The organism is Gracilimonas amylolytica, from assembly GCF_002911695.1.
Classification (GTDB): Bacteria; Bacteroidota; Rhodothermia; order Balneolales; family Balneolaceae; genus Gracilimonas; species Gracilimonas amylolytica.
In genome coordinates, this window is sequence record NZ_PQBS01000034.1 from 629 (window position 1) to 58299 (window position 57671).

General features: G+C 41.7%; 43 protein-coding genes and 1 tRNA gene (1 of these 44 cut by a window edge). 35 read left to right on the forward strand and 9 right to left on the reverse strand.

Features of this window, described 5'->3' with window-relative positions; translation table 11 throughout:
- Nucleotides 1-196 precede the first annotated feature (196 nt).
- On the forward strand, nt 197-676 hold the full coding sequence (locus C3B73_RS07500) for a DinB family protein (protein WP_103664984.1): 480 nt from the start codon (nt 197-199) through the stop codon (nt 674-676).
- Between the two features lie 10 nt (nt 677-686).
- Here C3B73_RS07500 and C3B73_RS07505 read toward each other — a convergent pair whose 3' ends face one another.
- A complete protein-coding gene (locus tag C3B73_RS07505) occupies nt 687-1448 on the reverse strand; it encodes a dimethylarginine dimethylaminohydrolase family protein (RefSeq protein WP_103664985.1) in 762 nt (253 codons plus the stop codon).
- Nucleotides 1449-1554: 106 nt separating this feature from the next.
- Here C3B73_RS07505 and truA point away from each other — a divergent pair, with 106 nt between their 5' ends.
- From truA to C3B73_RS07595, 18 genes are all read left to right on the forward strand, one after another.
- On the forward strand, nt 1555-2289 hold the full coding sequence (gene truA / locus C3B73_RS07510; protein WP_103664986.1) for a tRNA pseudouridine(38-40) synthase TruA: 735 nt from the start codon (nt 1555-1557) through the stop codon (nt 2287-2289).
- A 72-nt stretch (nt 2290-2361) separates the two neighbouring features.
- Nucleotides 2362-2433: transfer RNA gene (locus C3B73_RS07515), tRNA-Asn, on the forward strand.
- Nucleotides 2434-2824: 391 nt separating this feature from the next.
- Nucleotides 2825-3169, forward strand: coding sequence for a hypothetical protein (locus C3B73_RS07520; protein WP_103664987.1), 345 nt, complete (start codon nt 2825-2827; stop codon nt 3167-3169).
- Nucleotides 3170-3420: 251 nt separating this feature from the next.
- Entirely contained in the window at nt 3421-5268 is a 1848-nt protein-coding gene (locus C3B73_RS07525) for a DUF2779 domain-containing protein (protein ID WP_157939446.1), read from the forward strand.
- A gap of 17 nt (nt 5269-5285) precedes the next feature.
- A complete protein-coding gene (locus C3B73_RS07530) occupies nt 5286-5999 on the forward strand; it encodes a hypothetical protein (protein ID WP_103664989.1) in 714 nt (237 codons plus the stop codon).
- Nucleotide 6000: 1 nt separating this feature from the next.
- Nucleotides 6001-6456 carry a GIY-YIG nuclease family protein gene (locus C3B73_RS07535; protein ID WP_103664990.1) on the forward strand — a complete coding sequence of 152 codons (456 nt, stop codon included), beginning with the start codon at nt 6001-6003 and terminating at the stop codon, nt 6454-6456.
- A 110-nt stretch (nt 6457-6566) separates the two neighbouring features.
- A complete protein-coding gene (locus C3B73_RS07540; protein WP_103664991.1) occupies nt 6567-9884 on the forward strand; it encodes a helicase-related protein in 3318 nt (1105 codons plus the stop codon).
- Nucleotides 9885-9896: 12 nt separating this feature from the next.
- A complete protein-coding gene (locus tag C3B73_RS07545; RefSeq protein ID WP_103664992.1) occupies nt 9897-13301 on the forward strand; it encodes an Eco57I restriction-modification methylase domain-containing protein in 3405 nt (1134 codons plus the stop codon).
- 11 nt (nt 13302-13312) lie between these two features.
- Nucleotides 13313-14014, forward strand: a complete 702-nt coding sequence (locus tag C3B73_RS07550) for a DUF3800 domain-containing protein (RefSeq protein WP_198597302.1) — start codon at nt 13313-13315, stop codon at nt 14012-14014.
- On the forward strand, nt 14011-14514 hold the full coding sequence (locus tag C3B73_RS07555) for a hypothetical protein (protein ID WP_198597303.1): 504 nt from the start codon (nt 14011-14013) through the stop codon (nt 14512-14514). The genes C3B73_RS07550 and C3B73_RS07555 overlap by 4 nt, the downstream gene beginning before the upstream one ends.
- 144 nt (nt 14515-14658) lie before the next feature.
- A complete protein-coding gene (locus C3B73_RS07560; protein WP_103664994.1) occupies nt 14659-15165 on the forward strand; it encodes an Hsp70 family protein in 507 nt (168 codons plus the stop codon).
- A gap of 12 nt (nt 15166-15177) precedes the next feature.
- Nucleotides 15178-17100, forward strand: a complete 1923-nt coding sequence (locus C3B73_RS07565; protein WP_269801003.1) for an Hsp70 family protein — start codon at nt 15178-15180, stop codon at nt 17098-17100.
- Between the two features lie 12 nt (nt 17101-17112).
- Nucleotides 17113-18270 carry a 3'-5' exonuclease gene (locus C3B73_RS07570; RefSeq protein WP_103664996.1) on the forward strand — a complete coding sequence of 386 codons (1158 nt, stop codon included), beginning with the start codon at nt 17113-17115 and terminating at the stop codon, nt 18268-18270.
- A gap of 5 nt (nt 18271-18275) precedes the next feature.
- Nucleotides 18276-19679, forward strand: a complete 1404-nt coding sequence (locus C3B73_RS07575; protein WP_103664997.1) for a hypothetical protein — start codon at nt 18276-18278, stop codon at nt 19677-19679.
- Between the two features lie 3 nt (nt 19680-19682).
- A complete protein-coding gene (locus C3B73_RS07580; RefSeq protein WP_198597304.1) occupies nt 19683-20159 on the forward strand; it encodes a hypothetical protein in 477 nt (158 codons plus the stop codon).
- A 7-nt stretch (nt 20160-20166) separates the two neighbouring features.
- Nucleotides 20167-21084 carry a DUF5655 domain-containing protein gene (locus C3B73_RS07585; RefSeq protein ID WP_103664998.1) on the forward strand — a complete coding sequence of 306 codons (918 nt, stop codon included), beginning with the start codon at nt 20167-20169 and terminating at the stop codon, nt 21082-21084.
- Nucleotides 21085-21100: 16 nt separating this feature from the next.
- A complete protein-coding gene (locus C3B73_RS07590) occupies nt 21101-22456 on the forward strand; it encodes a Fic family protein (RefSeq protein ID WP_103664999.1) in 1356 nt (451 codons plus the stop codon).
- Nucleotides 22453-23373 carry an HNH endonuclease gene (locus C3B73_RS07595; protein WP_103665000.1) on the forward strand — a complete coding sequence of 307 codons (921 nt, stop codon included), beginning with the start codon at nt 22453-22455 and terminating at the stop codon, nt 23371-23373. Before C3B73_RS07590 ends, C3B73_RS07595 begins: the two co-directional genes overlap by 4 nt.
- 108 nt (nt 23374-23481) lie before the next feature.
- Here the strand turns inward: C3B73_RS07595 and C3B73_RS07600 are convergent, their stop codons facing one another.
- Nucleotides 23482-24618, reverse strand: coding sequence for a hypothetical protein (locus C3B73_RS07600; protein ID WP_103665001.1), 1137 nt, complete (start codon nt 24616-24618; stop codon nt 23482-23484).
- Nucleotides 24619-24722: 104 nt separating this feature from the next.
- On the opposite strand from C3B73_RS07600, the gene C3B73_RS07605 reads away from it, so the two are divergent.
- The 3 genes from C3B73_RS07605 (at nt 24723) to C3B73_RS07615 (ending at nt 27058) form a co-directional block, all read left to right on the forward strand.
- Nucleotides 24723-25478: a type IV toxin-antitoxin system AbiEi family antitoxin gene (locus C3B73_RS07605; protein WP_103665002.1), complete on the forward strand. Its 756-nt coding sequence runs from the start codon at nt 24723-24725 to the stop codon at nt 25476-25478.
- A gap of 193 nt (nt 25479-25671) precedes the next feature.
- A complete protein-coding gene (locus C3B73_RS07610) occupies nt 25672-26292 on the forward strand; it encodes a type IV toxin-antitoxin system AbiEi family antitoxin domain-containing protein (RefSeq protein ID WP_103665003.1) in 621 nt (206 codons plus the stop codon).
- A complete protein-coding gene (locus tag C3B73_RS07615) occupies nt 26279-27058 on the forward strand; it encodes a nucleotidyl transferase AbiEii/AbiGii toxin family protein (protein ID WP_103665004.1) in 780 nt (259 codons plus the stop codon). Before C3B73_RS07610 ends, C3B73_RS07615 begins: the two co-directional genes overlap by 14 nt.
- Nucleotides 27059-27190: 132 nt before the next feature.
- Here the strand turns inward: C3B73_RS07615 and C3B73_RS07620 are convergent, their stop codons facing one another.
- The 4 genes from C3B73_RS07620 to C3B73_RS07635 are packed head-to-tail and all read right to left on the reverse strand — an operon-like array spanning nt 27191 to nt 36959.
- Nucleotides 27191-31537, reverse strand: coding sequence for a PAS domain S-box protein (locus C3B73_RS07620; RefSeq protein ID WP_103665005.1), 4347 nt, complete (start codon nt 31535-31537; stop codon nt 27191-27193).
- A 20-nt stretch (nt 31538-31557) separates the two neighbouring features.
- The gene (locus tag C3B73_RS07625; RefSeq protein WP_103665006.1) at nt 31558-31998 is read right to left on the reverse strand and encodes a response regulator; all 441 of its coding nucleotides are present in this window, start codon (nt 31996-31998) and stop codon (nt 31558-31560) included.
- 47 nt (nt 31999-32045) lie between these two features.
- Nucleotides 32046-33404, reverse strand: a complete 1359-nt coding sequence (locus C3B73_RS07630) for a sensor histidine kinase (protein WP_103665007.1) — start codon at nt 33402-33404, stop codon at nt 32046-32048.
- Between the two features lie 57 nt (nt 33405-33461).
- Nucleotides 33462-36959: a PAS domain S-box protein gene (locus tag C3B73_RS07635; RefSeq protein WP_103665008.1), complete on the reverse strand. Its 3498-nt coding sequence runs from the start codon at nt 36957-36959 to the stop codon at nt 33462-33464.
- A gap of 271 nt (nt 36960-37230) precedes the next feature.
- Between C3B73_RS07635 and C3B73_RS07640 the strand changes: the two genes are divergently transcribed.
- From C3B73_RS07640 to C3B73_RS14085, 6 genes are all read left to right on the forward strand, one after another.
- Nucleotides 37231-37701: a 5' nucleotidase, NT5C type gene (locus tag C3B73_RS07640; RefSeq protein WP_103665009.1), complete on the forward strand. Its 471-nt coding sequence runs from the start codon at nt 37231-37233 to the stop codon at nt 37699-37701.
- A gap of 284 nt (nt 37702-37985) precedes the next feature.
- Nucleotides 37986-41105: an Eco57I restriction-modification methylase domain-containing protein gene (locus C3B73_RS07645; protein ID WP_103665010.1), complete on the forward strand. Its 3120-nt coding sequence runs from the start codon at nt 37986-37988 to the stop codon at nt 41103-41105.
- Entirely contained in the window at nt 41105-42166 is a 1062-nt protein-coding gene (locus tag C3B73_RS07650) for a hypothetical protein (protein WP_103665011.1), read from the forward strand. Before C3B73_RS07645 ends, C3B73_RS07650 begins: the two co-directional genes overlap by 1 nt.
- Before the next feature lie 184 nt (nt 42167-42350).
- Nucleotides 42351-43226: a DUF488 domain-containing protein gene (locus C3B73_RS07655; protein WP_103665012.1), complete on the forward strand. Its 876-nt coding sequence runs from the start codon at nt 42351-42353 to the stop codon at nt 43224-43226.
- 25 nt (nt 43227-43251) lie between these two features.
- Entirely contained in the window at nt 43252-44103 is an 852-nt protein-coding gene (locus C3B73_RS07660) for a hypothetical protein (protein ID WP_103665013.1), read from the forward strand.
- A gap of 28 nt (nt 44104-44131) precedes the next feature.
- Entirely contained in the window at nt 44132-44284 is a 153-nt protein-coding gene (locus tag C3B73_RS14085) for a hypothetical protein (protein WP_232803072.1), read from the forward strand.
- A 54-nt stretch (nt 44285-44338) separates the two neighbouring features.
- On the opposite strand, the gene C3B73_RS07665 is transcribed toward C3B73_RS14085, so the two are convergent.
- From C3B73_RS07665 to C3B73_RS07675, 3 genes are all read right to left on the reverse strand, one after another.
- Entirely contained in the window at nt 44339-45352 is a 1014-nt protein-coding gene (locus C3B73_RS07665; RefSeq protein WP_103665014.1) for a metal-dependent hydrolase, read from the reverse strand.
- Nucleotides 45353-45366: 14 nt separating this feature from the next.
- Nucleotides 45367-46056 carry a class I SAM-dependent methyltransferase gene (locus tag C3B73_RS07670; RefSeq protein WP_103665015.1) on the reverse strand — a complete coding sequence of 230 codons (690 nt, stop codon included), beginning with the start codon at nt 46054-46056 and terminating at the stop codon, nt 45367-45369.
- A 223-nt stretch (nt 46057-46279) separates the two neighbouring features.
- On the reverse strand, nt 46280-46900 hold the full coding sequence (locus tag C3B73_RS07675) for a TIGR04282 family arsenosugar biosynthesis glycosyltransferase (protein WP_103665016.1): 621 nt from the start codon (nt 46898-46900) through the stop codon (nt 46280-46282).
- 194 nt (nt 46901-47094) lie between these two features.
- Here C3B73_RS07675 and C3B73_RS07680 point away from each other — a divergent pair, with 194 nt between their 5' ends.
- From C3B73_RS07680 to C3B73_RS07710, 7 genes are all read left to right on the forward strand, one after another.
- The gene (locus C3B73_RS07680; protein ID WP_103665017.1) at nt 47095-47427 is read left to right on the forward strand and encodes a hypothetical protein; all 333 of its coding nucleotides are present in this window, start codon (nt 47095-47097) and stop codon (nt 47425-47427) included.
- Entirely contained in the window at nt 47424-48905 is a 1482-nt protein-coding gene (locus tag C3B73_RS07685; RefSeq protein ID WP_103665018.1) for a dihydrolipoyl dehydrogenase family protein, read from the forward strand. Before C3B73_RS07680 ends, C3B73_RS07685 begins: the two co-directional genes overlap by 4 nt.
- A gap of 46 nt (nt 48906-48951) precedes the next feature.
- The gene (locus tag C3B73_RS07690; RefSeq protein WP_103665019.1) at nt 48952-49569 is read left to right on the forward strand and encodes a hypothetical protein; all 618 of its coding nucleotides are present in this window, start codon (nt 48952-48954) and stop codon (nt 49567-49569) included.
- A 102-nt stretch (nt 49570-49671) separates the two neighbouring features.
- Nucleotides 49672-51726 carry an acetate--CoA ligase family protein gene (locus tag C3B73_RS07695; RefSeq protein ID WP_103665020.1) on the forward strand — a complete coding sequence of 685 codons (2055 nt, stop codon included), beginning with the start codon at nt 49672-49674 and terminating at the stop codon, nt 51724-51726.
- Nucleotides 51727-51825: 99 nt separating this feature from the next.
- Nucleotides 51826-52587, forward strand: coding sequence for an alpha/beta hydrolase family protein (locus tag C3B73_RS07700; protein WP_103665021.1), 762 nt, complete (start codon nt 51826-51828; stop codon nt 52585-52587).
- A gap of 146 nt (nt 52588-52733) precedes the next feature.
- The gene (locus tag C3B73_RS07705) at nt 52734-54476 is read left to right on the forward strand and encodes an outer membrane beta-barrel family protein (RefSeq protein WP_232803073.1); all 1743 of its coding nucleotides are present in this window, start codon (nt 52734-52736) and stop codon (nt 54474-54476) included.
- Between the two features lie 31 nt (nt 54477-54507).
- Nucleotides 54508-57671, forward strand: partial view of a hypothetical protein gene (locus tag C3B73_RS07710; protein WP_157939448.1) — the start only. The gene runs 9244 nt beyond the window's last position; the window shows 3164 of its 12408 coding nt (coding positions 1-3164); it begins with the start codon at nt 54508-54510; its stop codon lies beyond the right edge, outside the window.

Here is a 57671-nt window from a genome sequence, read left to right on the forward strand (position 1 = left end):
AGATCTCCGGGGCTGAAACATGCATTGTTGTTGAAGCATACTCTATAGATTTCTCCGCTCCTTTCGCTCGCCTTTGGGGCTTACTCATTCTGGTCGAAATGACAAGAGGGTAGAGGGTAATCACCAAAACAATCCTTTGAAAGAGACTCGCACAACCCGTATCTATAGGCTCAACCCAATCAGACAGTAAAAATTCATGGAAGTCAATTCACATCGAATCACCCGAGAGCAGATCGTACAGCACCTGGAAGGTGGACAGGCATTTTTAACCATTGAGGAACTGTTGGGGGAAATTCGGTTCGAAGACCTTGGCAAGCGGCCGGCCGGACTGCCATATTCATTTTACGAACAGTTTTTCCATATGCGGGTGGCTCAGTTTGATATGCTGGATTTTACCCGTAATACTTACTATGAACCCAAGGAATGGCCGGATGAATATTGGCCCGTGGAATCGGCTCCGGAATCTGAAAAAGAGTGGGAGTCCTTGAAAAACTCCTACCTGAAAGAACGGAATGAGATGATGAACCTCATCCTTGACGAAACAAACGGTTTGAATAAGCCCCTGCCTCACGGGGAAGGACAAACGCTGCTACATCAGGCGTTGATGCTGCTGCAGCACAATGCATATCATACCGGACAGCTTGCCATTATTTATCGGTTGCTGAACAAAGAATAGCCGTCAGGTTCTAAAACCTCAGTGAGAGACAACTTAAACCGCCATCCAGTTTTTCAAATTCGGTCATTTCGAGTTCTATGATTTTGTAGCCGGCGTCTTTGATCTTTTGTTTGGTCACAGGAAATCCGGCCGGAATAAGAACGGTTCCATTGATCCAGATGCAGTTGGCCGCGTATGACTCATCTGCAGGTACTAAGATCTTATTGAAAGATGAGAAGAGATCAAGATCACCCATCTCATCAGAGACCAGCAGGTTATTATCCTCTAAATAGGAAACCCCGGTTTTAAGGTGAAGAATCTCACCGAGCGGTACCCGGATCACCGAATATCCATATTTTTCCAAGATACTCCGGAATTGACTAATGCCCAATTTGTTGGTGCGATCGGATAAACCCACATAAAATGTACTACCCACCATCATGACATCCCCGCCCTCAAGGGTTGCGGGATCCTTTATGGTTTCTACCCGTTCAAAATGGGAACCGATCACGTCTTCTATGAGCCCTATTTCATCTCTTCTGGATGCCGCCCCCGGTCTGGTGATCACCCCAAGATCATTGGTGCAAACGGCCACATCCTCTACAAAGACTGAATCGGGGAATCGGTTGTCGGCTTCCAATTCAATGACCTCCAGGTCAAGTTGCCTGAGAGCCTCAACATAAAGGGAATGTTGTAATAAAGCCCTGTGGTAATCCGGTTTCCCAAGATCAGCCGTGGTAATTCCTGCTACTAAATTCGGACAGGGTTTGCGGACGATCGCTTTTCTAAACATAAGTTGTTAGCTAAGAATTATCAGAAAATGTGGCTACCTTCAATCTGAACATTTGAAAGCCGGATAGCAAGCTATTTAATTTGAGCAAAATATTTTTTATTGGTTGATGAAAAAGTATAAGCTGACCATAGAATACGACGGGACCGATTTTTCAGGATGGCAGATCCAGCCCAAAGACCGAACCGTTGAAGGGGTGTTGGAGGAAGCATTTTCCAAGGTGCTTCAGCAGGATATCGACCTGATCGGGCAGGGAAGAACAGATGCCGGGGTACACGCCAGGGGACAAGTGGCTGATGTTTTGATCCCAAAGGATAAAGATCTTGAAAAGGTATTACTCGGGGTCAATGGATTGGTAGGTGATGAAATTCAGGTGATGCACTTCGAGGAAGTCCCGGAGCCATTTCATTCTCGGTTCGATGCCATCGGAAGGGAGTATGAATACACGATCACGACCCGCCCCATGCCATTGTTACGACATACCACCTGGGCTTTACGGCAACCGGTTGAGTTAGACATACTTGAGGATTGTGCAGCATTGTTGAACGGTGAATTCGATTTTGCAGGCTTCTCCAAATTCAACGAGGACAACTTTACGACTCTATGTGACATACAGCGATCGTTGTTTGAAACCGAGGGGGAGGTCATTCGATATCGGATCAGAGCCAACCGCTTTTTAAGAAATATGGTACGCCGATTAGTGGGCACCATGGTGCGGGTCGCACAAGGAAAAATGTCGATGGATGACTTTAAAACCGCTCTTGAGAATCCCGATGCTGAGATTCCAACCTATACAGCCCCGGCACGGGGATTAGTGCTTGAAAAAGTTTTCTATAAAAAGTGAAGAAAAGTGTTGAAAGTAGGTGATGAATGTCATTATATTTGTCGCCACTTCAACAAGGGAATTCACTGATATTCCTCGGTAGCTCAGTGGCAGAGCAGTTGACTGTTAATCAATTGGTCGTAGGTTCGAATCCTACCCGGGGAGCATTGCGCAAGCCTTAAACGCTATTTAAATATGCGTTTAAGGCTTTTTTGCTTTTAGGTGGGTACAACAAAGGTATAACACTCCCGATAGCTCCCCAACCGGGTAATCTGAGCCCTTCTGAAAATTTGTCAAAATCGCCCAAAAAATTTTTTCTCACACATGCTCCATTTTTGTGCGTGGATTTTGAATTTCATTCCTTTTCCACAAGATTTTTTAATCAGTAAAAAAGTACGTTCACAAATTTCGATTTTAAGCCCCGATCTCTATCTCACTTAATACTAAGACTTGCTGATCAATGACTTTAAAATTTTACTTCCAGCAATTAGTGAATATCAAAATTTATTGAAGTGGTATATTTAATAACGAAAACACTTACATAATCAATAGACCTATGCATTTAATAAATCGAGCGGCTCTCATTGTCCGACCTAAACAACCCTTCATTGACTGGGCTTCTAACACGGATGAAGAAACAGGAATGTCGGCACAGTTTTTAAAAGATGAATTTCAAATCTATTTGGTGCCCGAAGATCCAAAAGGAGAATCTGAGATTCCTCCGCTGGATAGTGTGTTCGAAGAAATCTTTATGGACCAGTTGTTCGGCTGGAATACCGACGATTCAACCTGGCCGGACCCAATCACTTTAGAATTATTCCATAAGTGGTTTGATGTGCAGGGGAACTCGATGGTGATGGATGTGGGGAATACTTCTATTTATAGGGAGCGGCTGGATTAGGTAACAATAAATTGGATATTTTGCGATTTCTGTGGAATTAACCAGAATTGTTTGGAATAAGTGGAGTTTTCCAGAATTAAGGTGACAGAATCTGTCATAGTCATTGTGTATGTTAAAAGGGCATAGCAATAAATCTGTTTTTCGGAGTGCTAATGGCCAATAATTCATACTTAACCAAGTCTAAATTCACTCACTGCCTCGATTGCCCTACAAAATTGTATTATGCTTCCAATGATGGTTATCCGAGCACAATGGATGACAACGATTTTCTTCAGTCTTTGGCCAAAGGAGGGATTCAGGTGGGTGAACTGGCCAAGATATACTATCCAGGTGGGCGTGATATTGAAACGCTGGATTATGATTTATCTATTGAACAGACCAATGAAGAGCTGGCTAAAGAGAACGCGGTCATCTACGAAGCAGCTATTCGATATCAGAACTGTTTTATAAGAGTTGATGTGCTGGAAAAAGTGGGTAATCGTCTGAACTTGATCGAGGTGAAATCAAAGTCCTGGTCGCCGGATACTGAATTTTTTACCAAACGAAATCCCACTATTCTGAGCAAATGGCAAAAGTATCTGTACGATGTGGCTTTTCAGTACTGGGTGATGAAAAAGGCCTTTCCCGAATATCGAATTGAGCCTTATCTAATGCTTATCGATAAATCTCAGGAGGCTACGATTGATGGGCTTCATCAGCATTTTAAAGTGGTGGATGATCACGGACGGTTCAAAGTAAAAGTAAAGCCGGGAACCACAGCCGGGGATTTGGGAGAGCAAATTCTGAAACCGGTACATGTGGCTGAGGAAGTGCTGTTAATATTAGAAGGAAAAGGTCGCGACCCCCAAAGTGAGTTGGAGGCAAAAGGATTTGATCAGTGGGTGGATGGTTTGGCTAATCATCTTCAGGAAAATAAGAAGTATCGGGTAAGAGTTGGGGAGAAGTGCAAGAATTGTGAGTACCGGATTGATCCTAAATCATTAGGTCATGATGAGAAAAGTGGTTTTCAGGAATGTTGGAGTAAGGCCAAGCAGTGGAAAGAGAAGGATTTTGAGAAGCCTCATGTGTTTGACATCTGGAACGAGCGAAGCATGCAAAAGAAATTCCTGGATAAGGATGTGTACCATATGGAGGAGTTAATTCCCGGAATGTTGCCTGCAAATCCCAATCACCTATATACCCAAACCGAATGGGATAACGATGAACGCAAGACTGTGCAGATTATGAAGCAAACGGGGCATCACGGAGAAGAAGAAGCCGTGTTAGCCGGACTTTTTCACGAAATGGACCAATGGAAATACCCGCTGCATTTTATTGATTTTGAAGCCGTGCTAGCGGCAATTCCTTTTCACAAAGGACTTAAACCATACGACTTTATCCCGTTTCAATTTTCCTGTCACACGATGTATGAAGATGGTTCTGTAGTTCACCGGGCCGATTGGATTGAGGAAACTCCCGGCAAATTGCCATCTATTCCTTTTATTCGAAAACTGAAAGAATGTCTTGAAGGAGATGAGGGCACAGTATTTCGGTATCACAATTTTGAGAATACCGTACTCAATAAGATGAAGGAGTTGATTCAAGCCCGGCAGCCCGATGATGAAAAGGGCTTAATTGATTTCATTGATACATTGGTGAAAGGCGGAGAACGGGAAATGGTCGATCAGTATGAAATGATCAAAAAGTATTATTACTCACGTATTATGGGAGGCTCCAACAGCATCAAGAAAGTGTTGCCTGCAATGCTCACTGAAAGCCCAAAGTTACAGGAAATCTACAGCCAACCATACAGTGGATTATATCTGAAAGAGAAAGTGTTTTATAAGGAAGATCCTGAGACTGGATTGGCCATTAGTCCCTATAAACTCCTGAACTCGGTGGGCTATGGAATTCCAGATTATGAGGAAGGGGATAAAGTCATAGAGCAGGAATCTATATCGGAAGGGGGCTCAGCGATGATGGCCTGGAGTCGCCTGCAATTCGACGATTTAGATGAAACTGCACGACAAGCTGTATTACAATCGCTCTACGAGTATTGCGAGCTGGATACGCTGGCCATGGTGATGATTCATCAGCATTGGAATTATTTGAAATCTTAATTAATAGACCATTTATCATGCCTGAAATAAAAGAGAATGAGATAAGGAACGCCACTATTGATGCCATATACTGGTGGAATAGAAGCGAACATTATTATCATCATTACTTCAGTAAAATTGATGCGATACACAAGAATCCGGATACGTTTAAGTTTTTTGTGCAGAAAATATTTATGACATTTCTTAGTGACTATTCCGTGAGAAGGAATCTTTCCTCAGGAGAGGATTCAGTGTATGAATTTATAGATGGCTTGCTCAAATATAGTTTTATCTCTGAATGTAGAGATGGAAATCTTAAAATAATTGATGAGATAAGTAAAAAACTACACCACAGTAAAGTAACAAAGAATAGTACTGTCTCCTTATTGAGTAAAATTGCATTTCTTATTAACCCATCTTCATATAGCCTATACGATAGTCTATCTAGAAAATCTCTCTATAAGTTGAAGAATAAGGAAAGTCAATTCACACATAGCGATATCCAGGAGTATTCAAGGTTTTTGGAAGAAGTCTTAAATCTAAAAAAGAGAATTATGACTGATGGTCATTCCAAATTCATACAATCGATTCTGCAAGAGTATAAACAAACAAAAGCCTATGAATTTTTTAGGAAGCATGAAACGGCTTTTGAATTAAGAGTTGTGGACAAGATTTTGTGGATTAAGTCGACAGAAAGAGAGATTGATAATTCAGGTTATTTATCACTTTTATTATATAACGAAGGAGAATAGCATGTTTCCAGAATGGAAAAAGTGGGATAATCGAGAGCTATTAGATGGTTTAACGTTTCCTGGAGTATATATTTTGGCCATAACAGACCAAAGTATTGGGGGAAACGAATTTAGTTGGTTAGAGGAAATTGTTTATGTAGGTATGACGAATTCAAAAAAAGGTTTGAAAAGCAGATGGTATCAATTTGACAGAACTATTAGAGGTTATACCGGTCATGGTGGAGCGAAACGGTTTAGATATGATTATTCAGACTATAAAAGTCTGAAATCAAATCTATTTGTATCAGCAAGGTATTTTCAGTGTAATAACAAAATCTATCCACCAAAACCAGAAGACCTAATAATAATGGGGGAGGTTGCAAAATTTGAATACGTATGTATTGCAGAGTATATGAAGCGTTTTGGTAGGCGTCCCAAATACAATGATACAGTGAACTCCCCAAAAGGAAATTACTAAACTGAGAAGCAGAAAATGATTCCATTCTCTTTATGCTGTTATTATATGTGAAAGTCATTGATATTTTTACGATAATCGAGGTACTTAATTTTTAAAAAATAATTTATTTCATGCCTGAAATTTACGATAACATTACTCAGCATTTATATCGGGGCTTAACTGAGACTTTAGAAGATTCTTATCGATCGGACTTTTGTGTTGGTTATTTCAATTTGCGGGGATGGAAACACCTTGAAAAGTACATAGAACAGTTTGAAGGGGGCGATGACTGTTGTCGGTTACTTGTAGGTATGCAACGACCCGAGGAACAGATTTTACGGGAAGCTGTTGGAGTTTTTGAAGAAGAAGTTGTTGATAATAAGAGAGCCAATGAAATAAAAAAGAGTATAGCCAAGTCCTTTCGTAAGCAGCTCACCTTTGGTACACCGACTGATGCAGATGAAGCTGCACTGAGAAAGCTGAAGCATCAGCTTATGGGAGGAAAGGTTAAAGTTAAGCTTTATTTAAAGCATTCTTTACATGCAAAACTATATTTGCTTTATCGACAGGATAAGAAAACACCTTATATAGGATATGTAGGAAGTAGTAACTTAACACTATCTGGATTATCAAAAGGTGGAGAACTTAATGTTGATGTAGTTGAGCAGGATGCAGCTAAAAAACTGGTTAAGTGGTTCGAAGATCGCTGGGAAGATCGGCTATGTATAGATATATCAGAAGAGCTTATAGAGATTCTTGAAGAAAGCTGGGCCGGTGAAGAGCTTACTCCTCCATACCACATCTATTTAAAGGTGGCCTATCATTTATCCCAAGAAGCAAGAAGTGGGATAGATAATTATATGGTGCCAAAAGCTCTAAAGGAGATTTTGATGCCATTTCAAGAAAATGCTGTAAGTGTTGCGGCACGTCACTTAGACAAAAGAGGTGGTGTGCTAATTGGAGACGTAGTAGGATTGGGGAAAACATTGACCGCAACGGCTGTAGCAAAACTTTTTGAAGAAACTTTTTTCACTGAAGTCCTCATAATTTGCCCCAAAAACCTCGTTGAAATGTGGAGGGATTACGTCCATACTTATCAACTAAGAGGTCGGGTTCAGAGTATATCGATGGTTCGGGAAGATTTTGTGGAAAAGACTCGGCGTTATCGTGTGGTTATTATTGATGAGAGCCATAACCTTAGAAATCGGGAGTCGAAGCGTTATGGTTATGTGAAAGAGTATCTCGAAAGAAATGAAAGTCGCGTAATTCTGCTCACGGCAACTCCGTATAACAAGAGTTATATGGATATCTCAAATCAACTGAGATTATTCCTAACACAGGATCAGGATTTAGGTGTCTCACCGGAAAAATTTATTGAGCAGGTTGGTGGACCCGTTGAGTTTGTCGCCAATTACCAATACTCACCAAATACCATTTTAGCCTTTGAGAAAAGTGATATTGCTGAAGATTGGCAGGAATTGTTAAAATTGTATATGGTTCGGCGTACACGGACATTCATTAAAGAAAATTATGCGCATTGGGATGAAAAAAAAGAACAACATTTTATAGAGTTTAGTGATGGTACCCGTAACTACTTCCCAAAGCGTCTTCCTAAGAAAGTAGAATACAGTTTTGATGAAAATGATCCTACCGATCAGTACGTAAAACTATATTCTGATTTTGTTGTTGACTCCATAAATGGACTTCATTTAGCACGTTACGGCCTCGGTAATTATATTGATCCTACAAAAGCAGATCAGGCAGATAAGGATGATGTGGATATTCTTGATAACCTTTCTCAGGCAGGAAAACGCCTGATGGGTTTTTGTCGGACAAATCTTTTTAAAAGATTAGAGAGTAGCGGATTTTCCTTTTTAATTTCTTTGGCAAGACATGTTCAAAGGAACTACCTATTTATTCACGCTATTGAAAATGATTTACCACTACCGATTGGAAGAAAAGAAACGGCTAGTCTTGAAGATTTTATTGATGAAAAGTTACCTGAGGAAGATGATCTGACTATCAAGATAACGACGGATAAAAAGGAGTACGAAGAACAGGGAGAAAGAGAGTATAAGCAAAGTGAAAAGGATGCTCATAAATACAAATGGATATCAGCAGAATATTTTGATGAGAGCTTAAAAGGTGAGCTCATAGAAGATGCCGAAGCCATACTAGAGATCATTAAATTGACAAAAGATTGGAATCCTGAGACCGATAAGCAGTTAAATGCGCTATACGATCTGATTGAAAATGAACATGGAAATGAGAAGCTAATCATTTTTACTCAGTTTACAGATACGGCTCACTATCTGTACAATCAGCTTAATGAGAGAGGAGTTAAAGACATTGCAATGGTATCAGGGGATTCAAAGAATCCAACGGAGTTAGCCCAACGATTTAGTCCCATTAGTAATAATAAGGAAGTTCAAAATGAACTTAGAGTTTTGATTTCTACCGATGTACTTAGTGAGGGCCAAAACCTTCAGGATTCCCATATAGTCGTGAACTTTGACCTACCCTGGGCACTCATTCGGCTTATTCAAAGAGCGGGACGTGTGGACCGCATTGGTCAGAAGTCAGAAAATATTTACTGTTATTCGTTTCTTCCACAAGATGGATTAAATGATATAATCAGATTACGGGATCGGCTTCAAAACCGTATCGAGCAAAATGCTGAAGTGGTTGGAGCTGATGAGACCTTCTTTGAAGGAGATCCGGTCAATATTGAAGATCTTTATAATGAAAGAGCCGGAATTTTTGATGAGGATGAAGGTGAGGTAGATCTTACTTCTCAAGCATATGAGATTTGGCAAAGAGCTATTGAAGAGCAACCTTCTTTAAAAAAGACGATACCAGAACTCCCGGATGTAACCTATTCAACTAAGGAGTCTGAAGCTGATCCTTTAAATAAAAATTCAGTTATCTCTTACCACAAAAACTCGAATGGTTTTGAAGTGTTAACATGGCTGGATGATAAGAAAAAAGTCATCTCTCAAAGTCAGGCTAAAATTCTTAAAGTTTTAGAATGCGAACCGAAGACTGAAGCTCTTGAGAAAATTGAAGGGCATCATGAGTTAGTGGCTCATTCAGTTGCGATTGGAGAAAAAGAGGCCAAGCAAGCCGGAGGGCAGCTTGGAAGTAAATCCAGTGCCAGATATAAAGTCTATCAGATTTTAAATAGACATTATAATGAAGTGCAGAATACTCTTTTTGATGTTCAGGAGCTCAAAAAAACCATTGATGATATTTACAAATATCCTCTTCGTGAACGAGCCAGAGATATAATAAATAAAAGAATTAGACTTGGAGTTACGGACGAAGACATGGCAACCCTTTGTATGCAGCTTAGGGATGAAAGCAGACTGTGTATCATAGATCCGAATGAAGACGCTAAATCAAAAGATCCTCAAATTATTTGCTCCATGGGGCTTAAAATAAATCAGTAGTGAAGTATATACATGAAGAAATCTACTTTTAAGAACTACATTCAAAATTTTCAATTTCAGGAACTGTTTATTGATTTGGGGTGGAATCATATCAATCGGGAACCGCACCCCGTCCGAGTGGGTGAAGAATTGTTTCAGCTTAAACCGATCACAGAGAAAGAAGGCTTCCATATTCTGCTTTGTACTCCTAATGAAGAGGGAGAGATTCCAGCATATGCGGTTCGAAAAAAACTGGAAACTCGGGTAACTAAGCTTTACCGGGAACATTTAATCATTTTTGTAAATCAGGCAGGAACAGAGCAGCTCTGGCAATGGATGATCCGTAAACCGAATCAGCCTGCTCGTATATCTGATACCCGATGGATTAAAGGCCAATCACCGGAATTACTATATCAAAAGGCCTCAGGGTTGTTTTTTTCGCTGGATGAAGAGGATGAGATTACGATTGTTGATGTAAAGGAACGTGTAGCTAAGAACTTTGATAAGAACAATGAGAAGGTTACCAAAAAGTTCTACACCAAGTTCAAAAAGCAGCATAATAAGTTCCTGAAATTTATTAATGGTATTGAAAAGAAGACAGACCGGGACTGGTATGCATCACTGATGCTGAACCGTCTTATGTTTTGCTACTTTATTCAGAAGAAAGGTTTCCTGGATGGTGATTTTAACTACCTGCAGAATAAGCTGAAAGCATGTCAGGAGAGAAAAGGGGAAGACGAGTTTTATAATTTTTACAGGGATTTTTTGCTTGCCTTATTTCATGAAGGTTTGGGAGCTCCCGTTCAATCTGTGTCTACTGAAATTGATTTGGGGAATATCCCATATCTGAATGGCGGTTTATTTGATGAACACGACCTGGAGCGCAGCTACGATATTCATATTGATGATGACGCTTTTGAAAGCATTTTTAATTTCTTCGATAAGTGGGAATGGCATCTGGATACAAGTCACGGTGCTACCGGAAAAGAGATCAACCCGGATGTCATTGGATATATTTTTGAGAAGTATATCAATGACCGGGCCGATATGGGAGCTTATTATACCAAAGAGGATATCACCGATTACATCAGCAAGAACAGCATATTGCCGTATCTGATTGATGAAACGGAGCGACATTATGATACGGCCTTCAACACGGACGGACCGATCTGGGAAATGCTAAAGAATAGCGGTGACAAATACATTTACGATGCGGTTAAACACGGCCTTCCCAAAGATGAAGAGAATGAAGAGGTGCTAAACTGGAAACACGTAGATAACTGGTGGGAAAGTCCGGTTTTTGAGGATCTTGATGACGACCTCAAAGCAGGTCTGAATCCCAATCAGGAAGATTTGGTGGACATACGGGAGGCTTGGAATACTTCTGCTCCTGAAGAAGTGGCCTTGCCAACTGAAATTTGGCGGGAAGTGATTGAACGCCGAAAACGATATGTGGAAGTCCGGCAGGCCATTGAAAATGGAGAAATTACAAAGATCAATGACCTGATTACCTACAATTTGGATATCCGGCAGTTCGTACAGGATGTGGTGGAAAATATCGATGACCAAAAGTTTATCCTGCATTTCTACAAGTCGATGGCCGGAGATGGGAAAAGTCGAAATCCTGTTTCTATTTTAGATCCAACTTGTGGCTCCGGGGCTTTTCTGTTTGCGGGATTAAATATCCTGGAGCCTTTGTATGAAACCTGCCTGCTTCGTATGCGGTCTTATATTGCCGAGGAAGATCACCTGAATGCCGAAGATGAATCTAAGTTCCGTAATCAGTACATATTTTTCCGGGAAGTGCTGGAAGAGGTACAAAGCGATTACCACCCAAATCAAGAATACTTCATTTATAAAAGCATCATTCTCCGCAATTTGTATGGGGTAGATATCATGCGGGAGGCGGTGGAAATAGCCAAACTCCGTCTGTTTTTGAAAATGGTGGCCACGGTAGATGTGGATACTTCGAAAGAGAACTTAGGACTGGAGCCGCTGCCCGATATTGATTTTAACATTCGTGCAGGAAATACATTGGTTGGTATAGGAACAGAGGAGGAGATTAAAAGGATTTATGTTGAATACTTGGACTTTGCTGAGACCAAAGAGCATATTGATGAACACTGTGAAATGGTTGCTGGAGCATTTGATCATTACAAACAAATTCAGCTTACCTATGGAGAGGATTTTGAAAGCTTTAAACAAGCCAAGAAAGATTTAGCTGAACGATTGGCCGACTTACGGGGTAAATTGGATGAAATGCTGAAAAAGCGACACTACCCAGGTAAAGATTTAGAAGAGTGGAAAGAGAGTCATCAACCGTTTCACTGGTATGCGGAGTTTTATGATATCATTCATGAACGTGGTGGATTTGATGTGATAATTGGCAATCCTCCATATGTATCATACAATAAGATTAAGAAAAAATATAAAGTTTATGACGTAGAGACTATTGATACTAAAGACCTATTTGCATTTATAATGGAAAGGTCTCTAAATATTTCAAATAGGAAATCAATGTTTGGTTTTATTGTTCCATTGAGTTGTTTTACAGTTGATGGTTTTAGTCCAATTCAGAACTTTATATTTAAAAAGAGTAAGCAATTATACATTTCTAATTGGTCTGGTGATGCACATCCATCAAAATTATTTGAGGGTGTAAATAAGAGATTACAAATAGTGATAGGAGGAAGAAATAAAAAATATAATAATAAAATTTACTCAAGCGACTACATAAAATGGTATTCAGAGGAGAGACAATTTTTATTTAATAAAAGAGTCAATTATAAGCAGATTGACCTGCCAAATGATACATACTTCAATACATCCATTCCAAAAGTATCTTCTGAGATTGATTTAAATATTATTAATAAGATCAAAAAATTTAAAAGTATTGAGGAAATAACTAGTAAAAAGAGTGGTAAAAACATACTCTATTATACACGTAAAGTATCATTTTTTCTCCAATTTCTAGACTTTATACCAACAGTACAAGATCATGAAGGAAACATAAGGGAACCTTCAGAACTTAAGGAGCTTAGATTCCAGGGGGTTGATGAAAGAGATGTCACAATAGCTAGTTTATCATCATCCTTATTCTATCTCTATTATATACAAAACTCTGATTGCAGGAATCTAAATAAAAGAGAAATTACTTCTTTTAGAGTTCCTCAAAAATTATCAAATCAGGAAAAAATTCACTTTTTGGTAGACAAACTGATGAGTAGTTACAAAAAAAACTCATCCTTAAGAACTGTAACCTATAAAAATGTGGGTGAAGTAAGTGTTCAGTATTTTAATTTTAGGCCATCAAAAAAAATTATTGATGACATCGACAAGACTCTTAGTGAAAAATATGGTTTTTCTGAAGAAGAACTTGATTATATCATAAACTACGACATCAAATACCGAATGGGCTCGGAGTTGGAGGATGAGTGATGAGCAGACCAATGTTTAACATCTATTGTGATGAGAGCTGCCACTTAGAAAATGACCATATATCGGTGATGATACTCGGTGCCTTGTGGTTTCCTATCAATAAAAAAGAGGAAATATTTCAACGGTTGAAAGAGATCAAACAGGTACATGGCTTGCCTGCTCATTTTGAGATAAAATGGAATAAAGTCTCGCCCGCCAAAAGCCGATTCTACTTAGATCTGGTGGATTATTTCTTCGATGATGATGATCTGCATTATCGAGCACTTATTGTACCGGATAAAAACGAATTGGACCACGATCGCTATGATCAGGATCATGATGATTTTTACTACAAAATGTATTTTGATCTGTTAAAAGTAATCTTAGATCCAGAATCAGGCTATAATATCTATTTGGATATTAAAGATACCTTGGGGTGGGAGAAGGTGGAAAAATTATCTGAAGTACTTCAAAATAACCATTATGATTATTCAAGGGAGATTGTTCAAAAAGTACAACAGGTCCATTCAGATAAAGTTATACCCCTGCAATTAGCGGATCTCTTAACGGGAGCCATAGGTTATCATAATCGTGGATTAAAGGATAATCAAGGCAAAGTTGATTTAGTAAACAGGATTATAAAACGAAGCGGATATAATCTGACACAAACTACTTTATTAAGAGAAACTAAATTCAATCTGTTCCGCTGGAAGGCAAACTACTACGACGGATGATGGAGATTGATATACCGGACCTTATTGAATTCAATGATCATGGAAATCATTGGCCAACTTATATAGATGCTGTGTATGAAGTTTTTAAAAACGATTTCGTGCGGACTAAGCCATTTTTTAGAGGAAAAAGGTTAGGCCTAAAAAGGCATCCAGAGATAGATAATAGAGAATACACGTTTTATCATATGACACATAAAGGGGCTGATGAGCAAAATCGAATTCCCGATTTACGAAGGTGTGAAAGAATACCATGGGGGAAACCAACTATTGAAAAGTGTGATGAGTGGGAGCTGAAAGTCTGGGAGCAGAAAAGAAAAGGAGAAACAAGGATTTGTATCTGGCTAGAATTAGATGATGAACCAGATTATATAGTGATATTAAATGAACGGAAAGGCTATTTGTTACCCTGGACAGCCTTTGTTTTAGAGTATGAGCACGAAAGAAAAAAGAAACAAAGAGAATATGAAAGGTGGCTTAAAAAAGCTGGAGGCGCCCGATAAATATCGCGACGCCTCCGTAACTGTTTTGACACATGGTCAATCAGATGAAATAAATATACAAAAAAATTTCGTATGAAAGAATTGGTAAATGGAAGCGGTTCCAAGAATCATTCTAAGGAAGAAATATAAATGAAATAAGTTAAGATGAGTACAGATTTAACCATTAAAAGTTTATTACCAAGAGTGGCGTCTGAACAGCTTTCAGAGCGAATAGAAAATATTCGCAACAAAACGTTTGTTGGTATAGATTTTGGAACTTCAACAACGGTAGTAAGTATTGCCTCATTTCAGGATGATGGAACTCCCTTTTCTGTAAAAGCCATAGATATTAATCAGAAATTAGCAGACGGAGCTATCCATTCCTCATATAAAGTACCATCCGTAATTGCCTGGTATAAAAACAACGTGATCATAGGAGAGGGAGCTAAGAAACTGAAGTACAAGCTTCGTTACGGTAAAAATCTGTGGCATTCCTTTAAGATGGAGCTTGGGGAAGATGTTGGAAGTAAATATCCGGCAAGTGAGTTAGGTAAAGATCATGAAGTGATTACCATCCTTAATCCGGTAGATGCCACGAAATTATTTTTCCGTTATCTAAAAGCCCAGATTCAAAGGCATATCAAAGATCATAATTTAGCGGATAACATATAATATGCTATAAGTATTCCGGCTTCTTTTGAGGCCAATCAACGAAGAGATCTGCTCGAGGCCATTGAGAGCAATGGGATGATGGTAAGCAAACAATCGTTGATTGATGAGCCGAATGCCGCATTTTTAAGCTATATACTTAATTCGGAATCAGGTAAATCCACACTTCAAATACCGGATCATTATCAGCCAAACGTATTGGTGTTCGATTTTGGCGCCGGAACCTGTGACATCTCGATTCTAGAAGTCGGAAAAGACAATCATGGAATGTATTCGAAAAACATTGCGATCTCAAAATTTGAGAAACTTGGTGGAGACAATATTGACAAATTAATTGCAGTTGATGTTTTGTTACCGCAATTGTTGTCAGGAAGTGGTTTTGCAGCCGATGATTTCCTAACGAGGGAAATGAATGAACACATTATACCAAGTTTGATGCCTTCAGCTGAAAGACTCAAAATTCAAATCAGTGAAGCCGTTAAGCTTCAGTTAGACGCAAGATCATTACCAGATGTAGCAAATTCTGAAGAGGTTATTTCAATCGGAAAGCCGGTTAGTATAGACACAACAAAAGGGAATTTATCGATCGAAGAGCCAACACTCACTTTTAAGGAATTTGCTAAGATCAATAATGTATTTACAAATCAAAATACCAACTTACCCGCAAAAAGGGTTGAAGGTGAATTAGAGTTTCCAACTGTATTTATGCCCATTAAGTCAGCTCTTAAGAAAGCAAACAGAACTAAAAATGATATCGATTTTGTGTTGTTCATAGGCGGGAGTTCGAAGAACCCGTTTATTCAAAATTCGGTATCAAGCTACTTTAATGAATCAAATATTTTGGTTCCTGATGACTTGCAAGCACATGTATCCGTAGGTGCAGCAATTCATTCGTTGGTTTTTAATGGGTTTGATAAGAATATTATAAGTCCTATTACCAGTGAGGCAGTGATGTTGATCACAAAAGATGGTTACCACGAGCGAATTGAACCTATTGTTAGTGCCGGTACAGTGATGCCATCGGATGTTATAGTAATAGATAATTTGTCACCACAAAGAGATGGCCAGGAAGTTATTGAACTTCCTATTTGTGTTGGAAGCAATGATAAAATTCTCCACAACATAAAGATTCATAAACCGGATGGAGGGTTTTCAACGTTAGACAAAGTGAAGTTAGAATTAGAGATAAATTCTGATAAAGTATTACTGATAAGGGCGACTGCCGGTACTCAAAAGGTAATGGCGGAACCTATGCAACCATTCTCCAATTCAGCATTAAGTACGAAAGAGAGGATACAGAAAAGGGCCGAAAGAGACTTCAATTTGGAATGCGAAAAAAATGGGGGTGAGCCAACCTATGAAGATCTGTTGAATCTATACAATGCGTATGTGAAAGTTGGACATGCATTTAAAGCTGCTGAAACTATGGAACAGATTGAGCAGCAATTTCCGGGTAGAGGTAACTTAAATAATATCGGCCTCTATTATAGTCAGGCCGGTAAAAAGAAAAAAGCTATTGATTTCTATGAAAAAGGATTGGAAAAACAACCGAATGCCACTATAGCTTTTAATTTAGCCAGTGAGTATAAATTTTCTGATAGAAAGAAGTACAAAGAATATTTAGAGAAAGCACATGAAATAGATCCTGAAGATAATGTTGCCAATTATAATCTTGCAAAAGAATATAAATCAGAAGGCAAAACCGAGGAAGCAGATCAGCTATTCAAAAAAGCATTTGATAATTGGAAAGAGAAGTTTGACACAAATCAAATGAATGAATGGGATTATTCTTGGTTTGCCTCTTGTGCGCAAGAAATGGGAAAAAGAGATTATGCTCAACATATTCTGGATTCTAAGCCGCAAAATAGGTTTGAGGGAGCTTATAACGAAGAAAATTTAACAGAAATCACCCGCCAAGAGGGATTACAAAAGCAGTAGAGGTACAATAATATGTCACAATGGATGGTAAGATATGATCAGCTTGATGATGATCAAAAAGACTTTGTTGATAAAGAAATAGATAAACAGGGAAACGTATGGGTGCAGGGATTTGCGGGAAGTGGTAAATCGGTAATGTTGGTTCATGCTCTGATCAAAAAGCTAAAAGAAAATCCTAATATAAAAGCATGTGTAGTAGTCTATACCCATTCTCTAATTGACATGTTCAATAAAGGTATTTCTGAGATCGATCCCAATAATGAAATGGGGTTATCCAGAATCCCAGTGATGACCTACCATCAATTTAGAAGAGGTAGTCAACACTATGATTACATTTTTTGTGATGAGGTTCAGGATTTACCGGAAGATGTATTAACTGAAATGAGAAATAGATGTAATCATTTGCACGTAGCCGGGGATTCGAATCAATCGATCTATGATCATGGGATATCTCCAGATAGAATTGGTACAGTTACATCAGCGAGGCCATTTATCTTAAATAGAGTATATAGACTCACTCGATCAATTATGGCTGCAGTGTCAAGTTTGTTGCCTAATATGGATATTTTTGGATCAAGAAGAGATATGACTAAACGAGATGTTCAAATTCGTTTAGGTAAAGCCTATGATAAGGAAGAGGAAGTAAAGTATGTATGGGAACAAGGTTTTGAGGCTGCGTCCGAGGGCTATTCAGCAGCAGTTCTATTACCAACACATGACGATATTTTCGAGTTTGTTAATCTACTGCTTAGGGTAAATGGAAAACCAGAATGGGAATTGAAGGAAAATAAATGGGGTAAACCAGACTATGGTGATTTAAACCGCCACTTCCGGAATAACAACATAAAAGCAGAATATGTAGGGAATAGCTACGGATCATTCCAAAATGCCTCAAAGAATAGGAATCTGATCATTATGACCTATCACAGCGCTAAAGGAATGGATTTTGATAATGTCTTTTTGCCTTTTATGTCTAGTACTACTTACATCAGACCAGAGAATCAGAAAACCTTGTTTATGGTTGCAATGACAAGAAGTAAAATGAACCTATATATTACATACTCAGATTACTTACATCCATTAGTAGAGAATTTTGAATCAACCTGTCAGCGTATTTCTTTGGATAATAATAGTAACAATGAACTTGACGATTTAGATTTCGGATTTTAATAACTATGGAAAAAGTTCTGAAAATAATTACCAAACAAGAATTTACTTCACTATACAGGTATGGCTTCTTGCCCAAAGAGCCTAACCGCATAATTGTTGAGGATGAAAGTTCTGATTCATTTGATGATCTATTTGTTGAGAGGGTACTGCAGTTACCCTATTTCAGTGGTGACGAGGAATATCTTGTTATTAAGGTGAATAAAACTGAAGTAGAAAAAGGTACAATTGAAATTGAAGATGTGATTGAAGTAATTCCTTTCACAGAAGCTGCTAGAGTGTCATATGAGCAAAAGTTTGATTCGAGATTAGTTTTTAAACCCGCAAGATTCGAAGATTTAATTACGGAAGTAGAGCTTAGAATAGATATAGAAGATAAGATCAGGGGTGCTAAAGCTCTCTGGACAATCTTAAACACGGATGAGTTGACAGAACATTACGTTCAAAAAGAAGATGTGGAATCCGCTTTTCGAGCGAGGCGTAATGGTAAGAAGTCAAATGAATTCCAGGAAAGTTTTGATGTGCATCTTTTGACTTATGAGAGGTACGAATTCTTTCCTAATACATTTCTAGGGTACTTCTATGATGTGGGCGAAGTATTTGCTCATTCTATGGGATTACCTTCATTTAAAGGGAGTGGATTTTACAAATTTCTTGAGAATAACAAGGAATCTTTAAAAGAGGAAAAGTTAGCCGCAATCATTTCAAAGATAGAAGAAAGTAATGAGATTCAGGCGTTTAAAAAGAAATGTTCCAGAGATGGCCTGAGTTTGTACTTAGCCGGGGTGCTATTTTTTAAGTTCAAAGATGTCTTACTTGAAAGTGAGTCAATATACGAAACTGAAATTGGTACTATAGTTGAGTGGATTAAGGAAAATAGACCATATGTAGATGAACTAAATTATGCGATATATCTAACAGGTGTATTTTTTGGTTACAGTAAATTTTATAGTGATTTGTATGAGCATGAAGGGTTACGAATATTTGGTGGGAAATTTCCTTCTAAGAAAAAATCAGAAGGCAAGTCTGGTTCTCTGAAAGATGTTGAAGCGATTGATAAGCAGTACGAAGCTGAAAATGAAGTTGAGTCTAAAGATAAAACTGAACCAAAAGACGAAGAATTAGAAAATCCAGAAGAGGAGAAAGTTAAAAATAAAGCTCAAATGGGGATTCAAGAGATTAGAGCGCAGTTGACTCAGATTTTAGATCAAAAGCCAGATAAAACAATAAAAATTCAAGGTGAATTTTTAGATCATTTAAAAACAATTCTTTTGATTCTCTCCGATAAAGATGATCTAAATAGAGATGAATGTATCGAGATTTTAAAAAAGGAATTTTCTGATGTCATTGATTTTAAAAGTAAGATTATCATCCAACTTAAACCTGAACCTGAACTTAAATTTGAGGATTAATTTTTGATTGCAGTTCAGGGATACATAGGAAATAAAGAGTTACTAAAGCTTAGGAAAGCAGCCTTTCTATGTAGCCGAAAAATTTCTGCATCAGCCGTATTGAAATGTTATGATTGGGCGATTGAGCAACGTGAAAATGGGAATTGTGTGATATCAGGGTTTCATTCCAAAATTGAGAAAGATGTTTTCCATTATTTAGCTAAAGGTTCTCAACCTATTATTCTTGCATTACCCCGTGGTTTAAAAAAGAGATGGGAGCCAGAACTAAAATCCTTACTGGATACAGATAGGTTTCTGATAATTACCCCCTTTGACAATTCTGTAACCAGAATAACCGAAGAAACTTCTAAAGTAAGAAACGAATTGATGATCGAGTTGGCAGATGAGGTTGTGGTGGGTTATAAGAGCGCAAAGAGTAAATTAAATCAAATACTAAGCAAAGTAGATTCAGGTAAAGAAATAATTTATATAACTGAATAAATCAAAGATGTCAGATATCAAACTCTTCCAAATCCAAGACCAACAAGTAACTGAACTCACCGGCTCAGCAGCTAAAATTGAGAAATCACTTCAAAACCAGATTGAGACAAATCTGGAAACTTATCTTGGCGTTCGTTTTTTAGCCTCCGAGTACTCTACGGGAACAAATCACGGAGGCCGGATTGATACACTGGGAATTGATGAGAATGGGAGTCCTGTGATCATTGAATATAAACGAGCGATGAATGAGAATGTGATCAACCAAGGATTATTTTACCTAGACTGGCTGTTTGACCATAAAGCGGAGTTTGAGCTACTGGTTCTAAAGAATATCAGTAAAGAGGATTCAGAAAATATTGACTGGAATAACCCACGGTTGCTTTGTATTGCCGGAGACTTCACCAAGTATGACGAACATGCGGTAAAGCAGATGAATCGGAACATTGAGCTTATTCGATATCGAAAGTTCGGTGAAGATCTTCTATTGCTGGAATTAGTGAATGTGGTAGAGGCTAAAAACAATGGTTCCAAACAGTCATTTTCAGGCTCATCCCAATCCAAACAGGAGTACAAAACAGTCTCGGATCACTTGGAGTCTGCCAATCAAGAACTAACCGATCTCTATCACGCACTCCGCGATTATATGATGAACCTTGGAGATGATGTTCAGGAGAAAACACTTAAATACTACTTTGCCTACAAACGGATTAAAAACTTTGCCTGTGTGGAAGTGTATGCGCAAAGCAACAAGCTTCAGGTCTTTGTAAAACTAAATCCTGATGAAATGCAGCTTGAAGAAGGCTTCACCAGAGACGTGCGAAACATTGGGCATTTCGGAACCGGCGATCTTGAAATAACCATCCGAAATAAAGAAGATCTGGAAAAAGCAGAGCCATTGATTTTGAAGAGTTATGAGGGGAGTTGAAAACCAAATTTGAGATATGCCCGAAACCAACCGTATAGAACACAAACAGAAGCTCACCGGAGATCTCGAAAAAGAGGTGGTCGCATTCTTGAATTACCATGAAGGAGGCGTAATCTATATCGGTATAGATAAAAATGGAAATGCGGTAGGAGTATCCGATGTAGATGCTGACATGCTGAAGATTAAGGATCGGCTCAAAAACAATATTCTTCCCTCCTGCATGGGGCTTTTTGATGTGGTGCATGAAGAACGAGAAGGAAAAGATGTGATTAAGATCATCGTAGCCAGTGGACCCGAAAAGCCTTATTACCTGAAGAAGTACGGCATGTCAGAGAAGGGGTGCTATATCCGTACCGGAACCGCTGCTGAGCCGATGCCGGTTAAGATGATTGAGGAGTTATTTTCAAAACGAACTCGAAATTCTATTGGTAAAATTACTTCTCCACGTCAAGACTTGACCTTTGAGCAGCTCAAAATTTATTACGAAGCTGCAGGTATTACTCTGAACAAACAATTTGCCCGAAATCTGGAGCTTTTAAACGAGGATGGGAAATATAACTATGCTGCTTACTTATTGGCAGATCAGAATAATTTGTCTATAAAAGTAGCCAAGTACAATGGCACTGGTCGGTCGGATTTGGCCGAAAGTAATGAATATGGACAGGAATCTTTGATCAAAGCTACTAAGCAGGTATTGGACAAAATTGATGTTTTAAATACTACAATCACAAAAATTACACCCAGAGAAAGAGAAAACACTCGGCTTTGGCATCCGGTAGCATTACGTGAAGCTGTCATCAATGCTTTTGTCCATAATGACTACTCCAAAGAGGTGCCGCCCAAGTTTGAGGTCTTTTCTGACAGGATCGAAATTACGTCTGCCGGCGGGTTACCTGAAGGTTTGAGCAAAGCAGAGTTTTTCGAAGGGTTTTCGGTTCCACGTAATAAAGAGCTAATGAGAGTCTTTCGCGATCTTGGTCTTGTAGAACAATTAGGTTCTGGCGTGCCTCGTATTTTAGAAACCTATTCCAGAGACTGTTTTACTTTTTCGGATAATTTCCTTCGAATGGCATTTCCCGCTCCTGAAATGAGCTATTCTGGAGATACCCCTCAAGTTACCCCCCAAGTCAGCCCCCAAGTTACCCCCCAAGTCGATCAGCTTGTTTTGAATCTTGAAAAAGAAATGAGTCGAGAAGAAATTCAAGAAAAAATGGGGCTTTTAGATCGGAAAAACTTTCGGAAAAACTATTTAAAACCTGCTCTTGAAGCGGGTCTAATTGAGTACACGGTTCCTGATAAACCTAATAGCAGTCAGCAGAAGTATAGGTTAACAAAACAGGGCAAAGCCTACAAGAAAGAACTTGAAAAATGAAATTCTACATCGGCGTCACAGATGATGATTGGTTTCACTTTCTGGCTCAGCACCAGCCGGATGAGGTGAACTTTTGGCGTCCGAGAGATAAGTCTGATTTTAAGGTCATTCAGGAGGGTGCACCTTTTCTGTTTAAGCTACATAGCCCAAATAACTATATCGTGGGTGGTGGCTTCTTTGTTCGTCATCTTTTTCTTCCACTCTCTTTAACCTGGGATGCTTTTGGTATCAAAAATGGAGCGGCTACATACGATGGATTTCGGCAATCTATAATGAAATTCAGAGAGGGTGAAGGACTCAACCCTACGATTGGCAGTACCATTCTAACTGAGCCCTTTTTCTTTGATCGCAAAGACTGGATTCCTATTCCAAAGAATTGGAGCAAGAACATTGTAAAGGGTAAATCCTACAGCACCGAAGAATCCATTGGGGCAAACGTATGGGATCAGGTTCAGGAAAGACTGGGAGATCTTGACCGCAGGGAAGGAGAGTTGGTTATAAACGAGCCCGGAGTCCAATATGGAAAAATGATAGAAATCCGGTCCCGAATCGGCCAAAGTGCATTCCGTGCCATGGTGACTGATGCATATAAATACCGCTGTGCCATTACTAAAGAGAAAACCTTGCCGGTTTTAGAAGCGGCTCATATCAAGCCATATTCGAACTCTGGTCCAAATCTCACAAAGAATGGACTTCTGCTTCGATCCGATATGCACATCTTGTTTGATAAAGGGTACATGACGGTAACGGATGATCATCGGGTGGAAGTCAGTCAAAGAATCCGGGAGGAGTACGAAAACGGGAAAGAATACTATGCCTATCACGGAAAGCAACTCCAAAACTTGCCGGAACATAACTTAGACCAACCGTCTGCCGATTACCTGCAATGGCACCAGCAGGAGATTTATTTGGGGTAGTTTTGTTCACTTTTTGAGCGTGTTCACGAATCGTGAACAGAGGGATTTTGTGAACATGGTGCAGCTTAATAAGCTATCTAACCGGCAATAATTCAGTCATACTCTGTGTTAGAGTAGTTTTAATTTATTTGGATCTGTAGCTGATTCCGTATCAGTTTGCAAGAACGACTCAATTTTTTGCTTAACCGGATTCAGCCTATCTGCATGTTTCAAGGCCCATTTCTTCCATTTTACGAATTTCTGGAATTGCTCAACTGAAAGTGTATTGGCTAGTAACTGTGTTTCAACTTCCTGTATATATGCATAGATATACTGTGATGTTGTGAAGGAGGTAGATGCTTGCTCTAAATCCGCTCTTTTCTGGTTCTCTAATTGTTGCTCACGTTGTTGTCGCTCCCTTATGATGCGCAGTTGTTCATATCGTTTTTCCTGTTGTTCTCTTTTGATACGCCACTTCTTAGCTTCTTCAGCAGTAAGTAGTATAGTGTTAAAGATCTTTTCAATTTGATACTCCAGTTTGAGGTCATCGGTATCTGAAATTGTTTTAGCGGTGTAATTTGAGTCAAATTTTGAAATCTGCAGCCTCAATTTACCAGTGGTATAATATTCGTAGTCGTACTCATTCCAGGAGCTTTCAGATTTAGCTTTAGTTCGGTTATATGAACCTGCTTCTTCCAAGCGTAGATAAATCTTTTCCTCACCAATTTTGACGGAGGTATAAGTCACTTTATGAGAACCTTCTCCAGCAACTTGAAAGCCTTGTCGTTCTAATTCTTTGATGAGCCCATCATAAAAAAGGATAGCACGCTTCATCAGATTATTTGAGACCAATATGCCCAAATACCCTTTGCCAAATGGTTTTAATCGGCCGTAATTGTCTCCATACCGATCTTCTTTTAAATACTTGTATGTTTTTCTTACCAGAGGATGGAGTCCGGTTAGGTTCTTTTTAAAGGTTATGGTCTTAAACGACTTTGGCAGCTGTTCTTTTAAATCCACTTTCGGTTCATTATAGAGGACGAGTTTATACTCATTCGTTTTAAACTCCGTAAGCGGCTTTTGCTTAATCTTATATCCATTTAGCAATTTCGACCAGTAGCCGGATTCCGGCCTTGGAATCTCCAATTCATCACAAACCTTTGTGAGCTGATATAGACTGATGTTGTAATCCTTGGCAATCTTGGTCATGGGTTTTTCCCATAACTGGTTATAAAGCTCTTCTCTGTTAAAAGTGATGGATTTCATGAGTTGAAGGGTAGTTTTCAGGTAAATTGAGAAGTTAAATATAATTACTTAAAATCTGTTTAGTTTAATTTGTTGCAAAAAAGTAAACTATTACTTTACAATTAATGAATAAAATAAACCAAATATTGCAGGCGTGGCCCGAAAGAACCGTTATAACTACCGAGTGGTTACGTGAAAAAGGGGTATCACGTCAATTAGCGGATTCCTATAAAAAAAGTGGTTGGTTAGAAAGTTTTGGAATGGGTGCTTATAAAAGACCTCATGAGCGAATAACCTGGGCCGGTGCTGTGTATGCACTTCAAGAGTTAGGGGGTTATAGCATCCATGTAGGTGGTAAATCGGCTTTAGAACTCATCGGTTTGGCACATTTTATCAGATTAGGAAAAAATGAAAAGATACTCCTTTGGAAGAAACCTTCAGAAAAACTTCCCCGGTGGTTTTCTAAACGAAAATGGGATAGTGAGGTGATAATAAGATCAGCTAATCTATTTAGTAATGAAAACAAGCTAACAAAAATGGAAATAGATGGCGTAAAGCTCAATATGTCCTCTCCTGAACAAGCAATACTTGAGTATCTTTATGATTTGCCAAAACGAGAAGGCTGGGATGAAGCAAATTACCTTATGGAAGGTTTGATGACATTAAGACCAAATGTTGTGCAAATGCTTTTAGAGGGTTGCAATTCAATAAAGGTAAAACGCTTGTTTCTTTATTTAGCAGAAAAACATGATCATAATTGGCTTAAAAGGCTTGATGTGTCTGACATAGATCTAGGTAAAGGAAAGAGACAAATCATAAAAGGCGGCAGGTTAGATAAGAAATATCAGATAACAGTATCTGATGTACGTGGAGAAGATTGATGAAAGCAGAATATGAAAAGCAATTGAGGCTGCCTCAAATTCATCCTTAATTAATCATAGAGCTGTATAGAATATATATTCGGCTTTCATGGCTTTATCAGGTCTAGTCATAGATGAGACTTAGTCTGGTAGATAAAAAGAGATTTTATTTCTAAAAATTGTTATTATTAACAATAAATAGAAATGAAAAATCATGACCTATCTTGAGTTCAAAGAAAGCATGCGAGAGTTTCCGGTCTTTTCAGTCCGTGAGATTGAGAAGCATTTCCCAAACTTCGACAATCGCAGGCTGGTAGAATGGCAGGAGAAAGGTTACATCCAAAAATTGCGAAATCGATATTATCGGTTCACGGATTACAAGGTTGATGAGGCTTATCTGTTCTATTGTGCAAATGTCATTTACGGCCCCTCCTATGTGTCATTGGAATCAGCCTTGTCTGTTTACGGGTTTATACCGGAAGGGGTCTTTCAAATCACTTCATGCACTACAGTAAAGACAAATACCTTTGAAACGCCAATAGGTAATTTTGCTTACCGAAACTTAAAATCAGGTTTATTTTTTGGCTATCATCTTCAGCAGTGGGATGGTCATCACTATGCCATTGCCGGACCTGAAAAAACAATTATTGACTATCTATACCTGCACAGTGAATTAGAGAGTCCTGCGGATTTTGAAAGCCTTCGGTGGAATGCCGCAGAAATTTCAGCACGCATATCTATGGAGAAACTTGATACGTACATTAGTCATATTGGGTCCAATGCACTGCAAAATCGGATTAATCACTTAAAGGACTTTTTGAATGCTAACGCTTGACCAAATCCAATCCTTTTATCCGGATCAGTTACACCGCTATCCGAAATTTTTATTGAGAGAGTATCTGCAGTACAAGATCTTGGAGATCATTTTTGAAAGTCCGTATGCCAAAGGTCTGTGCTTTCTTGGGGGGACATGCCTTCGAATCGTACATGGTAATCAGCGCTTTTCTGAAGATCTTGATTTTGATAATCTCTCGTTAAGTGAAGATGAATTTGAAAAAGTGGCCCGACATATTAGAAAGGAACTCACCAGAGAGGGGTTTGAAACCGAAATGAGAACCGTGATGAAAGGAGCCTGGCACTGCCATATAAAGTGTCCGGGATTACTGTTTGAGAAAGGATTGTCTGGCCATAAAAAGGAAAAGATTCTTATCCAATTAGATACCGAGCCCCAGCATTTCGATTATGAGCCCAAACGGTTTGTACTAAACCGGTTCGAGGTATTTACCACTATTTTAACCACGCCATTGCCACTCCTGATGGCTCAAAAGTTATATGCTATTGTCAATCGGGACAGGAATAAAGGCAGAGACTTCTTTGATATGGTTTTTCTGATGGGGCGTAACATCCGGCCTGACTACGATTATCTTGAGGATAAAATTTCAGTATCCAATGCCAAAAGTTTAAAAGAAGTCGTTCTGGAAAAATGCCAGCAACTTGATATGGAAGAAATGGCCAAAGATGTAGAGCCTTTTCTATTCAAAACAACGGACAGAAAAAAGGTGATTCTTTTTAATGATGTGGTTAAGCAATATTCATTTTAATGGGCAGGTAAACAAAAAGAAAACATTTCAGGTTTGTCTTCTTTCAGGATCTATGATCTTTAAAAAAGCAAAAAAGTACTTGATCAGATTTACTCACTTCAAAGAAGGCACTCTCAGGTAGTGCTTCCTCATCTAATTCATGCTGGCGTTGCCAATACCTTTTTTGGTTTCATGACGGTTGAAGGTGAGTTTAAAGAGCGCACCTGGCCGGTCTTCACGGTTTTTGTACATATGGGTACCGTTGATCTGATCAGTCAGGACCTGAATAAGGTGAGTACCGAGAGAACCGGATTCTTCAATGTATGTTTCAGGGAAACCGGATCCATCATCTTTGATCTCTATGGTAATGTTATCATCCACTTCTGTGAGGTTGAACTGAATATTACCTTCTTTCCCATCCTTGAATGCATGCTTATAGGCATTCGTTAATACTTCATTTACTATAAGGGAGGCAGGAATAGCCTGATTGATATTCAACTTGATTGGTGCGCAGTCAATATTCAGGTTTATCTCTGAACCGGTCTGAAGGGTTTGTGAGATATTTTCAGCCAGTTTCTTCAGGGTATCTGAAAATTCAAGCTGGGAAAAACTGTTGGATTGGTAGAGCAATTCATGAACGTTGGCCATGGTTTTTATGCGGACCACACTGTCGTAAATTTTGTTCTGAAGGTCTTCGTTGTCAGATTCAAAGGCTTGCAGCTGCATCATGCCGGATACCACGGCCAGGTTATTTTTTACCCGGTGGTGTATTTCTGCAAGCAAGGTTTCTTTTTCACTGAGGGAGGCTTTAATAGCTTCCTCATTTTGCTTTTGTTCTGAGATATCCCTGCCAATGGCCACCCAATGCGTGTATTCGCCTTTTTTATTCTGAACAGGAACCATAGAGGTGTTGACCCAGAACTTCTCACCGTTTTTCTTGTAGTTGATGAATTCTACATCAATGGGTTGGTAGGTATCCATGGATTTACGCAACTTCGCCCGAACACGGTCATCGGTCTCAGGTCCGTTCAGAAAATGTAAGGTTTCGCCAATAACCTCGTCCGGGGCATAGCCTGTGAGTTCTGTAAAAGCTGTATTCGCGAAGATGATCTCTCTGCCATATTCGCCAATTTCAGCATTCAGGATCACCACTGACTCAGATGTATTGGTAATAACCGACTCAAGCAGTTTTAACCGTTCTTCTTCCTTTCGTGCTTGTGTCACATCCTGCATAGCGCCGATCATACGAACAGGATTGCCATCATCATCCTTGATCACAAATGCCCGGTCAAAAACGTATTTATAGGTGCCATCCGCCGCTTTGAATCGGTATTCCATTTGAAACCGGTCGGCACCATTTTTCAGAACGTTTGACAACGCATCATCCACTACATGAATATCATCGGGATGGATCTTCTCGCGCCACCAGGTGCCTACCTGTTCCACTTCTTTTTTGCTGTACCCAAACATGTTGTGAATGTTACTGTTGTACAGCATTCGATCCGTTTTGATATCCAGATCCCAGATGGTGTCACTTGTGGCTTTGTTTACAATATCATACCGTTCCAGGCTGACTTGCAGTTCTTTTTCTTTTTTGATCTTCTCGGTCACATCCCGTTCAATGGCGATGAAGTGAGTGCATTCACCGGCGTCATTGAAAATAGGATCAATACTCATATTCAGCCAGTAGGCCTCGCCATCTTTGGTGTAATTAAGAATGGTCGTCTCTATCGATTTTTCGTCATGGATGGCCTTTGAGACTTCCTTAACAGTGGCAGGGTCCGTGTCGGTGCCTTGAAGAAAATCACTGGGTTTTTTACCAATGACTTCACTGAATTTATATCCGGTCAGTTCAATAAATGCATAGTTGACCCAAGTGATCAATCCTTCGCAGTCGGTTATAATGACCGCATCCGTAGTTTTAGCGGCTACCAGTGAAAGTTCCCTGAGTTTCTCCTCTCTTTTGATCTGTTGGGTCACGTTACGCGAGTTGGCCACATATCCTGCAACGGCCGGTTCGTCCAGCATGTCGGTGATGATGGTCTCAACCCAAAAGTAATTGCCATTTTGATCCTGCAAGCGATAGGGTTCTAATATGATGCGTTTTTCGTAGGTCAGCTGTTCCAGCATATGGCTGATCCGGGCCCTGTCTTCCGGGTGCACCAGGTCAATGGCCTTCATGCCCATATACTCATTGAAGTCATTGCCAACAGAAGGGCTCACGTATTTGAATCTAAGCGATTCATCCAGAATTCCGATCAGGTCAGCGCCTTCCTGAACCAGGGCCTTAAAGCGTTTTTCACTGTTCAGGAGTTCTTTTTCGGCTCGTTCCTTTTCCTCACTGTCAAACAGTATTCTGACTATTTGTGAGGCTCTTTCGATCGTATTTCGTTCAAATTTGGTAGGCAGTGAGGGTGTTTCATGATAGACCGCAAAGGTGGCAAATACTTCTCCGGTAGCATCAAAGATCGGTTGCGACCAGCAGGCACCAAAGTTATACGTTTCACCAAGGTGTTTGAAATCTTCCCACAAGGGATCTTCGAAAATGTTTGAAACCACCACCTGTTCTTTTCGATAGGCGGCGGTGCCACACGATCCGGTATTTTCTCCAATTGCCACACCGTCGATCTCGTTCAGGTATTCCACGGGCATGGAAGGGGAGCAAAAGTTGGATAATTTCCCGTTTTTAATAAGAGTAATGGAGGTTTTGATATCAGAATGTAAACGCTCTATACCGATCAGAAATTCTGATGCAATTTGTTTGGTTGAACCGGAGCGGACGGTATTCTTTTCCAGGACGTCCCGTTCCAGTCGCTGAAGTTCGTTATAATATTTTTGTTCGGTTACATCCGTGGCCGTCAGTAATATACCGTTGATGATCTCATCATCCGTCAAGTTGGTAGCCGAACATTGCAGCCAATCCCAGGTGCCGTTTTTATTTTTGAACCGAAATGGCCGAACTTCTATTTGTTTGTGATCCCTGATCTGAGCAAAGTCCTCTTTTACCGCTTCCAGATCCTGGGGGTTGATGAAATCCTGAATGTTTTTTCCGGTCAGTTCCTCAGCCTTCCACCCAACGATCTTGTACACATTATGGCTGACAAATTCGAAGTTTCCGTCCTCATCTATGATCTGGATCAGGTCACCGCCTTCTTCCACCATAGACTTGAACTTGTATTCATTTACCTTAAGCTTCTCGGTGGTGTTACGCAGTTTAATGGCATTCGCAATGTTTGAACCGATGGTTTGAAGGTATTGTACTTCTTCATCACTCCAAATTCGTTCATTTTTGCAATCGTCAAATCCGATAAATCCATGTAGCCTGCCATCCACGAAAATGGGAAAGTGAAGAATGGACACAATACCCTGAGAGATAAGGATCTCTTTAAAACGGGATTCCGGAATATCCTTTACCAGCATCTGGAATACTTTTCTTTCGTTCAATTCCGAAAAAATAAGTGGGTAATCATCCAGCCTGATATTTTGCAGTTCCGGATTATCCAACTCAGCACTGATTCCGTCAGCCGTCCACTCAATTTTTTGGCTGGAAAGCAAGTCGCCGTTCTCAGGATCCTCGTGATTTTCAAAATAATAGACCCGGTCCACATCGGCGGCTTCTCCAATGATGCCAAGTGTGGTATTTAAGGCGCTCAACCAGTCTTCATACTTGATCAAGGCACCGGTTACGCGGGCATTGGCAGCAAGCAACTTACTTTTTTGTTTAATAGCTTTTTCAGCTTCGATCTTGTGAGTGATGTCTTCAGCCAAAGCCATACGCATGGGTTTCCCATCCAGCACGATCTCACTGGTGCTGATCTCAACATCAAAAACTTCCCCGTTCTTGCGCCGGTGGACCACATGGGAGAGGTAAAATTGTGTACCGCTACTATCGATCTTTTCGATCACAGATGTGAATTGATCGATGGTGTCTTCAGGACGAATATCGATCAGGTTCATTTGAATGAATTCCTCTTTGGAGTAACCGTACTGGTCGATGGCCGCTTCATTAACATCCACGATATCCCTTGTGGTCACATCAATAAGGAACATGGGTTGAGGGGAGAGGTTGAAAATCTCCCGGTACTTGGTTTCAGAGCTCTTGAGGGACTGCCTGATCCGGTTCCGCTCCATACTGTATGTGATCACCTTATTGAGGAAATAAGGAGTGATCTCATCTTTTAACACATAATCAGCCACACCCATACTGAGGGTCTTCAGGCCAAATTCCTGATTTTCATATCCGGTGAGTACGATGACCGGTATGCCGCCGGCCAGTTCAACTACTTTTTTCACGAGTGCCTCGCCACTCATATCAGGGAGGGACAGATCCAACAGTATAGAATGATAATCCTGATTGGTTTCCAGGAGGGTTTTGGATTCATCGAAAGTTTCGGCATGGTCGATGTTGACTGAATCCCATATATCGGACAGATACTCCTCTATGAGTACAAAGTCCCCCGGATTATCTTCTATGATCAGTAGTTTTAGATCTTGCCCCATAGCGGTAAGGTAATCAGAAATTAGTTGGTTTTAGGTGGTAACTGCACGATAGAGATCCAGAAATCCTCGATCGTACTTATGACGTCAATGAAACTGTTGATATCCACCGGTTTGGTGATATAGCAGTTGGAATGATTTTTATATGACTTGATAATATCCACATCATCAGAAGAGGTGGTAAGCATAATAACGGGGATGTGTTTCAGCTCATCATGAGTTTTGATATGCTGAAGCACTTTGTGGCCGTTCATTTTAGGGAGATTGATATCCAGCAGCACCAGGTCAGGTTCAATGGCATCTTCGTATCCCTCATTCTTTTCAAGATATTGTATCGCCTCCCAGCCATCCCTTACCACAGAAATCGAATTTTTGATCCGTCCTTCATCCAGGGCTTCCCGGGTTAATACGATATCGCCTTCGTTATCTTCTACTAACAGTATGTGGATCTCTTTCGGCTTCATGGTTTCTTGGTTTTGTTGGGGTTACTGATACTCATCTTATGCTGCTATCACTTTTTTAAAGTGAAATAAAAGGTGCTTCCTGTGTCAACTTCAGACTCAACCCAAAGTTTCCCGCCATGCCGGTCTATGATCTTCTTGGTAATGGCAAGACCGATCCCGGTTCCGGGATATTCGCTACCGGAGTGCAGGCGTCGGAAAATTTCAAAAATTTCATTCAGGTTTTCTTCGGGGATACCGATCCCATTATCACGAACCTCAAACTGCCAGTGCGTTTGTTTATCGGTACAGATAATGTGAATTATGGGTTTCTCACCGGGTTTGTGAAATTTTATCCCATTGCTGATCAAATTCTGAAAAACCCTGATGATTTCCTGCCTGAAAACCGATACGTCCGGCAAGGTATGTTCAATATGTATTTCCGCCTCATGCTGGGTGATCAATGCCCCCAGGTTTTGCTCAACATCCTCTAAAACAGAGTTAAAATCAACAGATACTTTTTCAGTTCCCGAGCGTCCTACACGGGAATAATCAAGCAGGTCATCGATCAGTAATTGCATGCGATCGGCACCGTCAACGGCAAAATGAATGTACTGATCCGCTTTCTCATCGAGCTTTTTACCATACTTTTTCTGAAGTAAACCCATGAAGCTTTTCACCATTCTGAGGGGTTCCTTCAGGTCGTGTGAAATAGAGTAGGCAAATTGCTCCAGCTCCTGATTCTTTTCGTTGAGCTTATCTACCGTTTGATTTAGCTGAGCTTCTTCCAGTTCCAGGTCTGTTCTTAAGTTATTTTCCCGGATAATGGCGGTCTGAAGTCCGTCAAACAGGATAGGGATGATGTACACGGAAACCGCACTCAAAAATATGAGGTTCGTTGATACAGCGATCCAGGTATCCACTCCGTAGCCATGAATGATCTCAAAATTTCCGTAATCATAGTAGATCAAGGTCCCGATGGCGGCACAGATCAAGATGTTCAAACCAACTGCTGTGTACCCATATACTTTACCGAGGCTAAGCACCACAAATACAGTGATAGCCAGCAGATACAGTAATCCCGGGCCAAATGAGCCAAGGTAGAACAGAAGAACCGTAGAGGTCAGATACAGAGCCCCGTTAAACAGGATCTTTCGGGTTTTAACCTCCCAGCCTGAATAAAAGGCCACGGATAATACTACCGCGATGGTCACAATGTCAGAAATGAAAAGTCCGAATAATCCTTCCACATATACCATATACAACCCGGGAATGACGGTCATCAGGCTTAAAGGGATCAGATAGATCACCGAGGCTGCAAACAGCTTATTTTGCCAGTAAACCAATGAGGTTATAGCAACCAGGTCGTCGGTACAGTTCTCCGTGACCTTATGCTTATACCATCTCCATATTTTTTTCAGGGTTATCATTCAGGTGTCCGTTATGCCAAATGTTGTGTCGTGTTGTGGTTAAAGTTCAAAAATGTTTTAGATCGCTTCTTCTTTTGAAAGGGTGAAATAGAAGGTACTGCCTTTGCCTTCCTCCGATTCCAGCCAGATCTTGCCTCCGTGCCGTTCCACGATCTTCTTCGTGATAGCCAGGCCAATGCCTGTTCCGGAATACTCATCCCGCGTATGAAGCCGCTGAAAGATCTGGAAAATACCATCCTGAAATTCCTTACGAATGCCGATCCCATTGTCACTTACTTTAAATTCCCAATGGGTATCCGTTTCAGTATATGTGATCTCTACTTTCGGGGAAGCACCCTCTTTGTGATATTTCAATCCATTGTTGATCAGGTTCTGAAACACCTGTTTGATCGGCCCGGGATTGGCGTAAACCACCGGAAGTGATTCTGTGATGATCTCACCCCCGGTTTCTTCAATATGTTTGCGTTCCAAGGTCTTCACTTCTTCCAGGATCACATTCAGATCCACGGATTCCCGCTGTTTTTTATCCTGATTCAGCCTTGAGTAATTAAGCAGATCCAGAATGATCTGCCGCATACGCTGTGCACCATCAACGGCAAAATGGATGTATTTTTTGGCTCTTTCGTCCAGGTCGTCACTGTATTTTTTGTCAAGTTGTGTGAGGAAGCTGGTGACCATTCTGAGAGGCTCCTGTAGGTCGTGTGAAGCCACGTAAGCAAATTGTTCGAGCTCAGCATTGGAAGCGGCTAATTCCTGAGCGTGTAATTCAAGGTCCCGGTTTAATTTTTCGAGGGCTTTTCTGGCTTTCTTGCGCTCGGTGATGTCCTGAACGGTGCCTTCAAATAGTATCGGTTGCCCTTTTTTATTATGGATGATCTTACCGATCTCATGAACCCACTTAACGGTACCGTCCGGCAGAATGATCCGGTGTTCAATGTCCAGTGCTTCTTCACCTGAAATAGCGGCTGATTGTTGTGCATCAAAGGCATCCAGATCTTCGGGGTGGACCGTATTTCTAAAATCTTCGAAGACCAGAGGTTCCTGAGTTGGATCTAAACCCCAAATTCTGAAAACCTCATCCGACCAGTACAGATCACGGGATTTCAGATTCAATTCCCAGTATCCAAGTGAAGCAATTTCCTGAGCCGTTTTAAGCTTTTTGTTGGTTTCAATGATCTGTTGTTCGACGATCTTTCTATCTGTTACATCACGCCCAAAGGCGAAGACAAAGTTATCTTCTCCAAATACTTCGGAGGATCGCCATGAGATATATCGTGTATCACCGGATCTTGTGATCCACCGATTTATGTAGTTATTGGCATTTCGTTCACCGGTTACCGTTTCTTCATATTCCTTGTTGGTGTCATCCAGGTCATCAGGGTGAATGAAGGTTTGGAAATTTTGTGAAGTGAGCTCTTCTTCAGAATATCCCATCAGTTCACAAAAACCGGGATTTACTTTTATGAACCGATTGTTAGATGCCGCAATGGCCAGGATATCCGGCGAGCTTTTGAACAGAAGCTGCATTTCTTCTTCGCGCTGTTTCCGGCGTATTTCAGCTCCAAGAAAATCCTGAAGTATTTTGTAAGGGCGAACTTTATGGCGGTTGATCTGTGCCGGTTCCTCGCTGCCTAATAAAAGCACGCCAATAAAGTCATCGTTATGAAAGAGGGGAAAAGCAGTAGCCGATTTCAGTTCAGATTCTTTTGCCGCTTCATTTCGTATGAATGCGGGGTTTTCAGAAAGGTTGTCCCAGGTTTCTGTGGACCTGTTTTTCCATACCAGCCCCGGCAGTCCTTCTCCGTAGCCGAATTTATTTACAGATCTACTGTATTTATAAAATGTCCGGCCAATGTTATTTCTGGCAAACGAGGCCATGAGATTTAAGTGATTTTTTGTGGCACTAACCAGCCAGATCTCGGCAAGGCTGAATTTTTCATACTCAGCCAGATAGTGTAACAAATGGTCTAAGATAGAATGTAAGCGGTCCTCATGTTTAAAAAACTGGGCAACCTGATGCTGAAGGTGAGTTTGTAATTCAGCTTGTTTGCTTTCAGTCACATCCCGCAACGCTCCGATCATACGAATGGCTTTACCTTTGTGGTTCCGGATCACATAACCGTTTTCATGGACGTAGGCATACTCTCCATTTTCACGCCTGAACCGGTATTCATACTCTACCTGATTCAAATTCGGATCATTCAGGGTTTGATCCAGTTCTTCCTGAACCCGGTCTATATCAGAAGGGTGCACGTTATCAGACCATAATTTCAGGGAATTCACCTGATTTCCGGTATCGTAACCAAAAAGGGTTTTCAACCCATCTCCCCAATGCAGGGTATCTTCTTCCATATCCCAGTCGTAAATGGCATCACGGGTAGCTTTACTGGCAAAATCGTAACGCTCAAGGCTTTTCTGCAGCTGCTCTTCATACGTTTTCCGTTCGGTGATGTCAGACAGTGATCCGACAATGCCGGTGACGTTGCCATCTTCAACCACCGGAGCCTCATGGATCTCAACCCAGATAATGCGGTTGTCAGCAGTTTTCAGCTGTAATTCATAAGGAGGTTGAGTTTCACCCGTTTCCAGTGCTTTCCGGGTATGCTGCTCACCGATCTTATTGAGGGGGTGATCGGTGATGAATTCCGTCCATTTTCGCATGGCTTTTTCAGGAGAAAACCCAAGAAAGTATTTGGACTGTGGACTAACGTAAGTCAAAACACCCTCGGCATCGTGCTTAAAGAACATATTGGTGCTGTGTTCCACCACCTGCTGGTACTTTTCCTGAGCCTTATGCTCGGCCGTTTTTTCGATCAGGGAGACAAAAGAGCCTACGATCTCATCGTGTTCATCCCTGGCCGGTTTATATTTGATATCAAAATATCGGGTACCACCGCTTTTGGTAGGCACTTTCAGTAGATCCGAAATAGTTTCGCCTTTAAGAACACTTACGTATCGTTCTTTTAAGGCCTCCTTTCGCTCAGGCAGAGTGAGATCCAAGATCGATTGTCCTTTTTCTACCTTACGGCCAAAGATCTCAAGGTAATTTTGGGCAAACTGTCGGTTGAAGTTTTTGACCATCAGGTCTCGGTCAACCAATACAAAGCTGTCCTCAGAATTATTGAGCATCATATTATTGATGCGCTGACTGATCACCTGCTCCGTGATACAGCTGGCTGAATTGGTGATGTACTCAACCTCGCCATCCTCAGATAGCACCGGGGTATTTATGACTCTCCAGTACACTTCCTTGTATTGGCCATCATCCAGAACGATGTCGTAACGGATCGTTTCCAGTTCATCCGGCTGACGTGTCTTTATAACTCTTCGAAAAGATTGAAGGAGCCTTTCAGGTCCCGTTGGTTTTTTCTCATCAGGATTTGCGGGGAAAGCCTCGAACAGGGCCTTGCCTATCAGTTCCGATTCAGAGCGCTGTGTCATGCGGCAATAGGCGTCATTTACCTTCACAAACCTAAACTCCGGATCATTAGCCTCAATCACAGAGGTAGGAGTAGGAGAATGCTGAAATATGTTTTCTAAATTCAGTTTCTTCATCAATGTTATACCGTATTACCAACCATCAAAAGGGTTTATAAAGCCTGCCGTAAAAGGTGTGTTGTTTACCCGATGCGATATATTAAAAAATTTTAATATAAAGTAGTATAAGAAAGCTGAAGAACATATTCAGCAAATATATGGGTGGCAATGAAATGCGGGTGGGAGGATAGATCTGATCAAAATTAATAGATAAGGGGTGACATGATCTGTCAGGGGTGAGAGGTATATTTGAACAGAACATAAAGCTAACCTCAAATTCGGGAGAAATATGACAAATAAAGAAAAGTCTGTGGTTTTGGTTGATATGGATAATGTGTTGGTAGATTTCAGGTCAGGTATAGACCGTCTCTCATCAGACATCATACAAGAGTTTAATGACCGATTGGATGAAGTGCCCGGTATTTTTGCCCTTATGGATCCAATGGAAGGAGCCATAGATACCTACAAATGGCTCAGCGATAATTTCGATACGTACATAGTTTCAACCGCTCCCTGGGAAAATCCTTCCGCATGGTCTGATAAGTTGAATTGGGTAAAGAAATATTTAGGTGAATTCGCTTATAAGCGATTGATTCTCAGTCATCATAAGAATTTAGTGATGGGAGATTTTCTTATTGATGACCGCACAGCCCGGGGAGTGGATAAATTTGAGGGAACTCATATTCATTTTGGTACAGATGAGTTCAAAGACTGGAGAGCAGTAAGTGATTATTTTGAGAAAATATTAGGTATAAAGTGATAAGGTTTGGATTTCCATCTAAATTGGCGAATAACGGGGTTTTGATTTTTAATTATTGTGTGGCTTTCCCTATAATCCGTTGTTATTCAATTGACTTAAACCAAGGCAATCCATCAGATGGATTTCGTGATAAATTAGAGTAACCTCGCAGCGTCCGATAGGACCTGCGAGCGTTACGGGTTTAAGCCCTATAACCGAACGCTGTCCCGAAGCATCGGGAGACGCTCGCAGGTTCTTTCATGCTATACAGTAACAGATATTCAATAAGAAACAGATTTTAGTCTATGCCATTATTCCAAAACGCGGTACTGAACAAATATTTATCGGGGATTAAAGACAAGCAGGTGGAGGAAGCCTGGGAGAATTTTACGGCTCACTTCCACAATGCAGAGATTCAGGAGAACATTCGGGATGCCAAAGAAGAGGAATATCAGGGAGGATTTTTAGAGCATTTATTTGTGAATGTGCTTGGATACACCATGAAACCGGCTCCAAATTATAATCTGGTTGCAGAAAAGAAGAACCTTAATGATTCCAAAAAGGCGGACGGGGCGTTGCTGGATGGCGATAAAGTCCGCGGGGTGATTGAGCTGAAGGGAACCGAAACCACCGATCTTGGCAAAGTGGAAACGCAGGCGTTTGGATATAAGAACAAACAGCCCGATGCCCTATACGTCATCATCTCCAACTTCGAGAAGCTGCGGTTTTATATTGATAACGCAGTGGATTTCATCGAGTTCAACCTCTTCACGCTCACCAAAGAGGATTTCAAAGTGTTATGGCTGTGTCTCGCATATCCGAATTTTACGAGGGACATCCCCAAAAAGATCAAAGATGACTCGCTGGAGGAAGAGGAAAGCGTCACCAAAAAGCTCTACAAGGATTATTCCAACTTTAAGCAGGCGCTGTTTGAGGATATTGTGGATCGGAATCCCGATTATGACAAAGTGCTGTTGTTCAAGAAAACGCAGAAATTGCTGGACCGCTTTCTGTTCATCTTTTTTGCGGAAGACCGTAACCTGGTGCCGTATAATTTCATCAGGAGGATCATTCAACGGTGGACCGAGCTCCGGGATGATTACGATGTGGAAGTGACGCTGTACGATCGGTTCAAAAAAATCTTTCAGTATTTGAATGAAGGGCATAGCGGAAAAGAGTACGATGTTTTTGCATACAACGGCGGTTTGTTCCTGGAAGATGAACTGCTGGACGGACTCTCCATCTCCGATGAAATTCTGTATGAGCATACCGACCGGCTAAGTAATTATGATTTTGAAAGCGAGGTGGACGTCAACATTCTCGGGCATATTTTTGAGCATTCGCTGAACGAGATCGAGGAGATCAATGCGGAACTGAAAGGGGAAGAAGTGGACACCTCCAAAACCCGCCGCAAAAAAGATGGCGTGTTTTATACGCCCAAGTACATCACCAAGTACATTGTGGAACATACGGTGGGGAAGTTATGCGAGGAGCAGAAAGCCGAGCTGGATATTGACGATGAAGACTACCGCCCGAACCGACAAAAGAAAACCAAGAAAGCCCTGCTCGACAAGCTGGAAGCCTACCGTGAGTGGCTGCTGGAACTCACTATTTGTGATCCCGCCTGTGGAAGTGGTGCATTTTTAAATCAGGCGCTGGAGTTTTTGATTGCCGAGCATACCTATGTGGATGAACTGCAGGCCAAGCTGCTGGGTGAGTCGATGGTGCTGCCGGATGTGGAAAATCAGATCCTGGAGCGGAACCTGTTTGGGGTGGATATCAATGAAGAGTCGGTGGAGATCGCCAAGCTGAGCCTGTGGCTGCGAACGGCCCAAAAAGGACGCAAGCTTACCTCGCTGAACCACAATATTAAGTGCGGAAACTCGCTGATTGACGATCCCGAGGTAGCCGGCGACAAAGCCTTTGACTGGGAAGCCGAATTTCCGTCCGTATTTGAAAACGGCGGCTTTGATGTGGTGATTGGGAATCCGCCTTATGTGAAACTGGAAACGATAAAAGAGACTTCAACAGATTTAGAGAAACAAGGCTATGAAACTTTCACCAAACGTGGAGATTTGTATGCCATTTTTGTTGAAAAAGGGTTTGATCTGTTAAAACCTAAAGGGATTTATTCATACATCATGCCAAATAAATGGTTGCAGGCCGGTTATGGAAAACCATTGCGGGAATTTTTCCTAACTAAAGAACTGATTCAATTTATTGATTTTGGTGATCTTCAGATATTTGAAGGTGCAACAACGTATCCGTGTATTTTTGTAGCCAGAAATGATGAGCCGAAAGATGAGTTTGATGTGGCGGTTTTGGTTTCGGCCGGTGAAGCAGATTTTAATACCAATGTCCTCTCTAACTTGGAAACATTTGCTACGAAAGAGTTCAGTGGTAAGACTTGGGTTATCTCTTCAAAAAGAGAAAATGAACTTTTAGAAAAATTAAACAAGGCACTAGTTTCTTTAGATGAGTATGTAGGTGGAAATGCAAATTATGGCATAAAGACTGGTTTTACTAAAGGCTTTATGATTTCTGAAGAAGAAAAAAATGAGTTGATTGAGAAAGATTCTAAAGCAAAAGAAATCATTAATCCAGTACTTAGAGGTAGGGATATAAAAAAATGGGTAGCGAAGCCAATTGAGAAATATTTAATCTCGACATTTCCTGCATTTAGTTTGGATATAGATGATTACCCATCGGTTAAAGAATATTTACTGAAATTTGGAAAAAAGAGGTTAGAGCAATCTGGAGAAAAAGGAAGTAGAAAGAAATCAAGTGGTAAGTGGTTTGAGACACAAGATTCAATTGAGTATTGGGAATTATTTCATAAGCCAAAAATCATGTATCAAAAATTTCAGGTCAGTCCCTGCTTTATTTATGATGAGCAAGGATTGTATTGCAATGATTCTATGTGGATTATTCCAACTGAAGAAAAAAGCCTTCTTGGGATTTTAAATTCCAAAATGGGTTGGTGGCTGATTACAAAATACTGCACGCAAATTCGGGGAGGTTGTCAGTTGATCTGGAAATACTTTGGACAAATTCCTATTCCTGAATTAAATGGAGAACTGGATGATCTTGTGGAACAAATGATCGAATTGAATAATGAGCTTCAAAAACATACCGATGCTCTTTGTGATTTACTCCAATCCAAATTCGACATCGAGAAACTCAGCCGGAAACTCCAAAGCTGGCACGAGCTCACCTTCAAGCAATTCCTGAAAGAGCTGAAAAAGAAGAAGGTCAAACTCACCCTCGAAGAAGAAGCCGAATGGATGGACTACTTCCAAAAACAAAAATCCCGGGCCGACGAGCTCAAAACCCAAATCGCCCAAACCGATTCCGAGATTGATGAGATGGTTTATGGGTTGTATGGGTTGAATAAAGAAGAAATAGAAGTTGTGGAGGGGAGTTAATGGGTTCAAATAGAAAATATCTTCTTGAATACTGGCTCGATTTGCGAATTCATGAAAAAGAAGAATTGGAAAAAGGTGTAGCAAGAAAATTACAACGATTTGATGTAGAATATGAAATTGATCAGAGTAACAAGTTCTATGTGTTAACAATAAAAGGAGGTAAGAATGATGTTAATGCCTGCTATGAAAGATTTAATGTTTACAAAGAAGGAGCCTTTCGAGCAAGAGACGAGCTTGGGGATGAATTAAGGAAGGAAGCTTACAATATTTTATCAGACATTGAAACTGAACTGAGAAATTTTATCAGTAAAGCTATGATTGAGGTTGTAGGCTTTAATTGGTGGGATCGGTTAATTCCAGATAAATTAAAAGAACGAGCAGAAGAAATAGCAAAGAGTTCAAATAAGAAAGAGGAAGAACTCCACCATCCTGTTGAGTTTACAATGTTCAGTGGACTTATTGAAATTGTAACGGGAAAGTTTACTCAGTGGCCAAAAAATAAATCATTAACTGTTTCTGATTTAGAAGAATTACTTCTTAAAAAAAATTCAATGGATGAACTTAGAATTGATCTGGCGGAAAAAAGTAAAACAGTGTCGATATGGGATGATGTATTTTCTAAATATTTTGATGATCAAAAAACATGGATTGAACTAGAAGATGAATTAACTGATCGGGTTATACCAATTCGAAATAAAGTTATGCATCACAGATTGTTACGGATCTATGAAGTAAAAGAATTGAAAAAACATAGAACAAAATTACTTGGTGTTCTTGGTAATGCTAAGCCAAAATTACCAGCGCGTAGTATATCTGACGCCATGAAAAGTATTTCAACTGTTTTTGAGAATATTAAAGTTCAGATTAATTCTGATTTGGCAAATGCATTAGCGTTTCAAGTTTCAACTGAATTTCAAGAATCAATGCAACTTTTTAGAGATTCTCAGTCACAAGCTTTTAAAGAGTTATTTGAATCAACTAACATTGGGAATTTAAAATTTGGAAATAAAGGAATAACTAACGACTCAGACTCAGTCGATGATGATAATGAAGAAGAGTAAGTAATCTTAATCTTTTTCCCAAATCCCCCGCTGGAAATGCCCCGCCGGACCACCCGGTCCGAGTGAGCCGCAAAGGGGTTTGGCTTCATGGCTAAACGAACAGTCCCCGTAAAACCCCACAAATCATTTCAAATTTGGATACATTTGAGTGTCATCTGGGCTAAAGTAATCAACTAAAAAATTCATGTATTACCGTAGAAAAGTCATATTAGCACTCATTGAACGGTTTGGCGGGGAACTTAAGCCCACCCACTTTCAGAAGCTGCTTTTAGTATTTACCCGCCGACAGCGGAAACCGGCCTTTGAGTTTGTGCCGTACAAATATGGTGCTTTTTCTTTTCAAGCCAGAGCTGACAAGGGTACAATGATCAAATACGGTCAGCTTAAAGATTCAAAACACTGGGTATTTTCTGCCAATCAAAGCTACCTGGAGGAACTGAACCAAACGGATCAAAAAATCCTGAATGAACTTTGGAAGCAGTTCAACAATTATTCCATTGAAGAGCTGGTCAAATATACGTATCGGGAATTCCCATTTTATGCGACGCGGAGTGAAATAGCAGAAGATCTGTTAACAGAAGATGAATTAAAACGAGTAGAACTTTCCCGCCCCAAAAACACGGGTAATATTTTATATACCATCGGGTATGAAGGTATTTCCGCGGAAGAATATATGAACCGCTTATACAGCAAGCAGGTCAATTTACTGGTGGATGTCCGAAAGAATTCAATGAGCATGAAATACGGGTTTTCCAAGAGCCAGCTCAAGAATATGTGCCAAAAAATGGGTATTGAGTTTTTACACATCCCGGAGTTAGGCATTGAATCTGATAAACGGCAGAATCTGAATACGCCTAAAGATTATGAACTTTTATTCGATGAATATAAGCGAGAAACGCTCCCAAACAGGGATACCGAATTGAATCAACTCAAGGAACTAACAGAAAAGTACGAACGAGTTGCCATCACTTGTTTTGAGCGGGAACACACCAGTTGCCATCGCCATAAAATATCCGATCACCTTCACGAAGAATACGGGGTGCCGATCGAACACATATAATTGATAACACAACATTCGGGGGAATATGAGTCATCCAAAAAACGAGGAGAGAAAAAGAGTACTGATTACCGTAAAAGCTTATCCACTTCCATCAAGGTCTTACGATGAGCTGGTCTGTACGGCCGGAATAACAGATGAAGGGGAGTGGATCAGAATTTATCCGGTTCCGTTTCGATTTCTAAAAGATGATGGTCAGTACAGTAAATACCAATGGGTGGATATTACCCTCAAGAAAGCAAAGAAGGATTTCCGTCCTGAAAGTTACTCACCGGCCGATACAAGCTTGGATGATATGGATATTATTGAAACGGTTGATACGTCAAAAAAATGGAGGATAAGAAAGGAGTTAGTTTTAAAAAAAGGTCCAAAAGTTTATACATCCATGTCTGAATTGATAGAAGACTCTAAAGAACCGAAGAATGTATCTCTGGCTACCTTCAAGCCTGCAAAGATCACCGGATTTGAATATGAAGAGGAACGTGAATGGAGTGAGGGTTTACAGAAGAATCTTCAACAAACCGATCTTTTTGATGAACGGGGAGGTAAAGGGGACAAAGATATCGTCCAAAAACTCCCCTTTAAGTTCTACTATAAACTGGAAGATAAAAATGGCAAACCTTCCAGAATGATGATCGAAGATTGGGAGATCGGGGCATTATACTGGAACTGTTTAAAAAGAGCCGATGGGGATGAGCAAGTTGCGCTTCAAAAAGTAAAAGATAAATATTATGACACATTCACTCAAAAAAATGATATTCATCTATTTCTTGGAACGACACTACAATATCATCGGCGAAGAATGAATAATCCTTTTGTGATTATTGGGGTGTTTTATCCGCCTAAAGATCCTCAGGAAAATCAACGTAGTTTGTTTTGATGATTGAAGAATTGAGTTTTGCAGCTAAATGAAGCCTCCAAGAAAGAAACTGGAAGCGCTTTATCACAAGCTGCTCCAAAGAAAAAGAAGCAGTAGTTTATTTGTTCTGCTCTGTCACAATGTAGCTCGTGTGACAGAGTGGTTTTTTGGGACCAAAGAAGCCTCTGTCGGCTCCCCTTAAAACGGAGACAGTTAAAAGGAGAATCTTAGGTTAAGTTTAATCAAGAATGGCTTGTTATAAACCGTCCTTCAAATCCCTCCCCAAAAGCATGTCCAGAAACCCCTGGCGGACTTGCTCATCTGCATTACGATAAGTGTCAAATTCTACGTGTTGATCGGGATTAGCGGTGTCTGCGGTAATACCCCAGAGAGGGGAGAGGGTGGTGGGCAGCATGGAGTATCGGGCGTCGCCGATCACCTGATCATGCTCGGGATGTTTGATCAGCCATCCTTCTGAAAGATCTGAAAATCGTTGTATGTCGGTATACAGGGTCGTGTTTTTATGATCCTTAAATTCATCCTGCCAGTTCAGAAGAGCAGTGGATTCACCCGGGTACATTTTTGGTGCTGTAAATGGCATGAGTCGCACCCCATAGCTGTACACGGTATCGCGGCTGATATATCTGACACTCCACAGCAGTTGATTGGCAATGGTCGGTTTGGCCACGATCTGTTCCATTGGTTGGGCGTTGCGGTCGGTTATGGACTCAATGGCTTTGAGGGCTCTGTTTTGCTGGATCAAACCCAGCGACAGGTAAGCAACGATCCATATCAATGAAAACCGGATATATCGTTTTTCGTATTTGAACAGGGCTAAGGCGGTAAGTATCAGGATGCCAAGGGTAAAAACCGGATCAAAGACGGAAATGATATCGAGGGAATATCGCTCGTCGCCAAATGGCCAGAAAAGGTGTACGCCGTAGCTGGTAACATAATCCATCAGAATGGCTGAGACATATCCCAGAAAACTGAATAAATACGTTTCTTTGTAGGATAATTTCTTCTTAACCAACCACCAAAGTATTCCTGAAGCAATGAGAGCTCCCACCGGGGCAAACAAGAACGAATGCATAAAATGGCGGTGCATCTCAATATTGAGGAGGGGATCGGAGGCTGAGGATATAAAGATATCCGCATCAGCCAGTAAGGCTGAGGCGAATCCGGTCAGTGCTGCAGATCGTAATTTGGCCTTGTCAGTGAAAGATTGAGAAACCGTAGCGCCAACAAGTCCGTGAGTAACAGGATCCATGGTTCACCAAACATTTACAGAACGGTATAAGGTCCGCCATTCTTAGCGATCAGGACATCACCTTTCAGGATCTCCTGTTTGAAGGATAATCCAAATTCATCTTTCCAGAGTTTGGCCGTTTTCAATTCACCTTTACGGCAGCTGTCGTCCAGTAGAACTATGTATTCTTCATCCAGTTTTGAATGAAAATAGGAGAGTGCGGGGTATCGACTCAGGTCGCAGGAGCGTTTTTTGGCCGGGGGCCCATCCACAAAGAGCATATCAATCGGTTTATCCAGAATGCGTTCATCCAGGATGGATGAGTCGTACCACTCGTAAGTATCATCCTTACAGTGCTGACAGTATTTTAATGGAGCATGGATCAGATCCACATGGTCCAGAAGATCGTGTTCTTCGAGGTGATCTCGCATGATGGATAGCCAATGCTCGTTATGATCTATGGTCTGGAAGGTGACATCCTTCTTTAAATTCCTGATCAGGCTGGCAATATAGATCGTTGAGATCCCACTGCCACATTCCACAACATGTTTACGCTGGTGGATCGTGATATCATTCAGCATATATAACAATGCGGTAGGATGAATGGATGCGCCTGTCCACGGAAGGTATTCGGAGTGGATGTTTTTTAAAAGCTCCAGGCTTCGTATATCCTTGATCTCGAGAACCAGGTCCTTGAGAATAAATTTCTTAAGTGCGTTGATCATACAATAAGTTTAGAGTAATCCGATAGGGTTGCTTGATGAACGGTCGATCGATCGAGTAAGGGGCTTTTACAATTTTTAGCCAAAAGTCCGCCGCTAAGGTATATCAGAATGAGGTGAATTAAAAACGAAAATTTGTTTTGAGACGGATTTTGTTGACGCCTCTGATATAAGTGTATTCTGATATAAGTGTATATCGTTATTTTGTGAAAATGTTCTGAAAAAGTCAGAGATCGTTCTTATCGCTGAAAACTCCGGATCGTTTCAGGTCATTGATATCATCGATATCATTAAGGACAGGAAGTACATGCCAGGTTTTGGCTCGGCTTCTTAACTTATGGATAGTTTGATCAAATACGGTAGCCTCACTCCATGTGATCCCCTCAAACAGAGTTGGGATAAAGTGTGTCATTCCAAGCAGATAGTAGCCTCCGTCTTCCGCAGGACCAATGACAACATCATGCGTATCCAAAGCCTGAAAAGCTTTTTTGAGGTGAGTTGCATTCAGGTCCGGACAATCGCTGCCAATGATCACAACTTTTTTATAGGAGTGTTCAAAGGCTTGTTGAAAGGCGGCACTCATACGAATCCCAAGATCTTCCCCTTTTTGTTTGTATTTTGTGAACCGTTCCTCGTCCCAAAGATCATCCTTAACTATGGCATCCGAATACCACACCTGTTTATCAACGGGAAGGAGAGACGTTACCCGTTTCGTGATCTTTAATAGTTCCTGATAAACATGAAGAGCTTTTGTTTCCCCGACAGCTTTGGCCAGCCGGGTTTTGACGCGGCCTTTCACGGGGTTCTTAACAAAAATCAGCAGTACTTCAGAGGTCTCTTTTGTCATACCTTGGTTTAGGTGATACGTTGTTTCAAAGAATATGCCTGATGATAAGGGTCGAATCTGAAACAATCCTGTTGGATCTGACAGAACGTTTTATATGATATTATGTTTGTGCCAATTGTAAACCGGGCATTTACGTAAGACATGGTAGGCTCGGCTCATCCAATAAACTCAATATATAAACTTAGAATGCCTCTATGGAATTTGAATTTGTGCATGAATATCTGATGGGACTTTCAGCCAATTATAACGTCAATCCGTACATTTTTGCAGGGATCTATGTGGGGGCGATCCCATTTTTCACCCTGTCTGTGGCCTGGATCATTCGAAATAAAAGAAGTGGGCGGTCGATCACATGGCCTGTTATTTCAACTGGATTCTTTTTGTCTTCCGCTTACCTGTATCTGATGATAGCCGGAGAAAATGTACCGCTTTGGGTTTATGTTCTGATTATTGCATTATTGGGCTATGGGATGTATTCAACGTTTAACAAGATCAGAAACACGCAAAAAGCAAAGGTTACCGAATGAGTTATGATTATGATCTTATTGTGATCGGGGGTGGAGCAGCCGGACTTACCGCTTCCGGAATGGGGGCTAACTTTGGAGCCAAAACGTTGATGATAGAGGCCGACAGGCTGGGTGGGGATTGCACCTGGACCGGCTGTATCCCCAGTAAAACCTTGCTGCATGCTGCAGATCTTGCCGCAGGGATAAAAAAAGCGGAGGCTTTTGGTCATCGTTCACAAACACCTCTGAATTTTAATTCGGTGCTTGAACATGTTCGCAAGGTGCGTGAAGAAGTGTATGAGGAAGCGGACGATCCTGAGATCTACTATGAGATGGGCGTAGACATAGAATTTGGACGGGCTTCCTTCGTGGATGATCATACCATCACCATTGAAGTAGAGAATGGGGGAGCCCGTAAGGAAGTAACCGCACGCATGATCCTGATCGCAACTGGCAGTAAGGCGATCATCCCACCCATTCAGGGATTGGCCGAGGTGGAGTACCTGACCAATGAATCTATTTTTGAACTGAAGGAACAGCCGGAAAGACTTACTATTATCGGTGCAGGTCCCATTGGGATCGAGATGGCTCAGGCATTTCAGCGGCTGGGAACACAGGTCACTGTGATCGATATGGAAGATCGCATCTTGCTGAATGATGATGAAGAGCTTTCCGGGATGCTGCTGAACCGACTCCAAAAGGAAGGAGTAGAGTTTCGGTTATCGGCCCGGGTTAATGAGGTTTCCAAAACCGGAGATGGTTCAGTTCAGGTTCATGCAGAAGGTAACGGAGAGACGGTTGTTTTGGAAAGTGATGCTCTGTTAATTGCTGCCGGAAGAAATGCAAATGTTGAATCCCTGAAGGTAGAAAATGCGGGGATCGAATATACCGAGAAAGGCATCACCGTAAATGATCGGTGCAAAACAAACGTGAGGCATATTTACGCAGCGGGGGATGTGACCGGGAGGTATCAACTTACGCACATGTCGGAACATATGGCTAAGGTGGCCGCAAGCAATGCCATCCTTAAGGTCCCCATGAAGATCGATAAAGCGCATGTCCCCTGGAGCACCTATACCGATCCTGAACTGGCGGGCATCGGTTCAACAGAAAAAGAATTAAAGGAACAAGGGGTTTCTTTCGAAACTTATCGGTTCCCATATGCGAAAGTGGACCGGGCCATTACGGAAGGAGAAACCGATGGCATGATCAAGATCTTGGCCAAAGCCTGGAGCGGAAAAATTCTCGGTGCTACCATTTATGGAAAGCAGGCGGGCGATCTGATCAGTGAATACGCTCTTGCCATGAAGCATGGCATCTCACTTCGGCAACTTGCGGATACCATACATCCATATCCCACTTATGGTCTGGGTGTGCGAAGAGCGGCCGATCAATGGTACATCAAAAATCAGTCGGAGTGGATGAGTAAGGTGGTAAAAACAGCTTTCAGATATCAGGGGGAGATCCCGGATTTGTCGGATAAGGATCGGATCGTTTGATACTTCTTATAACCTTGCAGGTTTAATTGATTTCAAAACGGACAGGATGATACAACGCTCAAATGTGAATCAGTGTGCCAGGGTTATATCGGATATTTTAAATCCGCTTGTTCTGCCGGTTCTGGTTTTTGGTGTTGCCGGCATGAGTATAAGTGGAAGCACTTCACAGATGCTTTTGCTAACAGGTGTTTCAGCTGTTTTCTTTCTGATCATTCCGTTGTCCATGGCCCTGATCATGCGCCAATCAAACAAGTTTCAAACACTGGATTTTAAGGGAAGAACCTCACGGAATTGGCTGTATTTGAGCTCAGTGTTAAGTGTTCTCGCCGGCTACTTAATATTTGAGGAGATCTTTGTAGGTGCACCGGAAGTATTGATGCTCATCTATCTATTCAATTTGATCATAGCCTTCCTGCTAAACCTGAAATGGAAGATCAGTGTGCATACGGGTTCCATGGTAACGGCCATTATACTTTTGGGGTGGATACAATGGATGGCACAAAATACGTTCATCCCCGGCATGGTTTCGGCCGTGTTGTTATTGATGTTACCGTTTGTGATATGGTCGCGATTGCATTTGAAAGTCCATTCCCGCTTTGAGGTTATTTTAGGAGGGATGGTAAGCCTGATATCTACCCTGATGTTGCTTGGAGGGTTGGTTTAGCCATATTTATCAAACCTTTATATGAGCTTCGTATTTACTCAACGGTTCATTTAATTTAAGTACTTTGTCAGTTAGGCTGTTTAATTCTAAACCACCATTTGCATGTCGAATCCATTTTTTATGCCCAAAGGGGTTGCCATAATCGGAGCTTCTCAGGATGCCCATAAACTGGGGCATGGGGTCCTCAGGAACCTCATTCAATACCGGTATAAAGGCGGGATCTATCCCGTCAATCACAAAGCGTACGAGATCCTGGATCATACCTGTTACCCCTCGGTTTCGGAAGTCCCTGATCCGGTCGATCTGGCGATCATTGTGGTTCCGGCGCATGCCGTGGCCGACTCCCTGAAAGAATGCGGGGAGCGGGGCATTGGTCACGCCGTGATCGTAACCGGTGGATTCAGTGAGACCGGCGATGAAGGAAAAAAAAGGGAAGAAGAGTTGCTGGCTATAGCCCGGGAATATAATATCAGGATCGTAGGGCCGAATTGTATTGGTACCATCGACACGCATACCCCGGTAAACACAACCTTTGTGGTGGGCATGCCAGAGCCCGGTGAGATCGGGTTTATTTCCCATTCCGGCGCGATGGTGGCTGCCATCATAGACTGGGCCAGCGGAAGCGGAATTGGATTTTCCCGGATCGTGAGTCTGGGGAATCAGATCGATATCAATGAAACGGATATGATCAGGTCGATCGCAGAGGACCCGAACACGAAGGTGATCACCGGCTACATCGAAGGAGTGGCGGATGGAATGCAATTTATGAAACAGGCCAAAGAAACCGCTAAAGAAAAGCCATTTCTGATGCTGAAAGGTGGAAAAGAGGAAAGCGGAGCGAAAGCCGTGGCCTCTCACACGGGAGCGCTGGCGGGAAGCACAGAAGCTTTCAAAACGGCTTTCAGGCACAGTGGTATTCAGGAAGCTGAGACGATCGAGGAGATGTTTGAATGGGCCCGTGCCATGGCCTGGCAGCCGCTTCCAAAAGGAAATCGCGTGGCGGTTTTGACCAATGCCGGAGGTCCTGCAATTTTAGCCGTTGATGCCCTTGAGAAAAACGAGTTAAAAATGGCAACGCTTTCAGAGGATACCAAGAGCTTCCTCAAGAAACGGCTCCCAAAAGCTGCAAGTATCAATAACCCGGTGGATGTGCTGGCGGGCTCGGGTCCTGGGACCTACACACTGGCATTGGAGGCATTGCTTTCAGATGATCAGGTAGATGCGGTGGTGGTTATACAGGCGCCTCAGGATTGGTTCCTGCCGGTTAGCCTGGCAGAAGTGGTCGGAGAAGTGGCCGGTTCACACGATAAGACCGTGATCACTTCCATTATGGGCAAAGCTTCGGTGGAAGATGCCCTGAAGATCCTGCAAAAGCGACGTATCCCTAATGTAGCATTTCCGGAGCGGTCGGCTTCGGTACTCTCTGCTATGATCGACCGCAGAAACTGGCTCACTCATGCGGATACGGAGATCGGTTCACCCCGAAACATTGAAACTGACAAAGCGGATAAAGCCGTGCAAATGCAGGACTGGCAAAGCCTGCTTGAATTGTATGGAGTGAGGTTTCCTGAGCAACACATAGCATCGACTCCGGATGAAGCCGTGGCTCAGTTTAAGAAGATTGGCAGTTCGGTGGCTATAAAATTAGTCTCTGATGATATTTCTCATAAATCTGATGTTGGAGGGGTGATACTGGGAGTAAATTCTGAAGACGAGGTAAGGTCCGCCTGGACCAGGATCGAAAAGGCTGTGAAAGATCATGGTGGTACTATGAAGGGCGTGGTCGTTCAGGAAATGGTGGATGACGCGCCTGAGGTGATCACGGGATTTGTACGGGATGATCAATTCGGTCCCATGGTATTATTCGGATCAGGAGGGACGGATGTGGAATTATATAAAGACGTGGATATGGCCATTGCCCCACTGTCGGCAACAGCCGCTCTGGATCTGATCCAACGAACCCGGATCCATAAAAAACTAACCGGATGGCGACAGTATCCGGAAGGCGATATTGAAAGCGTGGTCGATGTTTTAACCGCCCTGGGTCAGATCGCAATCGACTATCCTCAGATCAAGGAGCTGGAGATCAATCCATTATCGGTTCTGGCAAAAGGAAAAGGGAGTGTGGCTTTGGATGTAAGAGGGGCTATAATTTAAGATGTAATTTTTAGGCCAGGTATTGGATCATATTGTTGGGAATGTTTCCTTCTAAATGATAATTGATTAAGTAATTAGGAAACAATTTAGTTAGATCACATGAACAGCCGTAAAATTAGTTTTAAAGGAAGTCAGGGAGCCGAGCTTTCTGCAAGAATAGATGAACCGGAAGGCGGGATCACCAAGGGCACCATTTTATTTGCCCACTGTTTCACCTGCAGTAAAAATTTAAAAGCCATTGGACACATTAGCAGGGCGTTAACGGAAGAAGGGATCGGTGTTTTTCGCTTTGATTTTACCGGCCTTGGGGAAAGTGAAGGAGATTTTTCGGATACCAATTTTTCCTCAAACATTGAGGATCTCGTTGCTGCTTCAGAATATATGAAGAAAGAGTGGGAGTCGCCCCGTATGCTAATGGGGCACTCCTTGGGCGGAGCAGCTGTACTACAGGCGTCTCACATGATCGAATCCATTGAAGCGGTTACCACCGTGGCTGCACCCTGTAATCCGGATCATGTGACCAATCTGTTGTTGGATAAAAAAGAAGAGATCGAGAAGAAAGGGGAGGCTACCGTTCAGCTTGCCGGCCGGCCTTTTAAGATCAAGAAACAATTCCTTGATGATCTGGAAGCACAAAACATGGATGGGATCATCAAGAACTTAGACAAACCGCTGCTCATCTTTCATTCTCCGATCGACAAAACGGTGGGTATTGATAATGCGGCTCACATCTATAAAATGGCTAAACACCCCAAAAGCTTTATATCCCTGGATGATGCCGATCATTTGTTATCCAACGAAGAAGATGCGCATTATGTGGGGTCTGTAACAGCTGCCTGGGTACATCGGTATTTTCAGTAATTAAAACTTTAAATGAATCCGGTATGGGGTGCAGGAGGTCAGCGGTTACAGTCTTTAAAATTAATTAAAAAATTTTGAGCTGATTTAAAATCGTTTCTCGTAAGTAAGAGGGAGTGCAACTATCAACTTTACAGAAACGAGTCACATTGCAGGGGAAATACATAATTTTTACAGGGGTATTGATCTTTTTCTTCGGGATGGCCACATCAGTGATGGCCCAAACCGACCCCATTATCGAAGGCTCTGATATCCGTCCCTTAACAGCTTCGGGGAGTATTGGAATCAAAGCTAATGGCTACACCGCCAGTGGAATTGATAACCGAAGGGCTCCGGCTTCTCTTCAAACCAATGCCAATCTTAATTTTTCGCTGTTTGGATTGAGTTCCGGTTTAAGCCTGCTTTACTCTACTGACCAAACGGGACTCAGGCAGAATATGAACAACCTGAGTTTCAACGCTTCCTGGGAGTGGATCACGGTTCAGGCCGGAAGTGTCAGTCCCAGTTTTTCTGATTATGGTCTGAATGGTACCACTATTCGGGGTGGATATGTAACAGCAACTCCGGGCAACTGGCTCGTCGAGGTTTCAGGGGGGCAAGCCCGAAGAAAGGTGGAGTTTCAGGTTGATGACGGCTTCAGAGACCCGGCTTATGAACGGTGGACAGCTGCTGCAAAACTTGGATATGGCGGAGAAAATAATTCACACTTTTATCTGAGCTCGCACTATTCCATAGATAAGGTGAGTGATCTTAAAAGTGGAACAAATACTCTTGAAGTTACACCGGAAGAAAACCTGACTCTGACACCGGATGCTCAGTTAGCCTTATTTGATGGAGTATTCACCGTATCCAGTCAGGTAACGGTTTCAGCTTATACGCGCGATCTTAACAGCGCAGCCCTGCCGATCGGCTCAGCGGGAATTCCTTCTTTTGTGGATAATATTTTCAGACCCAGGACCAGTTCCCGTATCAACTATGCGGGACAGGCGGGAGCTAATTTGAATCTGGAAAATTTTGGGTTACAAGTAGGGTACGAGAGGATTCAACCCGGATTCCGGTCTCTTGGAATAGGGAGGATGCGGGATGACCAACAGGAGATCTTGATCGCACCATCTGCCCGCCTTCTTGATAACCGACTGTCCCTTCAGGGTTCACTGACTCTTGGTCGCGATAACCTGCTGGGAACCCGTCTTCAGACTCGAAAGAATACCTCTGTTGGAACCAATGCTCAGTATCAGCTGACCGACATGATCATGCTGAGTGCCAATTACAATTTGATGGTCAATGATTTTTCTTCAAGTGCGGCCGCAGATTCCCTTCAACAAGCAGGGCTGGGTCAAATGCAGGTCTCACATACCTTTATGTTGCAGCCAAACTTTACGGTACGTCAGGGAGACCTGATGCATAATTTTGGGGTATCCGGTTCCTATTTTAAAATGGATAATGAATTCAAAGGATCCGCGAATCCAGGTCAGAATAATTTCTCATCAGATACCTATTCCGGTTCACTTAATTATAGCCTGACGTTCCCGTCAGGTTTTTCGGTAAATGCCATGGGGAACTACCTGGTGTATAACTCTGCCCGCACTGACAATAAAACACTTGGGGCCAATGCCGGGGCTTCCTATTCATTTTTTGAGAATAAACTTTCCATGAATTTGAATCTGGGTTTTAATCAGAATACCAATGAACTGGATAGAAGTGATCAAAATCTGGGGAACACTGTTTTTAAGACCCAACAGCTTATGGTCAACCTGTCGTCCAACTACCGGGTCTATGAAAAAGGGAGCCTTTCACTCAGCCTGAGAAGCAGAACCAACAATGCTTTGGAAGGAGCCGGAACCAAATATACAGAGCTGGAAGGGACCATCAACTTTCAGCACAGATTTTAATTCAAGGATCTTATAAATCGAGCTTATGTCAATGATGTCATCAAATTTCAAAGGTTTATTGAATAAAGCAGCAGGTTTTCTGTTGCTGTTTTGTGTTTTATCATCGGGGGTACAAGGCGTTATGGCTCAGGGAGTAGCCAGTATTAACGTGACGGGTATTCCGAGCGTGATCAACGATCCCTTTACAGATCAGTTCGAGGAGAATTTCAGAAATGGAAGGTATCAGGTCATTTTTACCTACAACAACTCCAACACCCAGCCGGTTGATTTTCGCTTTGAATTCAGTTTATCAAAGGATGGAAAGGAAGTACTTGAGATAACCTCTGAACCCGAAAGTTTTGCTCCGGGTGCCTATGTCTTTACCTCAGTTTTTGATGAATTACCATTCAGGGAAACCTTTGATGACCTGATCGATCAACTTTCCAAAGAACAGCAGCAACAGATCATTCAGGGTGGTTCCATTCCGGAAGGAAATTATGTGCTGAATATCAGGCCTATTGCTGAGAATAGCGGAGCCATGATCTCTTCCATGCCATCAGTAAACCCGTTTTCCGTTATTTACCCTCAGGCTCCAATACTTATCAACCCATCCGATAGAGCCAACCTGGCGCTTGAAACTCCGGTATTCAACTGGACACCCGTACCGGTTGGCGGTTACTCTATTGACTATCATTTTCTTTTGGTGGAAGTGCTTGGCAGCCAAACGCCTTTGCAGGCTATAAATAGTAATCGGGCGCATGCTGAAGCTAAAGTAACCGGACAAAACACCCTTGTTTATACCCCGGAATATCTGCCCCTCGAAAAAGGACAGGAATATGCCTGGAGGGTGACAGCAAGATCCGTGAATGGAGACCTGCCTATCAGAAACGAAGGCGAAAGTAACATTCGAACATTTACCTATAAATCGGGTATCGGTTCAGAAACGATAGCTGACCTGAGAGATCTGAAAGACCTACCACTTGTACCGGGTTTCGCCAGCCTGACTGACTTAGACAGAATGGAGGTGAGTGAAGAACGTAATTATTACGAATTCAATGGGCGAGCCACTCTGCTCATGGATTTTGTGAGCACGGGACAGAAAAAAGTAACCGTGATGGTCAATAATCTGCGCCTTCAAAAGGGATCTATTCAGGCTCCGATCCTAATGGGAGGTTCCCTTAAAGGAAGTGGTAAAGAACTGACAGATGTTTTGAATACACAGTCTGAACTGGTTACCCTGAACGATGTAACCTGGCGTTTTGGAGAGGGTATCAACACAGGCGTAGCTCTTAGTAGTCCCGATGGGCAAAGTTTTGACGCAAAGGGTCGCCTGATCCTGGAGCCACAAGGAGCCCGTGGTTCGGTCAGTGCGTCCGGTTCCCCGCTATTCTATTATGGGGATGACCTGGTTGAAGCAGAAGTGACTTCCATAAACGCCTCCTTTCCTGAAGGCACTGTTTATGGGGAAGGTTCTGTAAAAGTGTTGGGAAGAGAATCGGGCTGTGATGTAACCCGCTTTGCATTTATTGAAGGTGATCTGGTCACCACTTTTCGTTGTACTTCACCCATCGCTATACCATTGGTTAACGAAAGTAACCGCTTGAACATGCTGGTTGAGCGGATGATGGGGGATCTTAGCATAGATCCGAATACCGGAGACATGGATTATGATCTGAACCTGATGACCTCCATAGGGCTTGAAACCGATCAGGGTCAGGCATGTGGAGCGAATGCAGGACTATCTATAAGCTCAGAAAATGGTCTTGAGATCAGTGACTTTTCACAGGATCAAAGCTGTAAATTTGAGAAGCCCAAGATCGATCTTGGGTTCTTTACCCTTGAGTTGCACCAAAGTGAACTGCAAGAACTAACCTATGACGCTCAAACCGGTGACTGGGATTTTGAAGTCCTGCTTGGGGCAAAATTTGAGATCCCATCTTTTGGGGAATGGGGCTCTTATAATGTTCGGGACATTTTAATTGATGAGGAAGGAGCTCATTTCAATTCCATTGATTTTTCAGAAGAGCTGGCAGGACTTCCTGATTTTGATATAAATAATTATACCGTACAGCTGGAGACCTTGGAGTTGGCCGAGTTTCTGTTTCCAATATTTGACTGGGATCAAACTGGACCGGGGCCGTGGGACCTTAGTTTCTCAGGAAAGGTGGGAGTTCCAAACAATCCGGGTTATCCTGAATGTATAAGAGGACAGCAATTAGCATTGAGAGCCGGAAATGTAAGTGGTGATGAAGTTTCAGCATCCATCGTACCGCAAAATTTTGAAGGATGTAGTTTTGAGTTTGGTGCCGGATATGCTTTCAATATTGATGATATGGCCGGTAAATTTGGAGTCCGGTTTACCGATAATGGAGAAGAGCCCATTGGTCGCCTCGATTTTGGTGGAAGTCTGACACTTGGTCAGCCTTTTGCCTGTGAGGCAAATTCGGATCTGGACATTGGCAGCACTCAGCTTTCTATTACCACCGGGCTGGTTGGCGAGATCGAAAATATCATTCCAAGTTGTGATGTATTGGTTGGTCCTTTTACGGCAAATGTAACCTCCTCCCAACTAAGATTTGATCATACACCTGAAACCGGACAGGAGGCATCGCTGATAGCCTCCGCTGATCTGGATCTGAGTGAAGGGCAGACCGCATCGGGTAGTTTTGGCCTCAATTTGATCACCGGTCGTTTTAACTCACTGGATTTCCTGATCAATGATCCCTTCGACTGGAATATTCCGGCTGAAGAACCGGTATTGAGTTTCCGACTGAATGAAGCCCGGTTAACGGAAGAAGGCTTCAGCGTGGATGGCCGGCAGCAGTTTAACCTTGGTTCAGATCAAATCATGGGTACGACTTTTGACAGTTTGCTGATCGATATTGAAACCCTTCAGATACAACGTGGCCGCATATTGTTTGATAGTGAGTTTGGCTTTGCCGCCGGTATTGATCCCAATGATCAAAGTCTGAGTTATCAGGCCGTGCCGTTAGATTCTGAGCTGCTACAAGACCCCGGTATGTATTTGGGGATGTCGGGGCAGATCCAGATCGATTCGCAAGGTATTCAAACAGAAGGACAAGCCGATGCAACCCTCAGGTTCAACGATGAAGAGTACGACCTGGCTCAGGTGGCCTATTCCGATGGTTTCCGGTTCAGATTGTTCCCTTTTGAGGTTGGCAGTGGTCAGGCTGATATCATGTACGGAGACAGCCG

Bases quoted from the DNA above. Each gene is read 5' to 3' on its own strand.
- C3B73_RS07500 (WP_103664984.1), top strand. From the start codon at position 197: ATGGAAGTCAATTCACATCGAATCACCCGAGAGCAGATCGTACAGCAC.
- C3B73_RS07505 (WP_103664985.1), bottom strand. From the start codon at position 1,448: ATGTTTAGAAAAGCGATCGTCCGCAAACCCTGTCCGAATTTAGTAGCA.
- truA (WP_103664986.1), top strand. From the start codon at position 1,555: ATGAAAAAGTATAAGCTGACCATAGAATACGACGGGACCGATTTTTCA.
- C3B73_RS07520 (WP_103664987.1), top strand. From the start codon at position 2,825: ATGCATTTAATAAATCGAGCGGCTCTCATTGTCCGACCTAAACAACCC.
- C3B73_RS07525 (WP_157939446.1), top strand. From the start codon at position 3,421: ATGGATGACAACGATTTTCTTCAGTCTTTGGCCAAAGGAGGGATTCAG.
- C3B73_RS07530 (WP_103664989.1), top strand. From the start codon at position 5,286: ATGCCTGAAATAAAAGAGAATGAGATAAGGAACGCCACTATTGATGCC.
- C3B73_RS07535 (WP_103664990.1), top strand. From the start codon at position 6,001: ATGTTTCCAGAATGGAAAAAGTGGGATAATCGAGAGCTATTAGATGGT.
- C3B73_RS07540 (WP_103664991.1), top strand. From the start codon at position 6,567: ATGCCTGAAATTTACGATAACATTACTCAGCATTTATATCGGGGCTTA.
- C3B73_RS07545 (WP_103664992.1), top strand. From the start codon at position 9,897: ATGAAGAAATCTACTTTTAAGAACTACATTCAAAATTTTCAATTTCAG.
- C3B73_RS07550 (WP_198597302.1), top strand. From the start codon at position 13,313: ATGTTTAACATCTATTGTGATGAGAGCTGCCACTTAGAAAATGACCAT.
- C3B73_RS07555 (WP_198597303.1), top strand. From the start codon at position 14,011: ATGATGGAGATTGATATACCGGACCTTATTGAATTCAATGATCATGGA.
- C3B73_RS07560 (WP_103664994.1), top strand. From the start codon at position 14,659: ATGAGTACAGATTTAACCATTAAAAGTTTATTACCAAGAGTGGCGTCT.
- C3B73_RS07570 (WP_103664996.1), top strand. From the start codon at position 17,113: ATGTCACAATGGATGGTAAGATATGATCAGCTTGATGATGATCAAAAA.
- C3B73_RS07575 (WP_103664997.1), top strand. From the start codon at position 18,276: ATGGAAAAAGTTCTGAAAATAATTACCAAACAAGAATTTACTTCACTA.
- C3B73_RS07585 (WP_103664998.1), top strand. From the start codon at position 20,167: ATGTCAGATATCAAACTCTTCCAAATCCAAGACCAACAAGTAACTGAA.
- C3B73_RS07590 (WP_103664999.1), top strand. From the start codon at position 21,101: ATGCCCGAAACCAACCGTATAGAACACAAACAGAAGCTCACCGGAGAT.
- C3B73_RS07595 (WP_103665000.1), top strand. From the start codon at position 22,453: ATGAAATTCTACATCGGCGTCACAGATGATGATTGGTTTCACTTTCTG.
- C3B73_RS07600 (WP_103665001.1), bottom strand. From the start codon at position 24,618: ATGAAATCCATCACTTTTAACAGAGAAGAGCTTTATAACCAGTTATGG.
- C3B73_RS07605 (WP_103665002.1), top strand. From the start codon at position 24,723: ATGAATAAAATAAACCAAATATTGCAGGCGTGGCCCGAAAGAACCGTT.
- C3B73_RS07610 (WP_103665003.1), top strand. From the start codon at position 25,672: ATGACCTATCTTGAGTTCAAAGAAAGCATGCGAGAGTTTCCGGTCTTT.
- C3B73_RS07615 (WP_103665004.1), top strand. From the start codon at position 26,279: ATGCTAACGCTTGACCAAATCCAATCCTTTTATCCGGATCAGTTACAC.
- C3B73_RS07620 (WP_103665005.1), bottom strand. From the start codon at position 31,537: ATGGGGCAAGATCTAAAACTACTGATCATAGAAGATAATCCGGGGGAC.
- C3B73_RS07625 (WP_103665006.1), bottom strand. From the start codon at position 31,998: ATGAAGCCGAAAGAGATCCACATACTGTTAGTAGAAGATAACGAAGGC.
- C3B73_RS07630 (WP_103665007.1), bottom strand. From the start codon at position 33,404: ATGATAACCCTGAAAAAAATATGGAGATGGTATAAGCATAAGGTCACG.
- C3B73_RS07635 (WP_103665008.1), bottom strand. From the start codon at position 36,959: ATGAAGAAACTGAATTTAGAAAACATATTTCAGCATTCTCCTACTCCT.
- C3B73_RS07640 (WP_103665009.1), top strand. From the start codon at position 37,231: ATGACAAATAAAGAAAAGTCTGTGGTTTTGGTTGATATGGATAATGTG.
- C3B73_RS07645 (WP_103665010.1), top strand. From the start codon at position 37,986: ATGCCATTATTCCAAAACGCGGTACTGAACAAATATTTATCGGGGATT.
- C3B73_RS07650 (WP_103665011.1), top strand. From the start codon at position 41,105: ATGGGTTCAAATAGAAAATATCTTCTTGAATACTGGCTCGATTTGCGA.
- C3B73_RS07655 (WP_103665012.1), top strand. From the start codon at position 42,351: ATGTATTACCGTAGAAAAGTCATATTAGCACTCATTGAACGGTTTGGC.
- C3B73_RS07660 (WP_103665013.1), top strand. From the start codon at position 43,252: ATGAGTCATCCAAAAAACGAGGAGAGAAAAAGAGTACTGATTACCGTA.
- C3B73_RS14085 (WP_232803072.1), top strand. From the start codon at position 44,132: ATGAAGCCTCCAAGAAAGAAACTGGAAGCGCTTTATCACAAGCTGCTC.
- C3B73_RS07665 (WP_103665014.1), bottom strand. From the start codon at position 45,352: ATGGATCCTGTTACTCACGGACTTGTTGGCGCTACGGTTTCTCAATCT.
- C3B73_RS07670 (WP_103665015.1), bottom strand. From the start codon at position 46,056: ATGATCAACGCACTTAAGAAATTTATTCTCAAGGACCTGGTTCTCGAG.
- C3B73_RS07675 (WP_103665016.1), bottom strand. From the start codon at position 46,900: ATGACAAAAGAGACCTCTGAAGTACTGCTGATTTTTGTTAAGAACCCC.
- C3B73_RS07680 (WP_103665017.1), top strand. From the start codon at position 47,095: ATGGAATTTGAATTTGTGCATGAATATCTGATGGGACTTTCAGCCAAT.
- C3B73_RS07685 (WP_103665018.1), top strand. From the start codon at position 47,424: ATGAGTTATGATTATGATCTTATTGTGATCGGGGGTGGAGCAGCCGGA.
- C3B73_RS07690 (WP_103665019.1), top strand. From the start codon at position 48,952: ATGATACAACGCTCAAATGTGAATCAGTGTGCCAGGGTTATATCGGAT.
- C3B73_RS07695 (WP_103665020.1), top strand. From the start codon at position 49,672: ATGTCGAATCCATTTTTTATGCCCAAAGGGGTTGCCATAATCGGAGCT.
- C3B73_RS07700 (WP_103665021.1), top strand. From the start codon at position 51,826: ATGAACAGCCGTAAAATTAGTTTTAAAGGAAGTCAGGGAGCCGAGCTT.